Here is a 57,671-nt window from a genome sequence, read left to right on the forward strand (position 1 = left end):
ATCCGGCTCATCATCTTCCAGCAGCGCCGGACTGTTGAGCAGATTGCGCGCCTGCACGAAGCTCTCGTGCGCGATGCGGGAACCATGCCCTTCCAGCGCGAAGCCGGACTGGCCGCGCACGGTCAGCAGGCTCACCTCGCGCTCCTCCTGCCCTTCGACATGCTTGAGACACGCCAGACCACTGTCGGCCATCTTGAGCGCGGTACGGTTGGCGCTGATCTTGAGCGCTTCACGTGCCGACAGCTCGAAATAGCGCGCAGCACGACTGAAGTTCTGTGACTTGCGCAGATGGACGGCGAAATAGCCGGGGTGACGGCTGATCCAGGCAGGATGCTTGTCCTCGATGAGGGCCACGACCTGCAGGTGAATGCGGCGACGCACATCACGCGGGCAGGACAGATAGGCCGCTTCCTGGATCAGCTGGTGGGTGAACTGATAGTCGAATTCACTATCGTTGCCACAGGCCTCGATGATCTCCAGGCGCTGCATGCTCTCGATGGAACGCTTGAGGCGCCCTTCCTCGAATTCGCAGCTCTGGCGCAGGAAGCTCAGCTTGAAGACACGTCCCAGCACGGCGGCGGCGTGGGCCACATCGCGGCCTTCTTCCAGCTGGTCGATACGGCTGGACAGCAGGCCGATCAAGCCCTTGGGCAGCTCGTCGAGCTGCACCGGACGCCCCTCACGGCGATCCATGTCGAGACGACGACAGATCTCCTGCAGGTAGAGCGGCACACCATCGCAGCGCTCGATGAGCTGGCTGCGCATGCGCGGGCTGAGATGCAGACGATAGCGACGCGACAGATGCGACAGCAGACGCGAGACCTGCATCGGGTCCAGGCGACCCAGCGAGATATGCTGGTCCCAGTTGAGCTTGACGGCAAGGCTGTCGCGGCCGTTGTGACTGGCCGCCAGCATGAAGCCGATGTTGATGGGCAGGCGCGCCTGCAGTCCCGCCAGCACCTTGAGCGACGGTTCATCGAGCCACTGCAGGTCGTCGATCATCATCACCAGCGGGCGCAGGCTTGCCGACTTCTCGATCACCAGATGCAGCACACGCTCGACCGTCTCGCTGCTCTGGATCAGGGATTCATCTTCCGAGGCCTCCTCTGCGGTCCCCAGCACCGCATGGAAGGAGCGACGCACGTCCTCGTCGAGAGCCTGCAAGGCCTCGGAGGATTCAAATACCTGTTCGACGCCATCACGATCCACATGACCATCGAGGCGCCAGCGCATCAGGGTACGCACCACGCTGTAGGGTTCCAGCTGCGAGAGGCGAGTCGTCGGCATCCAGCACAGGCCCACGTCCTGACTCTGTTCGAGCTGCCGGAAGTTGACCATCAGGGCCGACTTGCCCATGCCGGAGTTGCCGCTGACCAGCACGCTCTGACGCAGCCCGATACTGGCACGCGCCAGCGCATCGCGCAGACGGCGCAGCTCGCCTTCACGTCCGATCAATGTCGGCAGTGACGCCTCACGATGCCCCACGCCGCTGCTCAGGACCAACGCGCGCAGACGCACCCGTCCGTCCGCTGCCAACAGGCGTGACGTGAGACGTGGTTGCAGATCCAGTGCGGGAGGCATGTGCTGACTGGCCTCCTGGGAAATCACCAGCTCACTGCCTTCGGCCGCCGTCATCAATTCCAGGGAATACTGGGTCACCTGGCCAAGCGGGTCGGCCAGCTGACGCTCCGGCAGATAGATGACCTGCCCGGAGTGGAGACCCGCCGACAGCGAGAAGACCGGCGGCTTGCCTTCGCCATCCCAGATCCGCTCGATCTCATCCGGCATCGCCTTGCTGCAGTGCTCATAAAGCGCCACGAGCTCTGCCAGCTGATGGGCCGGGCCATGCGTGCCGAAGCACGCCAGGCCGACGCCACCCGTGGCACCCGGCAGCCAGAAACCGCCCAGGTGGTGGCATTGCTGCTCCAGCCAGCGCAGCAGCTCGATCTGCAGGGTCAGACTGGCGCGGGCCCAGACGCGATCGCGATGACTGTCCTTGACGCTGAGGCGAATCGCCATGACCGACAGCTGACGGTGGTCGATCTCATCTTCACGCAGCGGCGCGCTGTCCAGCGACAGCGTGCGAGAAATGGCGCCCTGCGGCGTGAGCGCGCCCATCTGCTCGCTCTTGCCATCGGACCAGTAACGCGCCAGCTGCAGGAATCCCGGATCAGGCTGCTGACCGGAGAGTGCCAGCTGTTGCAGGAAGGCATTGAACTGCTCATGCGCCGCAGCCGACTGACCATCTTCCGCGAGCTGACGTACCAGGCGTTCATGGAAGGGGCCATATCCGGAGAAGCGGCTCACCAGGGTCCGCAGCACGTCGTCCGGGACCGGCTCATCGGTCGCCAGTACTCGCTCGGCATACTGGATGACGCGCTGACGCCATTCGCCGCGTACCTTGATCATCCAGCGCTGGAATTCCGGGCACTGGGTCAGGGCAAGCTCTTCGACGAGATCGCCCCGGTAGAGTCCCAGCACCTCGTTGAGCGTCGCCACCGAGGGCGGCGCCAGCAACAGGCCGTTGAGCTCGTCGAGATCCAGTTCCCAGTAATCCGGTATCGACAGCGCGATCGTCTGACGTGAGACCGTCAGAAGATTGTCGGCCTCCTCCCCCAGGCTCTGACGCAGACAATGCAGGGCATGGCGCAGGTTGGTGCGGCCCGAGGACAGCCCCTGATCCGGCCATAGCAGCTCTGCCAGCCCCGCCCGCGAGACGGCCTGATCATGCAGCAGAAGATGCAGCAACAGTGCCTTGACCTTGTCGTAGCTGAACTGCGTCAGCGTGTCATCGCCCAGGGTCAGCTGGAAATGTCCCAGCAGCGCCAATTGAGCTTGACCAGATGTTTCCTGCGTCATGTGTCATCCATTTCAAAGTCGCGAACGAAACGCCAGCCCAGCCATGGCGCCGGAGGTCCCCTGTTCTTGAGCCTTGCCTTGTGTCTGTACTGCCTCAACTCACCTGGCTTGAGGCGTTTTCCACCCGATTCGTGACGGGGATGCCGCTGTGGAAACGGAAGCTGACATCAGGACGCTCGATCAGCTCCTTCTCCACCGCACGCAGTACCGCAAGACGGGATTCCAATGGTTCCTTGCTGTAACGCTCGGCCAACATGAGGTAATCCTCATAATGGCGTCCCTCAGACTTAACCAAAGTGCGATAGAACTTTGCAAGCTCGGGCTCAAGATACGGGATCAGACGCGCGAATCGCTCGCAGGACCGCGCTTCGATCAATGCCCCGATCAGCAGGATATCCACCAGCCGCTGAGGGTCTTCCTTGCGCACCTGCTGACGCAGTCCTTCTGCATATCGGGAAGCCTTGATATGACGATAGACGATTCCACGCCTTTCCATCAGTCCTACCACCTGCTCGAAGTGCAGAAGCTCCTCTCGAGCCAGCTGTGACATCTTGCTCAGCAGCAAGGGGTGGTCCACATAGCGGTACATCAGACTCATCGCGGTGGAGGCCGCCTTCTTCTCGCACTGCGCGTGGTCGATCAGCAACAGCTCAGGATTGTCGAGCGCCGCCTCTACCCAGGCGTGCGGTGTGCGGCAACCGAGAAAGGCCAGCAGGGAGTCCGGCAGCAGTGCATCGGTATCCTCGTTGCTCGGCCCCTGCGGCGCCTTGATGACGCGTGAAAGCTCATGGGCCATCCGAGCGTCATGCTCATCCGTCGCGAAACGCTCGCGGTCAGTCATCAGGGTCATGCCATCGTCCATCATGTCAGTCTTTTCTCTTGCCAGCGTCATCCTGCGTTGCATCAGGAGGATGACCTGCCGGACTCACTTCATTATTGGCCCGCTTTGCCGCTTCCACCATGATTTCATCGTTTATTCGCGAAAAAAGCTGTTCCGGCTCAAGTTCTTCGCCGCCACTGCACGGCGTGATGCCATAGGCAGAGAGGTCACGGATTCTGGTGCGTCCCACCCGCAGGAGCTCCACCGCACGTGACAGCGCCGACTGATCCTCACGAAAACGAATCCGGTGGCGCGTCAACTGTTCCGCCAGCGCCGCCTCGTCATGCACGTACAGCCAGCGCCCGGCGACGTCACTGCGCAGCGCATCCAGCTCGCGCATGCGCTGCGTGCGCTGCTCACTGTCATACCCGAACCAGTCGAGGATCTCCTGGTCATGGCGCTGGCATCCACGACAGACGTTGTCACCCACCGTGGTGGAACACACCCCGACGCAGGGAGAAAGAATACGGCTCATGCTGCCCTCGGCTTGCGGCGAAATTTCAGGAAAAAGGATAACAGCATCATACCGTGCGCCTGCTGAGCTCGACAGCGGTGCACGGAGACCGCAAGGCTCGAGTCACCTCGACGCGACATCGGGCGATGCGTGCCGCGCCATGCCTGAAGCGCGACAAAGAAATGCAATATCAAGCTGTTAAGGTCGAAATGGCGCCCTGGATGACGACCAAAGTCTCAGCCCCCGCACGGGGGTGCTCCTTAACATTGTCGACAAAGTTGAGTAGACTCGCGTTCGCCCCGTAGCGCCTGATTCGCTCGCAATAAGACGCTTGAATTACCCGCAAGAAGCCTCGGGATGTCTCTGCCGGTTCGCGTGACGACTGGCACACGCATCTCGACACGATTACAGATGAGGGTCTCCCACGTGCTTGAAGCCTACCGTCAACAGGTTGAAGAACGCGCCCAGCAGGGCATCCCGGCGAAGCCGCTGAATGCAGAGCAGACCGCTGATCTGGTCGAACTGCTCAAGAATCCGCAGGCCGGTGAAGAAGAGTTCATCCTCGACCTGTTCACCAATCGCATCCCGCCGGGCGTCGATGAAGCCGCTTACGTCAAGGCTGGCTTCCTGACCGCCATCGTGCGTGGCGAAGCTTCTTCACCGCTGATCGACAAGACCCACGCCACCAAGCTGCTCGGCACCATGCAGGGCGGCTACAACATCGCCACGCTGGTCGAGCTGCTGGACGACGAGTCCATGGCCAAGGAAGCCGGCGAACAGCTCAAGCACACCCTGCTGATGTTCGATGCCTTCCACGATGTCGCCGAGCGCGCCAAGGCCGGCAACACCGTAGCGCAATCCGTGCTGCAGTCCTGGGCGGACGCCGAATGGTTCCTGTCAAAGCCCGCCCTGGCGGACAAGATCACCCTGACCGTCTTCAAGGTGCCGGGCGAGACCAACACCGACGACCTGTCCCCGGCGCCTGACGCCTGGTCACGTCCGGACATCCCGCTGCACGCCAACGCGATGCTCAAGAACCCGCGTGATGGCATCATCCCGCAGGAAGAAGGCGTCATCGGCCCGCTGGCCCAGATCGAGGAAGTGAAGGCCAAGGGCTTCCCGGTCGCCTACGTCGGCGACGTGGTCGGTACCGGCTCCTCACGCAAGTCCGCCACCAACTCCGTGCTGTGGTTCTTCGGTGACGACATCCCGAACGTGCCCAACAAGCGCGCTGGCGGCTTCGTGTTCGGCAACAAGATCGCGCCGATCTTCTTCAACACCATGGAAGATGCCGGTGCCCTGCCGGTGGAAATGGACGTCGAGAAGATGGCCATGGGCGATGTCATCGACATCTACCCGTACGAAGGCAAGGTCTGCCGTCACGACACCGACGAAGTCATCTCCACCTTCTCCCTCAAGACTCAGGTCCTGCTGGACGAAGTGCGTGCTGGCGGCCGTATCCCGCTGATCATCGGTCGCGGTCTGACCGACAAGGCACGTACCGAGCTGGGACTGGAAGCGTCTGACGTCTTCCGCCTGCCGGAGCAGCCGAAGGACACCGGCAAGGGCTTCACCCTCGCGCAGAAGATGGTCGGCAAGGCCTGCAACATGGAAGGCGTGCGTCCGGGCATGTACTGCGAGCCGAAGATGACCACCGTCGGCTCCCAGGACACCACCGGCCCGATGACTCGCGACGAGTTGAAGGATCTGGCATGTCTGGGCTTCCAGGCCGACCTGGTGATGCAGTCCTTCTGCCACACCGCCGCCTACCCGAAGCCGGTCGATGTCGAGACTCACCACACCCTGCCGGACTTCATCATGAACCGCGGCGGCGTGTCGCTGCGCCCGGGTGACGGCATCATCCACTCGTGGCTGAACCGCATGCTGCTGCCGGACACCGTCGGTACCGGTGGTGACTCCCACACCCGCTTCCCGATGGGCATCTCCTTCCCGGCAGGCTCTGGCCTGGTGGCCTTCGCCGCCGCGACTGGCGTGATGCCGCTGGACATGCCGGAATCCGTGCTGGTGCGCTTCAAGGGCAAGCGTCGCCCGGGCATCACCCTGCGTGACCTGGTCCACGCCATCCCGCTGTACGCCATCAAGCAGGGCCTGCTGACCGTCGACAAGTCCAACAAGAAGAACGCCTTCTCCGGCCGCATTCTGGAAATCGAAGGTCTGGAAGATCTCACCGCAGAGCAGGCCTTCGAGCTGTCTGACGCCTCTGCCGAGCGCTCCGCCGCAGGCTGCACCATCACGCTGTCCGACGAAAGCGTGACCGAGTACCTGACGTCCAACATCACCCTGCTCAAGTGGATGATCGCCAACGGTTACGGCGATGCCCGTACCATCGAGCGTCGTATCGCCGGCATGGAAGAGTGGCTGGCCAACCCGAGCCAGATGCGTGCCGACAAGGACGCGGAATACGCCGAGATCATCGAGATCGACCTCGACGAGATCGATCAGCCGGTGCTGTGTGCCCCGAACGACCCGGACGATGCGCGTCTGCTGTCCGACGTGGCCGGCCAGAAGATCGACGAGGTCTTCATCGGCTCGTGCATGACCAACATCGGTCACTTCCGTGCCGCCGGCAAGCTGCTCGAGAAGCAGCCGGCCGGTAGCCTGAAGACCAAGCTGTGGTTGGCACCGCCGACCAAGATGGACCAGCACCAGCTGACCGCCGAAGGCTATTACGGCATCTACGGCCGTGCCGGCGCGCGCATGGAAATGCCGGGCTGCTCACTGTGCATGGGTAACCAGGCACGTGTGGCTGCCAAGTCCACCGTGGTGTCCACCTCCACGCGCAACTTCCCGAACCGTCTGGGCGACGGCGCCAACGTCTTCCTGGCGTCTGCCGAACTGGCCGCCATCGCCGCGGTCATCGGTCGTCTGCCGAGCGTCGAGGAGTATCAGGGCTACATGGGCGAATTCGATGCCATGGCCGGCGAGATCTATCGTTACCTGAACTTCCATGAGATCGAAGAGTTCCAGAATGCCGCCTCCAACGTGATTCCGGTCACTCAGGAAGCCTGATCAGGCGAGGCGCCGGGCTCCAATGTCCGGCGCCTCTCTGGACCGCAGCCGTCACTGGTCACGCCAGAGCTGCCAGCGAGACAACGAAACGGGCCGCCCCATCAGGGACGGCCCGTTTTTTCATGCCTGGCGTTCTCGCCCGCCGCCCGAGACGGCCTGACGACCTGCTCGGCCTAGAACTTGTAACCGACAGAGGCCGTGAAGGCATCTACCTGATAGTCGCTGTCGAAGTCATAACGCTCGTATTCGGCACGGATCAGGAACGGATCGAGATTGACCTGGGCACCGGCACCATAGACCGGGTCGAAGCCGTCATTGTCCTTCAGGTCGACACTGGAATCGCCCAGATTGCCGTCGACATCGGTTTCCCACTTGGCCATGCCCGCCTTGGCGAACAGCGAGAAGTACTGGCCGATCGGCAGGATACCCACCACGTTGACGCCGTAGGCCTTGGACTTGAGATCGGTATTGCCGAAGTCATTGCCCTTGAGCTGAACGGTCCCGAGGTCCGTATAGAAGGCTTCGGTGGCGAAGTACGGGTTGTACTGATAGCCCACGAAGGCCTTGTAGACGTTGTCGTCATCATCCACGTCGAAGTCATCGCTGCCGGAGTCGATGAAATCGCCGGCCTCATCGGAATCATCGTTCTTCAGGCTGGAAAAACCGGTACCGGCACCGATATAGAGCCCTTCGGTGGCATTGCCTGCCGCCTGGGCGTGTCCACTGAGCGCCAGAGCGAGAGCGGCGAAGGAAACGGTGGCCAACGGGGCGGCCAGAAGACGTGACTTGCTCATGTGTTGCTCCTTGATCCAATGGGCGGCACAGGCGGATACCTGCCAGAGGCAGTCTGGTTCAACGTCGCCTGCCATGGGTGCAGGAGCATCGTGGTAGATATCGAACGGTGTTTCAAGAGTGGCGTTTTCACTACTTCCCACGTCGCCAGTCAGCAACATGCCCTCGTGACCCTCCCGTCCCTCGCTTGCACGCGCCCGAGGCCCGCTTAGCCCTTCGCACAGGTGCAAAGCCTTGGCGTATCGGGCATTCTCGACGTTGTGGCATTGCAGCAATCGCCAGCGCTCCGTCCCCAAGCGACCCTCACCGGGCCGCCCAGCACAAGGAATCCGACATGACGCACTCCCTCTCCACCCCCGATCTCTGCGATGAGTTCCCTGATGTGCAAGTCCTCGAGCCCCTGTTCATCAACTACGGCGGCGTCGAGTCCTTTGGCGGCGAAGTCGTGACCATCAAGTGCTTCGAGGACAACTCGCTGGTCAAGGCGGCGGTCGCGGAACCCGGTGCAGGGCGCGTGCTGGTCGTCGATGCCGGTGGCTCGATGCGCTGCGCCATGCTGGGCGACATGCTCGCCGAGCAGGCCGCCAAGAGCGGCTGGGCCGGCGTGATCATGTATGGCTGCATCCGTGATGTCGACGAGATCCACGCCACCCAGCTCGGCGTGCAGGCACTCGGCTGCTATCCGCGTCCCAGCATCAAGCGTGGCGAAGGCCAGCGCGATATCCCGGTCACCTTTGCCGGTGTCACCATCGTGCCGGGCGACTTCCTCTATGCCGACAACAACGGCATCGTCACCTCGAAGGAAGCGCTGATTCGCACCCAGCCGACGCCCTGACCGGTTCCCGACCACCGGTCGAACCGTTCAAGCCCCCAATTAAAACGCCCCCGCAACCGTTCTGGCTGCGGGGGCGTTTTCCTGTCAGTCGTGTCTGTCTCAGCGCACGCTGACCGGCTCACCTGCTGCAGTGTCCTGGCGCTCGGCGACCGCATCATCGGCACGCGCGAAGCGATCCACCACGGCGGCGCAGGCCGCGTCACCGGTGATGTTGAGCGCGGTACGCGTCATGTCGAAGATACGATCCAGCGCGAACAGCAGCGGCAGGCCCTCGATGGGAATGCCGGCCGCCAGCAGCACGGCAACCACCAGGAACGACGGCCCCGGCACGCCAGCCTGACCGATGGCACCCAGGGTTGCGGTGAACACGATGGCGGCGTAGGCGGAGAAGCCGAGATCGACGTTGAAGACCTGGGCGAAGAACATCGCCACCAGCCCGTAATAGATGGCGTTGCCGCTCATGTTGATGGTCGCGCCCAGCGGCAGCACGAAGGCCGTCGTGGCATTCTTCAGGCCCAGCTCCTTCTCGCAGACTTCCATGTTGACCGGCAGGGTCGCCATGGAGGACGCAGTGGACAGCGCGACGGCCTGCGGCTTCTTCATCACCGACAGGAAGCGACCCAGCGGCACGTCAGAGCCGAACTTGACCACCAGCGGGTAGAACACGAAGCCATAGATGAGGATGGCGCCCATGTAGACGAGGAACAGCTTCATCACCAGGGTCAGCACATCGAAGCCGAAGGTGCCGACGGCATCCGCCATCAGACCGAAGACGCCGATCGGCGCGATCAGCATCACCACATTGATCATCCACACGAAGGCCTCGATGACGGTATTCAGGCCTTCGATCAGCGGCTTGCCACGCTCGCCGGTCTTGGACAGGCCAATGCCGAGAAACAGGCAGAACACCAGAATCTGCAGGATGTTGGCATCGGTGAGTGCGCCGAAGATATTGGTCGGCACCATGCCCAGAATGGTATCCATCACGCCCGGCACGCTGCCCTTGTCGGCGTAGGCGTTGGAGAACATGCCCTTGGCGCTTTCCAGATCCACCCCACTGCCCGGCTGGAACACATGCCCCATCACCAGCGCCAGCATCACCGCCACGGCTGAGGTGAGCATGAAGAAGGCGAAGGTGGAGAGACCGATCTTGCCGGCAGAAGGGCTATCGCCCAGATTGGCGGCTCCCGACACGATGGAGACCGCGATCAGCGGTACCACCAGCATCTTGATCAGGTGAATGAAGAGCTCACCGAGTGGCGCGAACATCGCGGCGCTCTCGCCCATGTAAGCGCCTACACCAGCGCCCAGTATCATGGCGATGACTACCTGGACGCCGATGTTCTTCCATAAAGACTGTTTCACGTTACGACTACCTTGGATTGTGTCTGAAAGGTCGGTTGTTGCGTGCCACCGCATTGCTGGCTACCGGTGAGGCCTGCCGTCATGGTCACCATGGATGCATGGTCACCATGGATTCATAGCCACCATGGATATTGTGGTCAGCGGGGTGGCTGGGATTATAAATGACTGCCTTTTCCACACGAGGCAGGATGATCATCATTTAGTCGCGGATTCGAGATCATTTTGTTGCTATTTGTTACGAACTGACATGCTTCTGCCGGTTTCTACACCATTGGTCTAGTGTCGCGAGCTGACCATCCATTCAGTTTTCGGGCGAGAAAATGAAAAGCGCCCACCGCACATGATGTGCAGTGGGCGCTAGATCAGCCGGCGACTGGCGCCAGCATCTGGTAGTACGCCAGCTTAGGGCCTCTCACTGGGTCAGATACCGAGGCTGAGCATCACATCCGCTCGCGAGCGGGATCAGGCCAGTTCCTTGTCCGCCAGCATGAACCAGGTTTCCAGCACGGAATCCGGGTTGAGGGAGACGCTGTCGATGCCCTCTTCCATCAGCCACTTGGCCAGCTCCGGATGATCCGACGGCCCCTGGCCGCAGATGCCGACGTACTTGCCCTGCGCCTTGCAGGCGCGGATCGCCATCGACATCAGCTGCTTGACCGCCGGGTTACGCTCATCGAAGAGGTGAGCGACGATGCCGGAGTCGCGATCCAGCCCCAGGGTCAGCTGGGTCAGGTCGTTGGACCCGATGGAGAAGCCATCGAAGTGCTCGAGGAACTGATCCGCCAGCAGCGCGTTGGTCGGCAGCTCGCACATCATGATGACGCGCAGACCGTTCTCGCCACGCACCAGGCCATTCTCGCCCAGCAGCTTGATGACCTGCTCCGCCTCGCCGGTGGTACGCACGAAGGGCACCATGATCTCGACGTTGGTCAGCCCCATCTCGTCACGCACACGCTTGAGGGCACGGCATTCGAGATCGAAGCAGTCGCGGAAGGTGTCGGACACGTAGCGCGAGGCGCCACGGAAGCCCAGCATCGGGTTCTCTTCGCCCGGCTCGTACATCTTGCCGCCGATCAGGTTCTCGTACTCGTTGGACTTGAAGTCCGACATGCGCACGATGACCTTCTGCGGGTGGAAGGCGGCCGCCAGGGTGGAGATGCCCTCGACCAGCTTGTCGACATAGAAGTCGACCGGACTTGCGTAGCCGGCGGTACGCGCATCGATGGTCTGCTGCAGGTCGATGGGCAGGGTGGCGTAGTCAAGCAGCGCCTTGGGGTGCACGCCGATCATGCGGTTGATGATGAACTCGAGACGCGCCAGGCCCACACCGGCATTCGGCAGACGCGAGAAGCTGAAGGCGCGGTCCGGGTTGCCGACGTTCATCATGATCTTGAACGGAATCTCCGGCATCTCGTTGACGCTGGTGACGGTGCGGTCGAAGTTGAGGATGCCGTCATAGACATGCCCGGTATCGCCTTCGGCGCAGGAGACCGTCACTTCGCGGCCTTCGGCGAGCACCGAGGTGGCATCGCCACAGCCGACGACGGCCGGAATGCCCAGCTCACGCGCGATGATCGCCGCGTGGCAGGTACGGCCGCCACGGTTGGTGACGATGGCGGAAGCGCGCTTCATGACCGGCTCCCAGTCCGGATCGGTCATGTCGGTGACCAGCACGTCGCCGACCTGCACCTTGTCCATCTGCTCCGGGTTGTCGATCACGCGCACTGCGCCCTGGCCAATACGCTGGCCGATGGCACGTCCGGTGACCAGAGTGCGGCCCTTCTCGCGCAGCTGGAAGCGCTCGAGGTTGCCGCCCTCTTCCTGGCTGACGACCGTTTCCGGACGCGCCTGGACGATGTAGAGCTTGCCGTCGTCACCATCACGCGCCCATTCGATGTCCATCGGACGCTGGTAGTGCTTCTCGATGATCATGGCCTGGCGCGCCAGTGCCTCGACATCGGCATCACTGATGCAGAAACGATGACGCTCCGGCACCGGCACGTCGACGGTCGCCACGGAACGCCCGGCGCTGGTGTCGTCGGTGTAGACCATCTTGATCAGCTTGGAGCCCAGGTTGCGGCGCAGTACCGCCGGGCGGCCGGCGGCCAGCGTGGTCTTGTGGACGTAGAACTCGTCAGGATTGACCGCGCCCTGCACCACGGTCTCGCCCAGACCCCAGGAGCCGGTGACGAAGACGGCGTCGCGGTAGCCGGATTCGGTGTCCAGGGTGAACATCACGCCGGAAGCGGCCGTCTCGGAGCGCACCATCTTCTGTACGCCGGCAGACAGCGCGACCAGTGAGTGATCGAAGCCCTTGTGCACGCGGTAGGAGATGGCGCGGTCGTTGAACAGTGACGCGAACACCTCGTGAACCGCACGCTTGATGTTGTCGAAGCCTTCGATGTTGAGGAAGGTTTCCTGCTGACCGGCGAAGGAGGCATCCGGCAGATCTTCCGCGGTGGCGGAGGAGCGCACGGCAACCTTCAAATTCGGGTGCCTGGCCTGCAGCTCGGCATAGGCACGTTCCATCTCGGCCTCGAAGGCCGGCGGCAGCGGCGTATCGATGATCCACTGACGAATCTCGGCACCGACGCGCGCCAGTTCGACCACGTCATCCACATCGAGAGCATCGAGGGCGGCATTGATACGCTTGTCGAGGCCTTCGTGAGCCAGAAACTCGCGATAGGCAAAGGAGGTAGTCGCAAAGCCGCCGGGCACGGTGACACCGGCATCGGCCAGATTGGAGATCATCTCACCGAGCGAGGCGTTCTTGCCGCCAACGCGATCAACATCGTTCATGCCGAGCTGATCGAAATCGACGACGTATTCGGATGTGGCTTGCTGTGACAAGGGAACCCCCTGGTACCAATGGATGGAAACGAATGACCGATGGAGGACGTTGAACCGCCTTCCGCTCAGCAATGACGCCACCCTAACAAGCTCTCTCTAGTATTAGCCATTGGTCTAACCGGCTAGTCAGTGGAGGAGGACTACAACCCTGAGACTGTTTCAGGCGTTCTGTCGCCATCGTCGCCGAACATGTCGACAAGCCAGAAACGGCCGCTACAGGAATGTAGTCATGGGCCGCTTTGCCGGAGAACGGGAACACGAGATTTCCCATATCGCACCACTGGCCATCCGCCGGATATTGCAAGCACGACAGTGAACGCCGACACTTGGGACTTCACGAGACGACACCCTGCGCCGGGTTGTGTCTTCGATTCGTTCTTCACGAGTGCCCGTCATGACCCGAACCGCCTTCTTCATTTCCGATGGAACCGGTATCACCGCCGAGACACTGGGACGCAGTCTGCTGGCCCAGTTCGAGAACACCGACATCCGCATGGTGACCAAGCCCTACATCGACTCCTCCGAGAAGGCCACGGCGCTGGTCAAGGCCATCGAGAGCGCCCACGCCACGGACGGTGAGCGCCCCATCATCATCGACACCATCGTCGATCAGGACATCCGTGACATCATCTCGGAATCCTCCGGTTTCAAGGTCGACATCTTCTCCACCTTCCTCAAGCCACTGGAAGAGGAGCTGGATACCCACTCGTCCTACAGCGTCGGCAAGACCCACTCCATCGGTCAGGATGATGTCTACATGAACCGCATCGATTCGGTGCATTTTGCCCTCGACAACGATGATGGAGCGCGCACCCACCAGTACGACAAGGCCGACGTCATCCTCATCGGCGTCTCACGCTGCGGCAAGACCCCGACCTCGCTGTATCTGGCCTTGCAGTTCGGCATCCGCGCGGCCAACTACCCGCTGACCGAGGATGATCTCGACGAATCCGGCACCCTCAAGATGCCGGCGTCACTGGCGCAATATCGCCACAAGCTGTTCGGACTGACCATCGACCCGCGCCGCCTGGCTGCCATCCGTACCGAGCGTCGCCCCAACAGTCGCTACTGCTCGATCGACCAGTGTCTGCAGGAAGTCGAGCAGACCGAGGCGCTGTTCCGCCGCTCCAAGGTGCCCTACATCGATACCACGCGCTTCTCGATCGAAGAGATCTCGACGCGCATGATCGCCGAGACCGGCCTGGCACGCCGCTTCTCACCGCGCTGATACCCGGCGCTACGTTACGCCCCCAACAACACACATCGACCACAACAACCCCCTACTCACGCAGGAAGTCTCCCCATGTTCCACACCAACCACTACTTCGACGGCCAGGTGGCCTCCATCGCCTTCCAGAGCGCAGATCTGCCTGCCACGGTCGGCGTGATGGCCATCGGCGAATTCGTGTTTTCCACCAGCCAACGCGAATACATGACCCTGATCAGCGGCGACATGCAGGTACTGCTGCCGGGTGCGGAAGAGTGGTACCAGCTTGCCGCCGGGGAAAGCTTCATCGTCGAAGCCAACCAGAGCTTCGAGGTGCGCACCACGGTCGAGTCCGCCTATCTGTGCAAGTACGAAGACGCTTAAGGCACTGGGAATAAGCCGCCTAAGGCACTGGGAATAAGCCGCCTGAGGCACTGGGCAACAGCCGCCCAAGGCACTGAAAGCCAGACATGAAGAAGCCGCCGTGCCCTCAAGCACGGCGGCTTCTTTCGTCACGACGACTGCTTCTCGATATCAGGCTCAGACGCGTCGCCTGAGCACGGAGCGCAGCGCCAGATAACTGATACCGCCCATCAGCAGATAGCTTGCCGCCACCCCGGCAAAGATACCGACCACACCGTGAAGAGCCCCCCCAAGCCAGGCCAATGGCACCAGCAGAGCGAACAGTCGCACCAGCGAGAGTGTCATCGCCCGGCGTGGCTCGTGCAGCGCATTGAGGCTGGAATTGGCGAGGATGATCACGCCCTGGGCGCCGAGTGCGGCGGGAATCAGCCACAGGTAGGTGACCACCAGCTGCGCGACTTCCGGGCTTTCAGCGAAGCGCGCCGCGATCCACTCACCGCCAAGCCCCAGCCCCAGCCAGACCGCCAGCTGCCAGACGAGAATGAAGCCGAGTATGCCGTGGATGGCTCGCCATACCCGCCGGTGCTGCCCGGCACCATCGTTCTGGCTGATGAAGGGTGACAGCGTCATCGAGAGTGCCAGCACCAGAATCAGCGCCAGTGACTCGATGCGTGAACCGATGCCATAGGCCGCGACGGCGGCATGACCATGCTGACTGACGATCCGCGTGACCAGCGCCGTGGCGATCGGCGTCATCACGCTGGTCATGGCCGCAGGCAGGCCGATGGCCCCCACTTCTCGCCATGAGGTGATCAGACGTGTCAGCGACAGCTGATGCAGATCCAGCCGCGCGCGCAGCAATGGCAATGCCAGCAAGCCCAGCGTCATCGCCAGCCACGACAGCACCGTGGCCAACGCCGCCCCCGCAACGCCCATGCCCTGCCAATCTCCGATGCCGAAGATCAGCAGCGGGTCGAGCAGCGCATTGAGACCCCCTGCCGCCGCCATCACCAGCGAGGGCACCAAGGTATTGCCCTCGGCGCGCAGCACGCTGCCCAGCACGCGTGGCAGCAACACGAAGGGCGCCCCGAAGTACCACACCTGCATGTAGTCCTGGATGTGCGGCATCAGGGTGTCATCGGCCCCCAGCAGCCCGAACAGCGGCCCGATGCTGACAAGCCCCGCCACGATCATCATGACGCCCAGCAGCAGCCCCAGCAGACTGGCATCCGTGGCCCGCGCCTTGACCGTCTCGAACTCGCCACGCCCGAGCCTGCGTCCCACCACGGCGGTGGTGCCGATGGACAGACCGATGGCGATGCTGATGACGGCAAAGGTCACCGGAAAGGTGAAGGTGACCGCCGCCAGCTCCGCGGTGCCCAGCTGGGCGATGAACCAGGCATCCACCAGGTTGAACAGCATCATGGTGACGATGCCGCCGATCACCGGCCCCGTCATGCGGGCAAGCGTCGAGGCGATCGGATCACGCAGCAGATCACGCCGACCACGCGGGGACGGGTTTCTGGCAGAGGAAGAGGACGTGGGGTTGGCAGGCTCAGGCATGCAGGCTCCGGACAGTAAACGGCCCCGTCAGGCGAGCTGCCTGCGGGGCCATCGGGGGCTATCGATCGTACGATCTGTCGTGCAATCCGTCGTGCAGGACGGGCACAGTGTAAGACATCCGCGCGGCGAGAGCAGTTCCCTTGCGGCTCAGGGGCTGCAAACCGGACTAGTTGCCCTGCATGAAGGGCGAGATGACTTCGCCTCCCGACTCACGCCAGGCCGCGAAGCCACCCCCGAGATGGGCGGCCGGCCCGAATCCCATGTCCTTGAGCGACTTGGTGGCCAGCGCCGAGCGCAGTCCGCCGGCGCAGAACAGCACATAACGTCCCTCACGGGCGAAATCGGCACGGTGATAGGGCGAAGCCGGGTCGACCCAGAACTCCAGCATGCCGCGTGGCGCATGGATGGCCCCGGGAATGCGGCCTTCCCGCTCCAGCTCACGCACATCGCGGATATCCACCAGGATCAGGGGTGTACCGCCTGCGCGAGACTCCTCCAGCGCCTGACGCAGCGCCTCAGGCGACAGGGTGTCGATCTCCTTCTCGGCCGCTGCCACCAGCTCACTGACCGGTCGAATCATGGGGTCCTCCTTGCAGATGATATCGTCCTGATGATGCATGCCACTCACCGCCTGCGTGACACCTCACACATCCGCCTCGCCGCAACGATAGAAACGCTGGATGCTCGAGAAATCGAGACGTCCCGCACCCTGGGCGGCATGCTGGGCGAACAGGTTACGCGCCTGGGAGCCCATTGGCACTGCCGATTTCGAGCCCAGCGCCATTTCCCAGGCAAGGCCGAGATCCTTGGCCATCAGGTCCACCAGGAAGCCGCCCTGATAGTCGTTGGACGCAGGTGCCGCCTCCATCACCCCGGGCCAGGGGTTGTAGACGTTGAGCGCCCAGTTGCCGCCGGAGGACTGCTTCATCACCTCCGAGAGCACGGCCGGGTCCAGTCCGTTCTTGACCCCCAGCGCCAGCGCCTCGGCGGTGCCGCTCATCAGGATGCCCAGCAGCATGTTGTTGCAGATCTTGGCGACCTGACCGCTGCCGGCCGGGCCGGCATGGAACAGATTCTTGCCCATCACTTCCAGCAGCGGCACGGCACGCGCATAGCCGTCGGCCTCACCACCGACGATGAAGCTCAGGGTGCCGGCACGTGCGCCACCGACCCCGCCCGACACCGGGGCGTCCATGAAGGTGATGCCACGCTCGGCGGCATGGCGAGCGACCAGACGTGCATCATCCGGCGCGATGGTCGAGGCGTCGATCACCAGTACCGAAGCGTCGAGTGTCGCCAAGAGGCCACCCTCGCCGTCTTCCTTGTCACCCAGATAGAGCTTTCGCACGTGCTGCCCCGCCGGCAGCATGCTGATGACGACGTCAACGCCCTCTGTCGCCTGGCGTGGCGACTCGGCGCGTGAGGCACCCGCCTCGACCAGCTGGCTCATGGCCGACTCGACCAGATCGAAGACCTTCACCTCATGGCCGGCCTTGACCAGATTGAGGGCCATGGGGCCGCCCATGTTGCCGAGCCCGATGAAACCGATGGATGTCATGGCAATGCTTCCTCGTGAACAGGTTCTTGTTGTCATTGGCGTCCGGCGGCATGTCCGCACCTGCCGCCCGTGCTGAAAAGCGCGCTTACAGATCCATCAGCGGATGCTCGTCCTCTTCCCACAGCGGCGCGAAGAAGCCGTCGATGTATTCCTCGGAGACCTGCGCGATCGAGGCATAGGCCCACTGCGGCTGTCTGTCCTTGTCGATCAGCAGGGCGCGCACTCCTTCGGCAAGCTCGGTGCCCATGCAGCAGCGCACCGACAGGGTCAGCTCGTCGCGGAAGGCTTCCGCCAGCGAGGAGTGGCGATGGCGTGCCAGCATGCGAAATACCAGATGCGGGGAACTGGGGCAGCCGGCTTCCAGACGCTCGCGATTGGCGTTCAGCCATGCATTGCAGTCACTGCGCGCCTGGGGATCATCGAGGATCCGCTGACAGGCCTTCAGCACTTCGCGCCCGGCGACCAGCTGCTGAAGATGATCAAAGAGCGGCATGACCTGTCCCGGCGGCGCCAGCTCACGGCGCTCGAACTCGCTCAGCACCTGGCTCAGATGACGCGACGGATGACGCCCGAATTCCCCCTCGCACAGCGCCTGCTTGAGCGCCTCGCGCTGCGCGTCGGGAATCAGACGTGTGGCAAGCCCGAGATCCAGCGCATCGCGGGCATTCAGCTGCGCGCCGGTCACTCCCAGATACTCGCCGATGCCACGCGGCAGGCGATTGAGCAGCCAGCTGGCCCCGACATCCGGGTACAGGCCGATGCTGACCTCCGGCATCGCCAGCCGTGAGCTTTCGGTGACCACGCGCTCGCAACCGCCGGCGAACAGCCCCATGCCGCCGCCCATCACGATGCCGCCGCCCCACACCAGCAGCGGCTTGGGGAAGGTATGCAGCCGGTGATCGAGCCGGTATTCCGCGGTGAAGTAGCGCGTGGCGAAGAAATCCTCCAGCGCTTCAAGAGGGTCTGCGCCTTCGCTGGCAGGCGCCGTGGTCATCGCCTGATAGAGCGCCACGATATCGCCACCGGCACACAACGCACGCTCGCCGGCGCCTTCCAGCCACACCATGGCGATGCTGCTGTCCAGCTCCCAGGCATCCAGCTGGGCCTCGATGCGCTCGATCATGGCCAGCGACAGCGCATTCAGCGAGCGCGGCGCATTCAGGCGCATGATACCCAGCTGCTTGCCGTCGCGGGCGCGACGCGTCTCGAACACCACGGGCGCCTCGACATCGGTCGCGGCCTTGGCAGTGACACCTTCTATCTGGCTCATGAGCGCCCTCCTCCCTTCACCTCTTTCTGATGCGAGACCCACTGCGGTGCACGCTTCTCCAGGAAGGCACTCACGCCCTCCTTCTGGTTGGGGTCATCGAACAGCTCGACGAACAGCTCGCGTTCCATGCGCAGGCCATCGCTCATGCCGCGATGGCGAGATGACATGATCAACGCCTTGCAGCGCGCCACCGCACTCGGGCTCTGGTTGGCGACGCTCTCGGCCATCGCCAGCGCGCGCTCCAAGCTCTGGCCGGTCTCGACCACCTCTTCGGCCAGCCCGATGCGGCCGGCGGTCTCGGCATCCACCTGCTCACCACACAGGATCATGCGCTTGGCCCAGCCCTCCCCGACCAGCCACGGCAGGTGCTGGGTGCCGCCCGCGCACGGCAGCAGACCGACCTTGGCCTCCGGCAGCGCCAGTTTCGCCTGACGCTCGACGATACGGATATCGCAGGCCAGCGCGCATTCAAGCCCACCGCCCATCGCGTAGCCGTTGACGGCGGCAATCGTCACGCCGGGGAAGTTGGCCAGCCGCTCGAAGGCCAGCCCGAAGCGGCGCGCCATGGTGGCGGCCACGCCCTTGTCACCGTCGGCGAAGGTCTTGAGATCGGCGCCGGCGGAGAAGAACCTGTCGCCCTCACCGGTAATCACCACCGCACTGACGCTGCCATCGCCCTCCAGCTCATCGAGCAACTGCTCCAGCTCGATCAAGGACGCCTCCGTCCAGGTGTTGGCCGGCGGATTGTTGATGGTGACACGGGCGATATGACGATCCTTCTCGAGAACGAGGCATGGCCCTTGATTGGATGACATCACGTAACTCCCTGAAAAGGTGGTAACCACTGACGAATTGAAGTGGAGGCGCCGTTACGCCAGCGACTCGATCATCCCCGGCGTCAGAAGACGGCGCGCGATGATCAGACGCATGATCTCGTTGGTGCCTTCCAGAATCTGGTGCACACGGGTGTCCCGCACCAGCCGCTCCAACGGGTACTCGCGGATATAACCGTAGCCGCCATGCAGCTGGAGTGCCTGATTGCAGACCTCGAAGCCCATGTCGGTGGCAAAGCGCTTGGCCATCGCACAGTGGGCGCTGGCCTCGCCGTCACCCTCATCGAGCTTGAAGGCCGCCAGTCGCACCAGGGTGCGTGCGGCGGTCAGTTCGGTGGCCATGTCGGCCAGCTTGAACTGCAGGGCCTGGAACTGCGCCAGCTCGCGCCCGAACTGCTTGCGCTCGCCGAGATAATCCCGCGACAGCTCCAGCGCCTTCTGGGCCGCGCCCAGCGAGCAGGTGGCGATGTTGATGCGTCCGCCATCCAGCGCCTTCATCGCGAAACGGAAGCCCTCGCCCTCCTCGCCCAGACGATTGCCCGCCGGGACCCGCACGCGATCGAAGCTCACCAATCGGGTCGGCTGGCTGTTCCAGCCCATCTTGTCTTCCTTCTTGCCGTAGCTGATGCCGTCGGCATCCGCTGGCACCACGAAGGCCGAGATACCCGCCGCGCCGCTGTCCGGCTCGCCGGTGCGCGCCATCACCACCAGCACGTCCGTCGCCCCGGCACCGGAGATGAACATCTTGGAGCCACTCAGGTAGTAATCATCGCCGTCACGCTCGGCGCGGGTGCGCAGGCTGGCGGCATCACTGCCGCTGCCCGGCTCGGTCAGGCAGTAGGAGCCGAGCTTGTCGCCCGCCACCATCGCCGGCACCCACTGCTCGCGGCACTCGTCACTGGCGAAGCTCGCGATCATCCAGCCGACCATGTTGTGGATGGTGATGTAGGCGGTGGTCGAGATGCAGCCGGTGGCCAGCTGCTCGAGAATGATGGAGCTGTCCAGACGCGGCAGGCCAAGGCCGCCGTGCTCCTCGGGGACATAGAGCCCCATGAAGCCCGCCTCACCCGCCTTCTTCAGCGTCTCGATGGGGAAATGGGCCGTGGCGTCCCACTCGGCGGCATGCGGGGCAAGCTCGGCATCCGCGAAGGCACGCGCGCCCTCCTGCAGGGCACGCTGGTCATCGGTCAGCGAAAAGTTCATGCAGCTGCCTCCTGTTGTCCTTGTTCTTTATCTCCAGGCCCGCCGAGTCCTCGGCGGGCTTGTGAAGAGAGCCATCAGCGGTCTTGTGAAGAGAGCCATCAGCGCATCTGAATGGAGAAGTTGGGCTGATTGCCCTCGGCCGGCGCATCATCGAACCAGCGCGCCGTCACCGTCTTGGTCTCGGTATAGAAGCGCACCGCCTGCTTGCCATAGGCATGCAGATCGCCGAAGAAGCTGCCGCGCCAACCGGTGAAGGAGAAGAACGGCAGCGGCACCGGAATCGGCACGTTGATGCCGACCTGGCCCACCGCGATCTCGTTCTGGAAGCGGCGTGCCGCCCCGCCGGAGCGCGTGAAGATGGAGGTGCCGTTGCCGTAGGGGTTGTTGTTGATCAGCTCGATGGCCTCGGACAGATCCGCCGCCTCCATGCAGCACAGCACCGGCCCGAAGATTTCCTCGCGATAGAGCACCATCTCCGGCGTCACCTTGGAAAACAGGCACGGCCCCAGCCAGTTGCCGTCGGGATAGCCCGCCACCGAGATGCCGCGACCGTCCAGCAGCAGCTCGGCCCCTTCCTCGACTCCCTGCCCGATCCAGCCCGTCACGCGCTCCAGTGCCTGCGGCGAGATCAGCGGTCCGTAGCTGGCGCCCTTGTCATTCCAGGCACCGGGGCGCACCTCGGCCAGCGCATCACGCACCCGCGCGATCAAGGCCTTCGAATCACCGACGAAGACCGCCACCGAGATCGCCATGCAGCGCTGACCCGCCGCACCGACACTGGCCCCGACCAGCGCATTCACCACCTGGTCCGCCGGAGCGTCCGGCATGATCACCATGTGGTTCTTGGCACCCGCGAAGCACTGGGCGCGCTTGAGGTTGTCAGTGGCGGTACGATAGATGTGCTGCCCCACCGGTACCGAACCGACGAAGCTCACGGTGCGCGGTGTCTCGTGGGCCAGCAGGTGATTGACCTGATCGCGCCCGCCCTGCACCACGGTCAGGATGCCCTCGGGCGCTCCCGCTTCCATGAACAGCTCCGCCAGACGCAGCGTGGTCAGCGGTACCTGCTCGGAAGGCTTGAGCACGAAGGCATTGCCGCAGGCGATGGACAGCGGGAACATCCAAAGCGGTATCATGGCGGGGAAATTGAACGGCGTGATCCCCAGGCAGACGCCCAGCGACTGGGTCACGGAGTAGCTGTCGATGCCGGTGGCGACGTTCTCCACCGTCTCGCCCATCAGCAGACTCGGAATGTTGGCGGCATGCTCGACCACCTCGATGCCGCGCCAGACATCGCCCTTGGCGTCCTCGAAGGTCTTGCCCAGCTCATGGGAGATGATCTCGGCCAGCTCGTCATGGTGCTGCTTGAGCAGATGCTGATAGCTGAGCATCAGACGGGCACGGGTCGGCACCGGGGTGTTGCGCCAGCGCTGGAAGGCCTGCTCGGCATGCACCAGCGCCTCGTCCAGTTCGCTGAGCGGCGTCAGTGGAACACGCGCCACTTCAGCGTTGGTAGCCGGGTTGGTCACGCTCAGGTGCTGATCGGCGGCGCTTGCGACAAACTGGCCATTGATCAGCTGTGGCAATACCAGTGGTGCGCTGTCACCGGCGACGACGGCGCGCAGTCGTGACAGCAACTCAAGCGAGCCATTTGCGGACGTGAGGGTAGTCGAAGACATGACGTGGCATTCCTGTGTCTGTTGTTATTGGGTGAAGGACGGCGTGTCAGCAGAGCCGGAGACGTCAGCCAGAGCCATCTTGCCGAAAGCGGCAAGCCGACATTGCGATCTGACTCAACCTAGCATCTGCTTGGTTGGCTGCAAATACTATTACCCTTTACGTTAACGTAAACAATGCTAGTCTGTAGAAAATTCACGGCCAGACGCCGCTGGCATCCACTGCGCAGAGGGGCATGCCATCTCCTCGGCGCACACAGCATTCGGAGCGGCAGTGCCCATGACGGATACGATGATTACCTCAACGCCTGACACCCAGAACCCGACAGCCTCCGAGAGTCCGGACGATGGCGTCGGCATGGAAGGCCTGCTGAGTGCCACCAGCACCAGCGACGCCATTCGCCCGACCCAACGCACCTGGAGCATCGGCGAGCTGGCACGTCATTTCGACGTGACCACACGCACCATCCGCTTCTATGAGCAGGAAGGCCTGCTGCATCCCCAGCGACGCGGCCAGACGCGCATCTATCACGACAAGGACCGCGTGCGCCTCAAGCTGACGCTGCGCGGCAAGCGGCTGGGATTCTCGCTGGCCGAGATTCGCGAGGTGGTGGATCTCTACGATGCCGCGGATGGCGGCGGCGAGAAGCAGCTCACGAGGCTGCTCGACATCCTGGCCGAGAAACGTGAAGGACTGGAGCGCCAGCTGCGCGACCTCACCGCCATGCAGCGCGAGCTGGACGATGTCGAGACGCGGGCGCGGGAAGCGCTGGCCCGCCTGACGACACACGGATGATGCGCGACCCCCGTCACTCTCTTCCAACACCTTTGAGAGCATCACGACAGCAAGATCGATAACGACAACAAGCACCATGACATTCACGCCGCCGCCTCCTGGCGGCGTGACCGCCCGCCGGGCGGCTCCCCCTGATACGCCTTGCCACACCAATAACAACCAGGGACACAGGACAACGCCATGTCACAGGACGCCATTGCCACACGCCAGTCTCTCAGCTATCTGAGCACCCCCTCCGACACTCCCTTGATGGGGGAAACCATCGGTGACTGTCTCGATCGCATCACCGCGCGCTGGCCCGAGCGCGATGCTCTGATCAGCCGTCATCAGGGGCTGCGTTACACCTGGGCCGAGCTGCATGCAGAGGTCGAGCGCGTGGCGCGCGGCCTGCTGGCGATGGGGATCGAGCGCGGCGACAGGGTCGGCATCTGGGCACCCAATCGCGCCGAGTGGACCTTGATCCAGTACGCCACCGCCAAGATCGGCGCGGTGCTGGTCAATCTCAACCCGAGCTATCGCGGCCATGAGCTGGCCTATGCGCTCAAGCAGTCCGGCGCGGCGACGCTGATCTTCCAGGCACGCTTCAAGGCCTCGGACTACGTCGCGATCCTCGAGGAGCTGTTCCCTGAGGCCAGGGAGGCCCGCGGCCGTGATGGCATTCACAATGGCGCGCTGCCGGACCTCAGGCGTCTGGTCTGCTTCGAGGCCGAGGATGCCCTGCCCGGCATGCTCCACTGGCAGGATGTGCTGGGCGGCGCCGGAGAGGTCAGTCTCGAGACACTCCACGAGCTGCAGGCCAGCCTGACCTTCGATGACCCGATCAACATCCAGTACACCTCCGGCACCACCGGGGCCCCCAAGGGGGCCACGCTCTCGCATCACAACATTCTCAACAACGGCTTCTTCGTCGCCGAGCGCATGAATCTCACGGAGCACGACAAGCTGGTGATGCCGGTGCCGCTCTATCACTGCTTCGGCATGGTGATGGGCAATCTGGGCTGCCTGACCCACGGGGCGACGATCATCTACCCCGAGGCGGGCTTCGATCCGCTGGCCACGCTGCAGGCGGTCAGCGAGGAAGGCGTCACCGCGATGTTCGGCGTACCGACGATGTTCATCGCCGAACTCGAGCACCCGCGCTTTGACGAGTTTGATCTCTCCAGCCTGCGCACCGGCACCATGGCGGGTTCCATCTGCCCCATCGAGGTGATGCGCCAGGTCATCGAGCGCATGCACATGCGCGAGGTCACCATCGCCTATGGCATGACCGAGACCAGCCCGGTGAGTCTGCAGACCACCCGCGAGGCACCGCTGGACAAGCGTGTCTCCACCGTCGGCACCCTGCATCCCCATCTGGAGATCAAGATCGTCGACCCCGAGACAGGCCAGGTGGTCCCGCGCGGCGAGAAGGGCGAGCTGTGCACACGCGGTTACAGCGTGATGCTCGGCTACTGGAACAACCCGGACGCCACCGCCAAGGCCATCGACAGTGGCCGCTGGATGCATACCGGTGATCTCGCCACCCTCGATGAGGACGGTTACGTGACCATCGTCGGGCGCATCAAGGACATGATCATCCGCGGTGGCGAGAACATCTATCCCCGCGAGATAGAGGACTTCCTCTACACCCACCCTGCCGTATCGGACGTGCAGGTGATCGGCGTGCCCGATGAGCGCTATGGCGAGGAAGTGATGGCCTGGGTCAAGCTCAAGGAAGGCGAGCAGCTGGATGCCGAAGGCCTCAAGGCGTTCTGCCAGGGCAGAATCGCCCACTTCAAGGTGCCGCGCCATATCAAGTTCGTCGAGGAATTCCCGATGACCGTCACCGGCAAGATCCAGAAATTCAAGATGCGCGAAACCGCCACGGCGGAGCTGGGTCTCAAGGCATGAACGGACACCTCGGAGGGCCACGGAGAACACGCGCATGAGTCACGACACGCCGGGAGGCGATGACGCCTCCTCCGCTCGCCACCTGAGCACGGCCTGTGCCCAGGTGGCGCACTACGCGCCCCCTCGGCATCACGCGGCACTGGAGGAGGCACTCGAGGCATTGATCAAGGCGCATCCTGAGCCCGTCCTGCCGCCCTCGGTGCTGGCAGGGCTGGATCAGCTGCATCTGGGAGGCGCGGCCGGCAGCCGCGAGTTGCTGGCGATGGCGGCTCTCGAGACCCCCGAGGGCATGCCACTCGCGATTCTCGAGCCCGGTGCCGGGCTCGGCGGACTGGCACGCATGCTGGTCAGTCAACATGCCAGCGTCGGGCATCACGTCACCACGCTGGATCTCTCGGAGAGCCTCTGCCAGCTGGCCATCGCGCTCAACCGTGCCACCGGCCTGCGCGAGCGTATCCGAGTGCTGGAGGGCGACGCCTGCTATCCCGAGCTGCATCCCGCCCTGACGGGGCGACATGTCGACCGCATCCTGAGCCAGCACCTGCTGGTCCATCTGAGCGACAAGACCGACGTGTTGCGTCAGTGGCATGACTGCCTCAACGATGACGGCTATCTGGTGCTGCATGAGCCGGTGCTCAGCGTCCAGGCACAAGCCTTCCATGAGCGTCCGCAGCTGCCGGTGCCCTGGGCACTGACACCCCGCGCCGATCACCTGGCCAGCTGCGAGGAACTGCACGAGGCGATGGCCAACAGTGGTTTCGAGGTCGAGGCGCACGCCGAACTGACGCCTCAGGTGCTCGCCTGGCAGGCGCGGCGTCTGCGCACACCCTCCCCCGGCGCCCCCGGCCAGCCCCCACTCTCGCCCGTCCAGCGTGCCAGCCAGGCGCTGACACCGGAGCTGATCTTCGGGCCGCATTTCCCGACGATGCAGCACAATCTGGCCGAGGCGCTGGAGGCCGGCTGGCTGGAAGTGCACCTGTGGCGACTGCGCAAGCGCCGCCATCCATGACGGTGATGAGCCTGGAGGTTTCCCGCGCGAGGCCAGTGCGATACCGGCGTGAAAAAAATTAGAAAACACCGCTCGTAAATGACTGGCATCCACTGTCATCAACCGTTATTCTTGCCAGTACAGTCCCGTTCGGGGGATAAGCCGTTCGTTATCCGTCGTCATGCAAGAGGGTCTTCCTCACCATGATGACCGCACTGGAGCATGTCTTTCATTTCCATGTGCCAGTGCACAGTTTCCCGATGCTCGCGCACCGTTTCTCCGGGAATCTGTTCATCAAGGCGCTGATCTGATCAATCCGCGCCGACTGCATCAAAGATTCCCTCACGGGAAAACCGAAAGGGCCTCCATCTGGAGGCCCTTTTTTTGTCTGCTCGCTTTGTCTGCTCGTGCTGTCAGCTCGATTCCTGCCGGTGCGAGCCATTGATCCGACACGCCGTCCGTCAGCTCATCGGCACGGCATGGCGCACTGGATCAGCGAGCCCTCAGGCCTGCCAGGCGGCCAGTGCCGCGAGGTGATCCTGGCGCGCCTGGCCCGGCGTCACGGCCGCCAGCCGCACCCTGGTGCCCGGCACGCATTGGGCGAGCTGCGCGCAGGCCAGCGGCGTCAGTGCGCCAAGGCGCGGATAGCCGCCGATGGTCTGGCGATCATTGAGCAGGATGATCGGCTGGCCATCGGCGGGCACCTGTACCGCGCCCAGCGGAATGCCTTCGGAGACCATCCCGGCACCGTCACGCTCCAGACGCGGGCCGGTCAGACGCACGCCCATGCGATCCGCGCGACCATCCACCGCCCAGTCGCGGTTGAAGGCGCGAAAGAGGCTGTCGCCGCTGAATTCGGCAATCTGGGCGCCTACCACCAGCGCCAGTTCGAGCGCCTCGCCCTCCTCGGGGGTCAGCGACTGCTGCCATGCCTGTGCCGACGCCGGCAATTCGCGCAGCGACAGCTCATTGCCGGCCGCCGTCAGCACATCGCCGCTGGCCAGTGCATGGCCTTCGCCATCCAGCCCGCCCAGACCATCACGCACGGTACAGGCCGCACTGCCCAGCACCGGGGCGACATCCAGCCCACCCGGGAAGGCCAGATAGGCGCGCAGCCCGGCGACCGGACGCTCGAACTTGAGCACCTGCCCCGCCGTCACGGCGAAGACCTGCCCGGGCAGCAACGCCTCACCATCCAGTGTCGCCGCCAGATCAGCGCCACACAGCGCCAGCGTGCCCGCCTGCCCGACCTTGAGGGTCAGGCCGCCGCCCATGGTGATCTCGAGTCCCGGCGCATCCGGGGCATTGCCCAGCAGCCAGTTGGCCCAGCCCAGTGACACCCAGTCCGCTGCGCCGCCCTGGGTCACGCCCAGATGGCGGACACCCAGGCGTCCCGCATCCTGTACCAGTGCCAGGGCACCGCTGCGCTCGACGTCGAGTCTCACGCGCTTGTCGTTGTCGGCACTCATGCGCGCTCCTCCAACGGGGTGACATCGCCGCCCAGGCGAACGAATTCCTCTCGGCTCACGGAAACGAAACGCACGCGATCACCGGGCATGAAGCGACTGGACGGCTCACCGGCCTCGTTGCGACCGAACAGCGTGATGGGCGTGCGGCCCAGGATGTTCCAGCCACCGGGAGAGCGGGACGGGTAGATCGCGGCCTGACGGTCGGCGATACCGACGCTACCGGGGGCGATCTTCTGGCGCGGCGTCTTGAGACGCGGTGTGGTCAATGCCTCCTCCAGCACGCCCATGAAGGCGAAACCGGGGGCGAAGCCAAGCGCGAACACGCAGTAATCATGCGCGCCATGCCGTTCGATCAACGCCTCGACACTGATGCCGAGACGCGCGGCGATCGGCGCAAGCTCCGGACCGACACTGTCGTCGTACCAGACGGGCACCTCGTGCAGCTGGCCCTGCTGACCGCTCTGCGGAGCGAGGTTCTCGAGGGCCGCCTGGATACGGGCACGCACCTCGCCTTCTTCCAGTGCCGCCACGTCATAGTGCAGCAGCAAGGTGGTATAGGACGGCACCAGATCCACCAGCGCCGTGCCGAAGGCCTCACGCAAGGCCCCGTCAGCGGCCAGAATCCAGGCCATGTTGGATTCCTCGATGCGGTCGAACAGCCGGATGATCAGCGAGTCCATGCCGACGGTCTCGAGGCGCAGTTGCGGTGACGAGCCACGTTCGTGGCTATTCCCCCCAGCCATCAGGCACCCGCCAGCGCATCGAAGGCGTCACGGATGGCACGCACCGCGGCCACGGACTCGGCGTTGTCACCGTGCACGCACAGGGTGTCGGCACTGAGCACCAGATCACCGCCGCTGCTGTCGGTGAGGGCTTCACCGCGCGCCAGCGTCACCGACTGGGCGATGATCACCTCGCTGTCGTGATGCACGGCGCCGGGCTCACGACGCGAGACCAGGTGACCGCGCGAGTCGTAGGCACGGTCGGCGAAGGCCTCGAACCACAGCGTGATGCCCATCTCGTCGGCCAGTGCCTGCATCGGTGCCGGATTGGCGGTCGCCATCACCATCAGCGGCAGGCTGGCGTCATAGCGCACCACGGCCTGCATGACGGCGCGCAGTAGCGTCGGGTCAGCGGCCATGTCGTTGTAGAGCGCACCATGCGGCTTCACATACTGGACGCGAGTGCCTTCGGCGCGACAGATACCGTCGAGCGCGCCGATCTGATAGAGCAGCATGTCCTCGACTTCCGCAGGCGAACAGGCCATGGAGCGACGCCCGAAACCCTGCAGATCCGGATAGGCGGGATGTGCGCCGATGCGCACGTCGTGCTTGACCGCCAGCCGCACGGTGCGGCGCATGATGGTGGGGTCAGAGGCGTGAAAGCCACAGGCGATGTTGGCGCAATCGACGTAGGGCATGACCTCGTCATCGAGGCCGATCTTCCAGTTGCCGAAGCTTTCGCCCATGTCGCAATTGAGCAGAGGGAGGGAGGGAGCGGAACGGGACATTGAGACACCTCGCAGGATGATCTTGTGTGTTGTTATCCCTCCACTCTAAGTAAGGCCATGCCTCGGTATCCAATCGTATTTTGTGATTCGTTATATCGATGAAATCTTTCATTACCAGAAGGTATGAAAGCCCAGTCAATCATCCGCTTGCCTGTCAGACCGCCACATGCTTCTGTCTGGGGCACCCCGGACAGCCACGAAAGGGCCGTCATCTCTCCGAATGCCGGCCTGACTCAGGCGACCGACGCGACCTGTCTGGCGGAACCACCCACAACAACAGGAATTTCCACATGGCCGTCAGTGATCCGTTCCACCTCGCGATTCAAGTGCGTGACATCGCCGAAGCCCGGCGCTTCTATGGCGAATTCCTCGGCTGTCCGGAAGGACGCTCCTCGGACAGCTGGGTCGATTTCGACCTCTACGGCCACCAGTTCGTCTGCCACCTGAACCCGGCACTGGCCGACCCTGACAACCCGCTCGCCCAGCACCGCAATCCGGTCGATGGGCATGGCGTCCCGGTGCCGCACTTCGGGGTGGTACTCGAGATGGAGGCCTGGCAGGCACTGGCGGATCGTCTCACTGCCGAAGGCGTGACATTCGAGATCGCACCTCATGTGCGCTTCAAGGGCGAGCCCGGTGAACAGGCCACGATGTTCTTCCTCGACCCCACCGGCAACGCGCTGGAGTTCAAGGCCTTCAAGGACCGCGAGAGCCAGCTGTTTCGCAAGTGAAGGTCCCGCGCCCCGTCTCGTGCGGGGCATGCCCGGTGATGAAAGCTGACGCCCTGCACGGCATGCGGCAAGATGGTCGGCCTCAACGATTCATCACGGGGCATCTGTCATGTTCGATTTCAAGGAACTCGAGGCCTTTGTCTGGGTCGTGCGGCTCGGCTCGTTCCGCAAGGGCGCGACCAAGCTGCACCTCACCCAGCCCTCCATCTCGGACCGCATCAACCGTCTTGAGGCCGCCGTCGGCGAATCGCTGCTCGAGCGTGCCACCCGCCCCATCCAGCCCACCCTGCGCGGTCGGGAATTCTTCGCGCATGCCGAACGCCTGTTGAGCGGGCGCGAAGAAGCCATGCGCCTGTTTCAGGAGGAAGGCGCCTTTTCCGGCACGCTGCGTCTGGGCGTCATCGAGACCATCGCCAACAGCTGGTTCCCGGCCTTCATGCGCCAGCTGGCCGAGCGCTACCCCAAGCTGACGCTGGAAATGACCGTCGACATCTCGCCCTTTCTGCATCAGCGCCTGGCCGACAATGACCTCGACATGCTGTTCGCGATGGACAGCGCCGCCATGGGCCCCTACGCGACCCAGACACCGCTGTGCACCTTCGAGATGGGCATGTTCGCCTCGCCGACCCTCGCCGAGCAGCTGGCCCAGGACGGCGAATGCTTCGCCAGAACCCCCTTCATCTCCTTCAGCAAGCAGGCCCGTCCCTATACGGAGCTTGTCAGCTACCTCGCCGAACAGGGCATCACCCAGCCCAAGGTGCACTGCACCAGCACCCTGATGACCATTCTGCGCATGAGCAGCGAAGGACTGGGCATCGGTGTCCTGCCGGTCGCCACCGTCGAGGACGTGATCAATCACGGCGAACTGGTGCGTCTGCCACTCGAGACCCCGCTGCCGCCGATGGTCTATGAGGCCATCTGGCGCAATGCCAATTACCCCGACTTCTGCGCCAGTGTCGCGCGCCTGGGTCGCCAGTGTGCCGAGACCTACTCGCAGCAACACGCGCATGCCGATCCCTGATCAGGCCGCCTGCCATGCGCTGAGTCAGGGTTGATCGCGCCCCGCCCTGCATCAGATCAGCGTCAGACCAAGGTCTAACAATATCGCCAAAGGCTTTCATGCGACGACACGATGAAAGATTTCATCGATACTGTAAATCAGAATTAACGATTGGACGGGATGGCCTGTCACTTGAAGAATGAAATCGTCTGCCGACAACATTCAATAATAATGAGGAACTAGACATGCGTAAGCCCAGCGACTCCCTCATCCGCAAATCTGCCACCTCCAGTACCCTCATCGGACTGGCAGCCGCCGGTGCCCTGGCCTTCAGTGGCTCGGCCCTCGCGGCACAGTGGAACCTCGCCACTCCGTATGGCGATGCCAGCTTCCACACCAAGAACACCAAGCAGTTCGCCGAGGAGGTCACCGCGGCCACCGATGGCGAGCTGAGCATCACCGTGCACAGCGGCGGTTCGCTGATCTCCCACGGCGAGATCAAGCCGTCCGTGCGTCGCGGCACCGTCCAGGCCGGCGAGATCTTCCTGTCGATCCTGTCCAACGAATCGCCGGTCTACGAGCTGGACACCCTGCCGGGCGTCGCCTCCAGCTACGAGGAAGCCTTCGCGCTCTGGCAGGCCTCCAAGCCGGACATCACCGCGCTGTTCGCCAAGGAAGGCCTGATGCCGCTCTACGCGGTCGCCTGGCCGGCCCAGGGCATCTACACCGATTTCGACCTGACCGACGTCTCCCAGCTCAAGGGCCTGCGCATCCGCGCGCCCAACATCAACACCCAGCGCTTCGTCGAGAACGTCGGCGGCAAGCCCACCGAGACCGAAGAAGCCGACATCCCCACCGCCTTCAGCACCGGCCGTGTCGACGCGATGATCACCTCCAGCTCCACCGGCAAGTCCATGTCGGCCTGGGATTACGTCAAGCACTACAACGACGCCAAGCTGTGGTTGCCGAAGAACATCGTCTTCGTCAACAAGCGTGCCTTCGATCGCCTCGATGAGAGCACCCAGCAGGCCGTGCTGGACGCCGCCAAGGCCGCCGAGACCCGCGGCTGGGAAGCCAGCAAGGCCGATGCCGACGAGAGCGCCAAGGTGCTGACCGAGAATGGCTTCACCATCACCGAGCCGGACGAGAAGCTGTCCGAAGACCTCAAGGCCGCGGGTGACAAGCTGTTCCAGGACTGGAAATCACGCGCCGGCGATGAAGGCCAGCAGCTGCTCGAGCGTTATCGCGCCGATCTCGATGCCTGAGCCCCGCCTGCCAGTGCCGGGCGTTCGTCCCATCAACTGAACGCTCGGCACCTGGCCGGTATCGTCACCCCGCCACGCGATGATCACGTCGCTCCCCTGTCAGCCTCTGCCCGCTGGCAGACGCGACAGGGACTCCCCGACACGGCATCGCGTGGCCACCCTCACCTTCCCTGTGAGTGCATGTCATGACCTACTTCCTCGACAGACTCTATCGCCTCGGCGCGTGGGGTGCGGCAGCTTGCATGCTGCTGATCTGCGCCCTGGTCAGCCTGCAGGTCTTCCTGCGCCTGATCGACGCCATCCTGGTGATGTTCGGTGCCGAACGTCTCGGTTTCGAGATCTCCGGCGTCTCGGAAATGGCCGCCTTCCTGCTGGTCGGCGCCACCTTCCTGAGCCTCGCCTATACCTTCACGCACCACGCGCACATCCGCGTGACGCTGGTCATCAATCGCCTGCCGCCCGCCGTGCGCGTGTGGGTCGAGAGCCTGGCGCTGCTGATCGCACTGAGCCTGAGCGTATTGATCACCCATGAACTGGTACTGCTGGTCGGCGAGAGCCTCGAGTACCACGACATTTCCTCCGGCCTGCTGGCCCTGCCGCTGTGGATTCCGCAGAGCGTGCTGGTCGCCGGTACCGGCCTGCTGTGCCTGGCGATTCTCGAGACACTGATCGCCACGCTGCGCACCGCCTTCACCGCGCCTTCACGCTACGTGGCGCCCGAGCCCGAAGACGGAGCCGAATGACATGCTGACACTCATCCTCGTCACTCTGCTGGCCCTCGCCTTGCTGCTCGGCGGCGGCGTGTGGGTCGCCTTCTCGCTGATCGGCACCGGCTGGATCGTGCTGACCTTCTTCTCCAGCTTCGAGACCGGCCCGATCCTGGCCTCGGACTTCTGGGGTGCCAGCTACGGCTGGGACCTGACCGCCCTGCCGATGTTCGTGTGGATGGGCGAGATCCTGTTCCGCTCCGGACTCGCCGACAACATGTTCCGCGCGCTGGCACCGTGGCTCAATCGCCTGCCGGGCCGCCTGCTGCACTCCAACATCATCGGCAGCGGTCTGTTCGCCGCCGTGTGCGGCTCCTCCGCCGCCACCTGTGCCACCGTCGGCAAGATGACCCTGCCGGAGCTTGAGCGTCGCGGCTACGACAGCAATCTGGCCATCGGTACCCTCGCCAGCGCCTCGACCCTCGGTCTGCTGATTCCGCCGTCGATCATGATGATCGTCTACGGCGTGGTCACCGAGCAGTCCATCTCGCGCCTGTTCATCGCCGGTGTCCTGCCGGGCATGCTGCTGCTGGCCCTGTTCATGGGCTATCTGGCGATCTGGTCGAAGGTCGTCGGCGAGCCGCAGGGTCGCGCCGGCCATGATGAGCCGCACATGAGTTTCATGGCCAAGCTGCGCAACAGCGCCCAGTTGATTCCGCTGCTGGCACTCATCGGCGGCATCCTCGGCAGCATCTACGGTGGCCTGGCGTCACCGACGGAAGCGGCGGCGGTCGGCGTGGTGCTGTCGCTGATCATCGCGCGACTCAATGGCCACATGAGCGCCGCCACCTTCAAGGAATCGCTGTTCGCGGCGCTGCGCACCTCATGCATGATCGCCTTCATCATCGCCGGTGCCTCCTTCCTGTCCTCCGCGATGAGCTTCACCCAGATTCCGATGCAACTGGCCGAAGGCATCGCCACCCTGGGCCTGTCGCCGACCATGCTGCTGGTGGTACTGACACTGTTCCTGCTGATCCTGGGCTGCTTCTTGGATGGCATCTCGCTGATCCTGCTGGTGACCTCCATCATCATGCCGGTCATCGAAGCCGCCGGTTTCGACCTGATCTGGTTCGGTATCTACCTGATCATCGTGGTCGAGATGTCGCAGATCACCCCGCCGGTGGGCTTCAACCTGTTCGTGATCCAGAGCCTGACCGGCAAGGACATCATCACCATCACCAAGGCGACGCTGCCGTTCTTCCTGTTGATGATCTTCTCCATCGTGCTGATGCACCTCTTCCCGGAAATCGTGCTCTATCTGCCCCAGGCCATGAACGGCTGATCCGGCCCTCCACGTCCCCGACGCACTGTCACGGCAGACAGATCCCCTCCCGGGGCGTCGTCTTCTTCCAGACCTCCCTTCGGGGAGGTCTTTTTCGTGGCTTCTCCTTCCCACGCCAAGTCGCTAGGCTTGTGACACGCAAGCGCTTCAGGCTGCCGCCCGTGCTTCACACTGACACGCCACCGCCGGACCTCACCGTGCCCGACTCCCTGACTTCTCCCGTCACCTCACCCATCGCCGACTGGCGCCTTCGAAAGCGCCATGGTGCCTTGTGGCTCTGGACCAGTGGCCTCGCGGTCCTGGCCGCCTGCCTGCTGGATATCAGCCAGGGCAGTGGCGAGCTGCCCCTGGCGCGTCTGCTGCCCGCACTGTGGCAGAGCGAAGCGAACGATCCGCTCGCACACGCCATCCTCTGGCAACTGCGCCTGCCCATCGCGCTGATGGCGGTGACCGTCGGCGCCTCCCTGGCCATGGCCGGTGCCCAGATGCAGACCCTGCTGCACAACCCGCTGGCCGACCCCTTCACGCTGGGAGTCTCGGCGGCGGCCAGCGTCGGTGCCGGGCTTGGCCTGATCCTGCATCTCGACCTCGTGCAGCTGGTGCTGCCCTCATGGCAGAGCCTCGCAGGCGCGGGGCTTGGGGTCACGCTGAATGCCTTCCTCTTCGCGCTGGGGGCCTCGCTGGTGCTGTGGAGCGCACAGCGCCTGCCCGGCGTCGGCGTGCAGACTCTGGTACTGCTGGGCATCGCGCTGATGTTCTTCTTCAATGCCCTGCTGGGCGTGCTGCAGTTCGTCGCCTCGCCCGAGGCATTGCAGCAGTTGATCTTCTGGTCGATGGGCAGCCTCGAGCGCAGCAGCTGGTCACGCCTGGCCGTGTTGAGCCTGGTGATCGCGCTGTGTGCGGTGGTCTTTCATCGTCGACGCAGCGAGCTGACCGCCCTGAGCCTGGGGGAAGCCCAGGCCCGTGCGCTGGGCGTGGACGTGCGCCGCCTGCGTCTGAGCGGCCTGATGTGCACGGCGCTTCTGACCGCCACCGCCGTCTCGTTCGTCGGCAGCATCGGCTTCATCGGCCTGGTCGCGCCCCACATCGCCCGCCTGCTGGTAGGTGAACAGCAACAGCGCCTGCTACCCCTCTCGGCGCTGATCGGCGCCCTGCTGCTGTCGCTGACCTCGATCCTCAGCCGTTCGCTCATCCCCGGCGTGCTGCTGCCACTGGGCATGATCACCGCGTTGATCGGTCTGCCCTTCTTCGTCAGCCTGACGCTCAAGCGCCGAGGACACGACGGATGAACCAGCGACATGACGCGCCCACCGCCGAATCCGACGCGCCAGCCCGCCTCGCGCAGTTTCGCGACGAAGGCGCTCTCGATGGCCAGGGGCTCGTGCTTCAGGATCTCAGCGTCCTGCGCGGGGGGCATCCGGTGCTGGACATGCCGGGCACGCTGCGCGCACACCGTGGCGAGCTGACCGCCCTGCTCGGCCCGAACGGTGCCGGAAAATCGACCCTGTTGCAGACGATCGCCGGGCTGCTGCCGGCCAGCGGCCAGCTGTGTCTCGACGGGCAGGCACTGGCATCCCTCACGCCACGCCAGCGCGCGGCACGTATCGGCTACCTGCCGCAGCTCAGTGAAGGCGGCGCGATGCTTGAGGTCTTCGAGTCGCTGCTGCTGGCGAGACGCCTGGCCGGCCATCTGGACGAGCAGGCCAATCTGCGCCACTGCGAGGCGCTGGTCAGCGCACTGGAGCTGGCCCCGCTGGCCTCCCGACGACTCGGGCAGCTTTCCGGCGGACAGCGCCAGCGTGTCGCCATCGCGCAGGCGCTGGTGCGCGAGCCGGCGCTGCTGATGCTGGATGAACCCACCAGCGCCCTGGACCTGCACTTCCAGCTGGCGGTGCTCGACTGGCTTGGCCGCGATGCCCGCGACCGTCAGCGCATCGTGATCGTCGCGCTGCATGACCTGACCCTGGCCGCGCGGCATGCCGCCCAGCTCTGGCTGCTGGATCGCGGGCGTCTGGCGGCCAGCGGCCCGCCGCGCGAGGTACTGAGCGTCGAGCGACTGCGCGAGGTCTACGCCATCGAGGCACGGGTCGACTGGCCAGAGGATGGCAGCCCGCCCGCCATCGTGGCCCTTCGCGCACTCTAGGCCTGCCAGCTCTTCCCGTTCTTCCAGCCCTGCCGACTCTTCCCGTCCCTTCTGGCGCTTTGCGTTCTGTCAGGCGCGTCGCGTTCGCAAGCGCTCTTGGCCAGCCGCCTCTTGCCTTCTGGCGAAGACAAAAAAAACCGCCCCCGACGCATGCGTCGGGGGCGGTTCTTCACGGGGCCATCAGCCCTCACGCAGACTCAGGACAGGTGAGAGGCCTGAGAGCCGGTGTCGATCATGCCGTGCTGCTGGCCGCCACCATGACCGCCGCCGTGGCCGCCATGACCATGATCGAACAGACCACAGCCGCCAAGTGCCAGGGTGGCCGCGACCAGCGCGATCGGGAACAGATTCTTGATACGCATGAGACGTCTCCAATTCAAGGTTCGCTACACAAGACTCCCGTCAGCGAGTCTTCACTATGGCGTTCACTCTACTCACATCGGCGGCCAACGATAATCCTGCGCAACGCCTTTCCTTGATTGCTGCACACCGTGTACAACAATCGCGACGGGCCTGTCTGGGTTTTTCCGGCATCCGTCCAGATCAACGCGCCTTGAGCCCGCGCATATGCGCCGGAATCACCATGCGCTCGAACAACTCGAACAACAGCTCCGCGCAGATGGCCAGCAGCGCCGCCGGAATCGCGCCGTACAGCACCAGATCATAGTCGTTGAGCGAAAGTCCCGTGACGATGGGTTCGCCCAGCCCGCCCGCGCCGATGAAGGCCGCCAGGGTCGCGGTACCGATGTTGATGATGGCGGCGGTCTTGATCCCCGTCAGCAGATTGGGCGTCGCCAGCGGCAGGATGACGTGACGCAGCTGCTCACGGCGCGTCAGCCCCATCCCGCGCGCCACCTTGACCAGCAGCGGGTCCACCGTCAGCAGTGCGGTGATGGCCGCGCGAATGATCGGCAGCAGGGAGTAGACGAACAGCGCGATCACCGCCGGCACCACCCCGATCCCGAACAGCGGAATCATCAACGCCAGCAGCGCGATGGAGGGGATGGTCTGCAGCAGGCCGGTGACGTAGAGCACGACCCGCGAGACCTTCGGATTGCGGTAGACCAGCAGTGACAACGGCAGACCGACCAGACACGCCAGCAGCAGCGCGGACAGCGTCAACTGCAGATGCTCGATGAGATTGGTCCCGAGCTTGTCCCACTTGGCGCCACTGACTTCGCGTTGCTCGGTGGTGATGCCCTGTTCCTGAATGAAGCGGCTGGCCACCTGGGCGAAGCTCTGCTCCTCGGTGGAGACCTCGGCATTCAGCGCCTGCATGCTGTCCTCATCGAGACTGCCCGCCAGCTGATCCAGCGCCGCGACAGCCTTCTCCGGCAAGGCGGCATTCACGAAGGGCACCGCCAGATACTCGGGGAAATAGCCCTGGTCGTCATCGAGCAGCACGAAGTCGAAGCGCTGGATGTCACCCTCAGTGGAGTAGGCATCGGTGGCGTCGATCTTGCTCTCGCGCAGCGCCTGATAGGCGATGCCGTGTTCGATGCCACGGGGCACCTGCGGCAGCGCGTAGGCATCCGCCAGCCCCGGCCAGCCATCCGAGCGCTTGATGAACTCATGCGACATCGCGATCGAGAGCTCCGGGTGATCCGCCAGATCACCGATCGTCCTGATGCCCAGCGACTCGGCCTGCTCACGCCGCATGCTCACGGCATAGGTGTTGTTGAAGCCCAGTGGCTTGAGCACCCTGAGCCCCCGTTCACGACTCAGAGCATCGAGCTTGTCGAGCGGCGGCACGCTGTCCAGATTGAGGATGGCGTGCGCCAGGGTGCCGGTGTACTCGGGATAGACATCCAGCTCCCCCTCCGCCAGCCCCTGATAGGTGATGATGGTCTGCCCCAGCCCGAGGCGACGCTCGACCGTGAAGCCGGCATCCTCGAGTACCTGAGCGAAGATCTCGCCGAGCAGATGGCCTTCGCGATCCGCCTTGGAGCCCACCACGATGGGCTTGTCCTCGGGCCATGCCGCGGCTTCCTCTTCCGCGCTGGCAAGCGGGCTACTCACCAGGGCCCCCAGACTCGCCAGCGCCAGACCGGCGATCATCAGCGCGCCGGACAGCCCGCGGCGCGAACGTTGCAGGACGGGAGTCGTCATCAGCGTCTTCATGCGCGTGCCTCCAGCAGTCGGGCCACGCGCTCATCCGCTGGCGCCCTGGCGATCGTCTCGGGACTGGCAGCCTGCAGCACCACGCCGGGTGCCATCACCACCATGTGGTCGGACAGACTCAGTGCCTCATTCATGTCATGGGTCACCATCACCACGCTGCGCGGCTCTTCCTGCTGCATGCGCTGGAACTGGGCATGCACCTCGATGCGCGTGATCGGGTCCACCGCAGAGAAGGCCTCATCGAGCAGCAGCAGCGGAGGCTCCAGCATCATCGCGCGACACAGGCCGACCCGCTGCGCCTGCCCGCCGGAAATCTCATGCGGATAACGCGTCAACAGCGCCAGATCCAGGTCCATCATCTGGAACAGCCGCGTGATGCGCGCCTTGACCCTGTCCGCCATCCAACCTTCGCGGTCCGCCAGAATGGCGATGTTGTCGCGCACGCTGAGGTGCGGAAACAGGCCGATCTGCTGGACGGCGTAGCCGATGCGTCTGCGCATGGCGGGCAGATTGGCATAGTCCACCCCCTTGCCGAAGACCTGTACCTCGCCGCTGTCCGGACGTATCAGCCCGTTGATCAGCTGCAGCAAGGTGGACTTCCCGCAGCCACTGGCACCGACCAGCGCGGTAATACGATCACGCGGCAGTTCGAGGTCGATGCCTTCGAACAATCGCTGACCCGAAAAGCCCTTGTGCAGATCGCGAAAGCGAACCGCCGGGGCGCGAGCATCACTCATCGAGAAGATCCTTCTTGCAGGTGAGAGGTGGGCAACGATGACGGCGCCTGCCCGTCGGTCAGGCCTTTTGCCTGCCATTCAGATTAACAGTGACACGCAGGTCAGGCGACTCTGGTCACGGCGTGAGTGCCGGCGTGAGTGGCGGCGTGAGTGCCCGCGCACTCACAAGGGCCAGCACACGTCAGCTGACACTGCCTGCGACCTTGGTCAAAGCGCACGATGATAACCTTTACGTTAACGTCAACTTTACTCTAGAGTGATTCCAGAGCCACCTCAGGCGGGCTGTCACTGACGAATCTCCCACCGCCTGCACCGGCCATGAACACTGCCTCGCCTGTCGCGTGGCTGCACGCACAGTCAAGACGCTCGAAGCGCTTCTCATCTCATCGCTGCAAAGGATGCCCGCTCATGCACAGCCTCTATACGCCGCTGGATTTCGGACTCGACGAGACACACACCCTGCTGCGTGAGCAGATCAATGCCTTTGCCCGCGACGAGATCGCACCACGCGCCGCGGAGATCGACGCCAGCAATGCCTTCCCCGATGACCTGTGGCAGAAGTTCGGCGACATGGGCCTGCTGGGCATCACCGTCCCCGAGGAAGATGGCGGCAGTGGCATGGGCTATCTGGCGCACTGCATCGCCATGGAAGAGATCTCGCGGGCCAGTGCCTCGGTGGCGCTGTCCTATGGGGCCCACTCCAACCTGTGCGTCAACCAGATCAAGCTCAACGGCAGCGCGGAGCAGAAGGCGCGCTACCTGCCCAGGCTGATGAGCGGTGAGCATGTCGGTGCCCTGGCGATGTCAGAGCCCGGCGCAGGCTCGGACGTGGTCTCGATGAAGCTCAAGGCCGAGAAGCGCGGTGACCACTACGTGCTCAACGGCAACAAGATGTGGATCACCAATGGCCCGGATGCCCACACGCTGGTCGTCTATGCCAAGACCGACCCGGACGCCGGCTCCAAGGGCATCACCGCCTTCATCATCGAACGCGACTTCCCCGGCTTCTCCACCGCGCAGAAGCTCGACAAGCTGGGCATGCGCGGCTCCAACACCTGCGAACTGGTCTTCCAGGACTGTCAGGTGCCGGCCGAGAACGTGCTCGGCGAGGTCAATCGCGGCGTGAAGGTGCTGATGCGTGGACTGGACTTCGAGCGCACCGTGCTCGCCGCCGGCCCCATCGGCATCATGCAGGCCTGCATGGACATCGTGGTGCCCTATCTGCATGAGCGCCGTCAGTTCGGCCAGGCGATCGGCGAGTTCCAGCTGGTACAGGGCAAGATTGCCGACATGTACACCACGCTGAATGCCTGCCGCGCCTATCTCTACGCCGTGGCCGGCGCCTGTGATCGCGGCCAGACCTCGCGCAAGGACGCCGCCGGCGTCATTCTCTATTGCGCCGAGAAGGCCACCCAGATGGCGCTGGATGCCATCCAGCTGCTGGGCGGCAATGGCTACATCAACGAGTACGCCACCGGCCGTCTGCTGCGCGATGCCAAGCTCTACGAGATCGGTGCCGGCACCAGCGAGATACGCCGCATGCTGATTGGCCGCGAGCTGTTCAATGAAAGCGCATGACGCCCCACACCATCCGTTTCCCTTCGCTGATGGAGCTGCCGCATGGCCATTCTGACCTCCCTGATCAATCCGCGTAGCGACCAGTTCCGTGCCAATCATGCCGCGATGCAGGCCGAGGTCGAGCGCCTGCACCAGCTGCTGGACGGTGTCGCCGCCGGTGGTGGCGACAAGGCCCGTGAACGCCACGAATCGCGCGGCAAGCTGTTCGTGCGGGAACGTATCGACCACCTCATCGATGAGGGATCACCCTTCCTGGAGCTGTCGGCGCTGGCGGCGCATGACGTCTATGACAGCCCGGTGCCCGGCGCGGGGCTGGTCACCGGCATTGGCCGCGTCAGCGGTGTGGAATGCGTCATCGTCGCCAACGATGCCACCGTCAAGGGCGGCACCTATTTTCCGCTGACGGTGAAGAAGCACCTGCGCGCCCAGGAAGTGGCCCGCAAGCATCGCCTGCCCTGCCTCTACCTGGTGGACTCCGGTGGCGCGCATCTGCCCCATCAGGACGAGGTCTTCCCGGACCGCGATCACTTCGGCCGCATCTTCTACAACCAGGCGACGCTCTCCGCCGAAGGCATTCCGCAGATCGCCGTGGTGATGGGCTCGTGCACCGCCGGTGGCGCCTACGTTCCGGCGATGGCCGATGAATCCATCATCGTGCGCGAGCAAGGCACCATCTTCCTCGCCGGCCCGCCGCTGGTGAAGGCGGCCACCGGCGAGGACATCAGCGCCGAGGCACTCGGTGGTGCCGAGGTGCACTGCAAGATCAGCGGCGTGGCCGATCACTTCGCCGACAATGACGCCCACGCCCTGCAACTGGCACGGCGAGCCGTCTCGCGCCTCAACTGGCAGCGCAAGGGGCAGCTCGCGCTGCGCGAATCCCGCCCGCCACGCCTGGACCCCAACGAGCTCTACGGCATCGTCGGCACGGACCTCAAGAAGCCCTATGACGTGCGCGAAGTGATCGGTCGGCTGGTGGATGATTCGGACTTCGATGAATTCAAGCGCTACTACGGCGAGACACTGGTGACCGGCTTCGCTCACCTGCACGGCCATCCGGTGGGCATCATCGCCAACAATGGCGTGCTGTTCTCGGAAAGTGCCGTCAAGGGCGCCCACTTCATCGAGCTGTGCGCCCAGCGCAAGATTCCGCTGGTCTTCCTGCAGAACATCACCGGCTTCATGGTCGGCTCACGTTACGAGCACGAGGGCATCGCCAAGCACGGTGCCAAGCTGGTGACGGCGGTGGCCTGTGCCAGGGTCCCCAAGTTCACGGTGCTGATCGGCGGCAGTTTCGGCGCCGGCAACTACGGCATGTGTGGCCGCGCCTACGACCCCAACCTGCTGTTCATGTGGCCCAACGCACGCATCTCGGTGATGGGCGGCGAGCAGGCGGCCAACGTGCTGGCCCAGGTCAAGTATGAGCAGCATGCGCGGGAGGGCCGCGACTGGCCGCAACAGGCACAGGAGGACTTCAAGGCACCGGTGCGCGAACAATACGAGCATCAGGGCCACCCCTGCTATGCCAGCGCCAGACTCTGGGACGATGGCGTGATCGACCCGCTGCAGACCCGCGACATTCTCGGCCTGTCCCTGGCCGCCGCGATGAATGCCGAGATAGAGGAGAGTCGCTTCGGAGTCTTTCGCATGTGATTCGCTCAACCAGACAAACGCCCTGACAGCCGACTCTTTGGGTGAATGATGATCCATTGGCTAACTGATTGGACAAGGTGACGATGACTGAATTCTGCCGACTCGAGATCGACAAGCGCGGTGTCGCCACTCTGACCCTGGCGCGCCCCGAGGTGCACAACGCCTTCGATGACCGGTTGATCAAGGCGCTGAACGGCCATCTGACGCACCTGCACGCCCTGGCGAGTCAGGGCGAGGTACGCGTGATGGTGCTGACCTCCGAAGGCAAGAGCTTCTCGGCCGGGGCCGACCTCAAGTGGATGCAGCGCATGGTCGAGTATTCGCGCGAGGATAACCTTGCCGATTCCCGGGAGCTTGCCCGCCTGATGCAGCTGCTCGATGAACTGCCCTGTCCCAGCGTGTGCCGCGTGCAGGGGGCCACCTTCGGCGGCGCCGTGGGTCTGGCGGCCTGCTGCGACATCGTGCTGGCGGCCGAACGCGCCCGCTTCTGTCTCTCCGAGGTGCGCATCGGCCTGGCACCGGCGGTGATCAGCCCCTACGTGCAGCGCGCCATCGGCATGCGCCAGATGCGCCGCTATGCACTGACCGCGGAAGTCATCGATTCCCACACCGCCCACCAGCTGGGGCTGGTGCATGACGTGTGCAGTGATGAATTGCTGGAGGCGCGCGTCGCCGCCATGGTGAGCACGCTGCTGGCGACCTCGCCCGAGGCCAGCCGCGCCACCAAGGCCCTGCTCGCCGAGGTGGCCGTCACCGACGACGACGCCCGGCGTCAGACACGCTGCTGTGAGGTGATCAGTCAGCTGAGGGTCAGTGAACAGGGGCAGGCTGGACTGGCGGCATTCTTCGCCGGGACTCGCCCGCCCTGGGCGCCATCCGACGACGACAGCGCATCATCATGACGCGCCCTTCATCGACTCGCGGACAACGTCCTGAGCCACCCTCGGTCTTCTGCTGAGACGCGCCTTGCGACCGCCCCCTTTTTCCACTTCGCCACGGGATCTTGCCATGAACGTCAATCGCGATACTGAACAGCGACTGCCCACCGGTTGCGGTGAGATCCGCAAGCTGCTGATCGCCAACCGAGGTGAGATAGCGGTCCGCGTGATGCGCACCGCTCGCGCCATGGGCATCCAGACCGTTGCGGTCTACTCCGATGCCGATGCCAATGCCCTGCACGTGCGGGAAGCCGACGAAGCCGTGCGCCTCGGCCCTGCCAGCGCCAGGGAGAGCTATCTGGATGTCGACAAGGTCATCGCGGCAGCCCGCCAATGTGGCGCCGATGCCGTGCACCCGGGCTATGGTTTCCTGTCCGAGAATGCCGGCTTCGTGCGCGCCCTGGCCGAGGCCGGACTGATCTTCGTCGGCCCGCCGGAAAGTGCCATCGCGGCCATGGGCGACAAGTCGGCCGCCAAGGCGCGCATGCAGGCCGCCAGCGTGCCGCTGGTACCCGGCTACCATGGCGATGACCAGAGTGACGCGCTACTGCAGTCCGAAGCCGACCGCATGGGCTACCCGGTCTTGATCAAGGCCTGCGCCGGCGGTGGCGGCAAGGGCATGCGCGTGGTCGAGCAGGCTCGGGAATTCCAGGCAGCGCTGGACAGCTGCCGACGCGAATCCCGCGCGGCCTTCGGCGACGAGCGCATGCTGATCGAGAAGTATCTGACCCAGCCGCGCCACGTCGAGGTTCAGGTGTTCTGTGACAGTCATGGCAGTGGCGTCTATCTGTTCGAGCGCGATTGCAGTGTCCAGCGTCGTCACCAGAAGGTGCTGGAAGAAGCCCCGGCGCCCGGCCTGACACCGGCACTGCGCCGCGAGATGGGCGAGGCCGCGGTACGCGCCGCACGGGAAATCGGCTACGTCGGCGCCGGTACCATCGAATTCCTGCTCGATGCCCCGCAGCCCGGCAGCGAAAGCCATGGCGCCTTCTACTTCATGGAGATGAATACTCGTCTGCAGGTCGAGCATCCCGTCACCGAGATGATCACCGGCGAGGACCTGGTCGAATGGCAACTGCGCATCGCGCGTGGCGAGCCACTGCCCCGCCAGCAGGATGAGCTTGAGCTCAAGGGTCACAGCTTCGAGGCGCGGCTCTATGCCGAGGACCCCGACAACGACTTCCTGCCTGCCACCGGTCTGCTGGAACGCTTCCGACTGGATCTCATCGGTGCCGGACTTGCCGGTGCCGAGGTCGAGAGCGCGCAACAGGCCTCCGGCTCGACGGCCCTCAAGGTGCGTCTGGACAGCGGCGTCGCCGAGGGCGATGACGTCTCGATGCATTACGACCCGATGCTGGCCAAGCTGATCACCTTCGGCCCGAGCCGTGAACAGGCACTCGATGTGTTGCTGCGTGCCCTGGCGGCGCTCGAGGTCCGTGGCGTCACCACCAACCGTGCCTTCCTGACGCGACTGGCGGCGCATCCGGATTTCCGCGCCGCCCATCTGGATACCCGCTTCATCGAGCGTCACCACGCCAGTCTGTTTCCGACGCCTGAGCTGGACCCCGGCACGCTGGCGACGAGTGCCCTGCTGGCCCTGGCACGCCTCAATGACAGCGATGACGCGTCTGGCTCGTCCGCGACGACCCAGCCCGCCAGCCCCTGGCAGCGCCGTGATGGCTGGCGCAATGGCACGCCCCACCAGGTGACGTTGGCGTTCTGCCTGCCCGGGGACGCCGAATGCGAGGAACACAGCGACAAGGTGGCCCAGGTCATCGCCCGCCGCCCACGTGCCTCGGGCGGGCCCGCGAGCGTGAACGACGCCCCTGTGCCTGCCTCGGGCTGGCAGCTGGAAGTGAGCACCCACTCTCACGGGAAGCGCCAGACGAAACGCCTTGATGGCCACCTGTCGCGTCTTGCCGGCAATGCCATCGCCGTGACGCTGGACGGGCACCGTCGTCGCTATCAGGCCAGTCACGCCCCGGCGCGTGGCGGCGAGCTGCTGGTGCTGACCTGCGCGCAGAGCAGCGACGCACTCCCGTCCGAGTCACGCCTGCTGTGGCGCCGCGCGGACGCCGTCGACCACGCGCAGCATGAGACCCAGGCGACCCTCAACGCCCCGATGAATGGCACCGTGGTCGCCCAGCTGGTCGAGGCTGGCGTCGCGGTGACGGCCGGCACGCCCTTGATGGTGATGGAGGCCATGAAGATGGAGCACACCATGAACGCGCCCGCCGATGGTCAAGTCGCGCAGTTCCACTTCCGTGCCGGCGACAGCGTCACCCAGGGTGACGTGCTGCTGGAATTCACGGCTGACGATGCCAAGGAGTGAGTGAGCATGCACTTTCCTGACAGCGTACGTATCGTCGAGGTCGGCGCGCGTGATGGCCTGCAGAACGAGCCCGCCCATGTCGATACGACGACCAAGCTGGAACTGATCTGGCGCCTTGCCGACTCGGGCCTGCGCCATGTCGAAGCCGCCAGTTTCGTCTCCCCCCGCTGGGTACCCCAGATGGCGGACCATCGCGAGATCATGCTGGCACTGGCCGAGCATGACACCCGTGGAGTGACCACTTACTCCGCCCTCACCCCCAATCTCAAGGGACTGGAGGCGGCGCTTGAGTGTGGCGTACGTGAGGTGGCGGTGTTCGGTGCGGCCAGCGAGTCCTTCTCGCAGCGCAACATCAACTGCTCGATCGCGGAATCTCTCCAGCGCTTCGCCCCCGTGATGGCGCGTGCAGCGGCAGCCGGCGTGCGTGTGCGCGGCTACGTGTCCTGCGTGCTGGGCTGCCCCTACGAGGGCGAGATTGCCCCTGAGCAGGTCGCGGCGGTCGCGCGTGAGCTGCGTGACATGGGCTGTCATGAAGTCTCGCTGGGGGACACCATCGGCACCGGCACCCCGCTCAAGGCCAAGCAGATGCTGGAACGCGTCAGCCGCGAGGTGCCGGTCGAACGCCTCGCCGCCCACTTCCACGACACCTATGGGCAAGCGCTTGCCAACCTCTACGCGGTGATGGAAGAAGGCATCGCGGTGATCGACAGCTCGGTGGCCGGACTGGGGGGCTGTCCCTATGCCAAGGGGGCCTCGGGCAATGTCGCCACCGAGGATGTGCTCTATCTGCTGCAGGGAATGGGCATCGACACTGGCGTGGATCTGGCACGCCTGGCCGCGACCGGCGACTGGATCAGCCGCAAGCTAGGGCGCCCCAATGGCTCACGCGTCGGCCAGGCCCTGATGGCGAACGGCTGATGGCGAGCGGGGAAGGTTGCCGCCGGAATTGCGACCAAGCGCCGCAGCAGCGGGCCATCTGCCCGCAATCGGTGTAGGCTTGCCGGCTTCCGCGCACCGCTTGAGCCCGATGCGCGCCTTTCCATCGCATGTCCTTGCCTTGAGCGCCGCGCACCCCGCAGGCGCACGACACAAGCGGGACAGACTTCAGGACACCGAGATGAGCGCCCTCCCCAACTGCCCGGCCTGCAATTCCGAATTCACCTACGACGACGGCATGCAGTTCGTCTGCCCGGAGTGTGCCCACGAGTGGTCCAAGGAAGCCGTCGTCGAGGACACCGGGCCGGTCTATCGTGATGCCAACGGCAACGAGCTGGTGGATGGCGACACCGTCACCGTGATCAAGGACCTGAAGATCAAGGGCACCTCCTCCGTGGTCAAGGTCGGGACCAAGGTCAAGAACATCCGCCTGATCGAAGGGGACCACGACATCGACTGCAAGGTGGATGGCGTCGGCCCGATGAAGCTCAAGTCCATGTTCGTGAAGAAGGCCTGAGCGGTCCGAGTGCCTCTGGCGACACCAGAGAAGCGTCATGGGCCATGAGCCATGAGCCATGAACCATGAAGCCCCGCCAGAGTCTGCTCTGGCGGGGCTTCATGCGCTGATGCTCCAAGACACCCGCTCTCGCCGGGGGTCCGTGAGCACTCACTGCTTGGGAGTCGGCTTGTCCAGGGGCGTGACGTTGGAAATCTCGATCAGCCGTTGCCCACCCACCTTGAATTCGAAACGACCGCTGATCTGGACCTCGCGCCCGAGATAGGCACCGATGCGTTCGGGGGGATGCAGCTCGATACGCTGCTGCCCGGCGCCTTCCAGCCAATAGCGCTCCGGCACCTGCTCACTGCGTATCCTGCCCTGCACGGCCACCTGCTCGCCCTGCCAGGCCTCCGAGTGCTCGAGCAGCGTGGTGACACTGGCAGGGCGCGGCGCACCCAGCTCGTCACAGCCGCTCGCCAGCGCCAGCAGCATCGCCACGCCCACCATCAGTCCGCGTTGCCTGTGATCCTTCATGTTCGTTCCTCATGTCGCTGCCCATTTCCCGTGATGGGCAGCGCTCCTGAAAATTCGGGGATGGCGTCTTTCAGGCAATCCTGTCGCGCAGGGGTTCCCGTCCCCTGACACGGCCAGACGACGGATCACCACTCGCGAGGGGGTAAATGCGAAGTTCCGAATACTTCAGTGCCAAGTGTGACAGCTGTTAGACGAAGCGATAAGTCGCCAAGGCGGACAGACCAACAGAATCAGCCAGTCTCATCAGGTCGTCGCGTCTGCCACGGGGCACTCGACCAGTAGCTGGCATGATGGCAATGTCTCGTCACGTCATGCTTTCGCATGCCCCGCTTGTCATCCTCTCGATCAGGACACAGGTCAGGGTCACCATGTCGAAGGCCGGCGCCACGTCGGAAACGACGTGGCAGACCCGGCAGGACGAGAGACCATGAAGGACATTCCCCACCCAGAACGCAAGAGACTTCACGATGATGACACGCAAAGTGGCCTATATCACCGGCGGTGCCCAGGGAATCGGACGCGGCATCAGTGACTACCTGCTCGCCCGTGGCTGGCGAGTCGCGGTGGTGGATATCGACGCCCGGGCGGGCGAGCAGTATCTGGCGAGCCACGCCGCGACCCACGGCGAGCCGGACAGCCTGCGCGTCGAGGCCGTGGATGTGCGCAATGAAGACGCCGTCGCCGCCAGCATCGCGGCCACCTGCCAGGCCTTCGGGCGCCTGGACGCCGTGATCAACAACGCCGCGATCGCCGACCCCTTCCAGGGCACGCTCGAGGAACTGTCCCTTGAACGCTGGCATCAGGTACTGGATACCAGCCTGACCAGCAGCTTCCTGACCGCCAAGCACGCCGCGCACCATCTGCGCGAGACCGGCGGCAGCATCGTCAATCTGGCCTCCAGCCGCGCCCTGCAATCCGAGCCGGATACCGAAGCCTACGCCGCCAGCAAGGGCGGAATCGTCGCCCTCACCCACGCCATGGCGATGAGCCTGGGGCCGGAGATTCGCGTCAATGCGGTCAGTCCAGGCTGGATCGATGCAAGCCACCTGCAGAAGGACGGTGAGGCGGAGTCGCTGAGTGACGAAGACCACGCCCAGCATCCCGTTGGACGCGTCGGCCATGTCGATGACATCGCCGCGCTGGTGGCCTTCCTGATCTCGGACAAGGCCGGCTTCATCACCGGTCAGAATCATGTCGTCGATGGCGGCATGACCCGCAAGATGATCTATGCCGACTGATACGACAAGGCCCGATACGACAAGGCCTGACGCGATTGCACGTCAGGCGTTGTCAGTTCTTGAGCTGCGTCCGGGTTTCCCTGAACGCTCAACTGCGGACTTCTCGCACGCGGGCCCTGGTCACACCGCGTGCGGTGCCAGCCACTGCTTGAGCTGACCGGCCTGCATCACGCCGGATTCGCGCGCCAGCTCCTTGCCCTGCTTCATCACCAGCAGGGTCGGGATGCTGCGGATGCCGAAACGACCGGCCAGCGCCTGCTGGGCTTCGGTGTCGATCTTGGCGAAGCGCACGCGGGTACCCATCTGCGCCGCGACCTCATTGAAGATCGGCCCCATCATCTTGCACGGACCGCACCAGCTGGCCCAGAAGTCGATCACCACCGGCATCTCGCTGCGCGTGACCAGTGCCTCGAAGTTGGCGCTGGTCAGTTCCAGCGGCTCCTGGGGCAGCACGGCGGCGCTGCACTTGCCGCAGACGGGATTGTCATCCAGACGCGCGGTAGCCACACGATTGAGGGCAAGACATTGCGGACAGGCCAGCACGAGGGATTCAGACATGATCGGACTCCAGAAGAATGGGGATGCGCGGCGCGCTGCGCTGACGACTCAGCGTCAGACACGTACTGATAGCGCAGATCATACGACTCGTGGGCCGATAAGCAATTGAGGCATCTTATCGCCCTGATTGGCTGGCTGTATCAGCCGCTCACGGGCTGGCATCTGCCCCTCGGGATATTCCCTCATCGGCGACACGGGCCCTGCCAGTCATGGCAGGGCCCGTGTCGTTCATCCCCCGTGCGCCCCATGCCGTCAGGTCACACGCTGGCCAGCCCGAACTTGATGCACAGCGTCACCAGCACCAGCAGGAAGAGGGTTTCCACCACCATCAGGATCACCGGCTTCCAGCCCACCACCGCCAGCTTCTGAAACGACGTCTTGACGCCCAGCGCGGCAATCGCCGCCACCAGACACCAGCGTGAGAGGTCGGTGAAGCCTTCCACGGCGACGCTCGGCACCCAGCCGAGGCTGTTGATCAGCACCAGAGCCACGAAGGCGATCAGGAAGGTGGGGAACATCGGCACCTTGCCCCCCTCATCGCCATTGGCCTGGCGTGCACTGCGGAACAGCAGCATGAAGACCATCACCGCCGGTACCAGCATCGCCACGCGCAGCAGCTTGACGAAGGTGGAGACATCGCCGGTGTGCTCGGAAATGATGTAGCCCGCCCCCACCACCTGGGCCACGTCGTGGATGGTGCCGCCGAGGAAGATGCCGGCCTCGGTATCCTCAAGCCCCAGCAGTCTGACGATCAGCGGATAGGTGATCATCGCCACGGTCGAGAGGGTCGTCACCCCGACCACGGTCATGATGGTGTGACGCTCACTGGTGGCGTTGCGCGGCATCACCGCCGACAGCGCCAGTGCCGCCGAGGCACCGCAGATGGCCACCGAGCCACCGGTCAACAGCCCCATGTCACGGTCCAGCCCCATCACGCGCGCCAGCAGCGCGCCGAACACGATGGTGGCCACCACCCCGAGCACCACCGTGATCACCGGGCCAACACCGAGACTTGCGACCTGCTCCAGCGTGATGCGCACGCCCAATAGCGCCACGCCGAGGCGCAGTACCGTCTTGGAGGCGAACTCGATCCCCGCCCTGCAGGGTCCGTCCTCGGAGAGAAAGTGCAGCGACATGCCGAACAGCAAGGCATACAGCAGCGTCGGGCCGCCGTAATGATCAGCGATGAAGGTGGTCGCCAGCGCGATGAGGATGCAGATCAGCAGGCCCGGCATGATGATGCGCACGCGCCCTTCCAGATTCCGCAACAGACGGGGAGGCGGTGTCGATGTGTCGTGAAGTGATGAGCTGTCGTGATTGGCCACGCGAATATCCCATGAAAAGGCAAGCAGGATGGCAGGGCCTGAGCCCTGCCCTGGAAGATGACAGATGCCGGTACCTGCTAGCTCGCCTGCGCCATCTCGCGCTGAGCCGTCTTGATCATGTCAGCGGCCTTCTCGGCGATCATGATGGTCGGGGCATTGGTGTTGCCCGAGACGATCACCGGCATGATCGAGGCATCGACCACCCGCAATCCGTGCAGGCCATGCACTCGCAGCGCGTCATCCACTACCGCCAGCGGGTCGTGGCCCATCTTGCAGGTCCCCGCCGGGTGATAGATGGTCTGGCTGAACTGGCGCGCGGCCTCCAGCAACTCCTCGTCACTCTCGTACTGCACGCCGGGCACGTACTCTTCGCTGATCACGGCGGCCAGCGGTGCCGCCCGGGCGATACGCCGCGCCACCTTGATGGCGTCCACCACCACGCGGCGATCTTCCTCGGCACTGAGGTAGTTGGGCTGGATGGAGGGATAGACGCTGGCATCCGCGCTGGTGATGCGCACATGGCCGCGGCTGTGCGGACGCAACTGGCATACGGACGAGGTGAACGCCGAGAACGGATGCACGCCATCGGCGGGCTTGTCGGCACTCAGTGGCTGCATGTGGAACTGGATATCCGGGCGTGTCAGCCCCTCGCGTGACTGGGTAAAGGCACACACCTGGCTGGCCGCCAGGGTCAGCGGGCCGGTGCGTGTGAAGAGGTACTGGGTGCCGACCGCCAGCTTCTTGATCGGGCTGCGCACTTCATCATTGAGGGTGCGGCACTGGGTCTTGAACACCAGCCGCACCTGAAGGTGGTCCTGCAGGTTTTCCCCGACGCCCGGCAGCGCATGCAGACATTCCACCCCGACACTGGCCAGATGCTCAGGGTCCCCGATGCCGGAGCACTGCAGGATCTGCGGACTGCCGATGGCGCCGCTGGACAGCACCACTTCGCGCTCCGCCCGCGCCGAGCAGACATTGCCCTTCACCTCGTACTCGACCCCGACCGCGCGCTTGCCTTCCAGCAATACCCGACGGCAGTGAGCATGCTTGACCAGCGTCAGATTGCTGCGCGTGAGCGCCGGACGCAGGAATGCCTTGGCCGTGCTGCAGCGCAGGCCCCGATACGTGGTCTGCTGGAAATAGCCCACCCCCTCCTGACGCTCGCCATTGACGTCCTGGTTGAGCGGAATCCCCGCCTCCACCGCTGCCTGGATGAAGCGCTCGGCGATCTCTCGCTTGAGGCGCAGATCCGAGACATGCAATGGGCCATCCGCCCCATGCCACTGGTTGGCCCCCCGCGCCTGGCACTCCGACTTGCGGAAATATGGCAGGACCGACTGATAGTCCCAACCTTGATTGCCCTCGGCGGCCCAGTCGTCGTAGTCCTCGCGCTGGCCACGAATGTACAGCAGGCCATTGAGCGAACTGGACCCCCCCAGCACCTTGCCGCGCGGCCATTGCAGCCGACGACCATTGATGCCGGCATCCGGGTCGGTCAGGTAGCACCAGTCGGTGGCGGGATTGTGCATGGTCTTGAAATACCCGACCGGCACATGGATCCACGGATTCCAGTCCGAGCCACCCGCTTCCAGCAGCAGCACCTTGATGGAAGGGTCTTCGGTGAGACGATTGGCCAGTACGCAACCGGCGGAACCCGCCCCGATCACGATGTAGTCATAGAAGGCTTTGGCATCTGCATTGGCGTAACGTGTTGTTTTCATTATTTCTCAACCATATTGAGACATATTGTCTCGTAATCATGGTATCGAAAGCATGTTTCGTCAAATACGAAACAAAACGTCTCGTTTATTTTGCCAAAGCACAAGAACTGCCCTACATTGAGATTTGTCTCGCGCCGGTAAGGGATGTGAAACGCCCCCCGAAGCCGAAGCGGAGCCGAACCGGGACCGAAGCGGAGCCGAAGCGGAATCCAGTCACACGCTCGCTTTCGTCACGTGTGAAAAGACACCACAAGAAAAAGACGCCAACAGGTGTCATGACGCCAGGGAACACCAGATTCCACTGCGTTCAGCCCAGACTGCATCCCACCACAAAAGCAAACACAACACCGGGAGCACTACCATGCCAACGCCACTCAGCAAGTTGTCACGCCGTGACTTTCTCGACATCTCGGGCCGCTTCGGTCTGACCTCGACCCTGCTGGCCGCCACCGGCCTCGGCGCAGGTCTTACCGCGTCCACGCTGGCGCGTGCCGCCGATCAGGAGCAGCAGAAACGCTACAAGACAGCGCCCAAGTTCCAGCTGCGCTTCGGTGCCTCGGGCTTCAACGAGCGCAATCTCGATATCCAGAAGTCCGGCCAGCTGTTCTTCGCGAGGGATCTGGAAGAACGCACCAACGGCGCCATCCGCGTCGAATTCATGGGCAGCAACGAGGTCTGCAACCAGCTGGACTGCGTGGCCAAGACCCAGCAGGGCATCGTCGACATCTACTCGGCCTCCACCCAGAATTCCTCGGGCAGCGCGCCCTACCTGAACGTGCTCGACTTCGCCTATCTGTTCCCCACCGTCGCCTCGATGTTCCACTTCTTCTATCACAGGAAGAGCGAGCAGCTGCTGCGTGAACCCCTGCGCCAGCGCCACAACCTGCAGTTTTTGTTCACCCACTGTGACCTGCGCGGCATCATGCTCGGCCTCAAGTGGCAGGACAAACCGCTGGTCACCAGCATCGACCAGCTCAAGGGCACCAAGAACCGCGTCACCGGCACCCAGATGGGCCGGATCGCCATGGAGCAGCTGGGCCTGAATCCGGTGCCGGTCGCCTGGGAAGAGACCCTCGATGGCCTGCGTCAGGGCCTGCTGGATGGCGCCGAGACCTGGATGAGCGCCGTGGCCTACGCCGGCATGGCCCCGGTGGTCTCCCAGGCCGTCGACCTGCGCTTCTTCGCCGGCACCGAGCACACCGGCATGAGCCTGCCCAAGTTCGACAGTCTCGGCGCAGAACTGCAGGACCAGGTGATGGAGTCCGCCTACTGCGCACAGATCTTCACCCAGGGCATGAACGAGGCCGGGCGCTTCGAGATCGTCGGGGCCACCGAGCACCCCGCCCCCGGCACCGTCTTCGCCGAGAACAACGTGCGCGTGGCACCGCTGTCGGATGCCGAACGCTCACGTGCCGAACAGATGTGCTCGCCGGAATTCAATCCCGAGCCGTGGGAGCAATGGCGTGAGCGCCTCAACAAGTGGTCCGGCGGTCTCGACATCTATCAGGAAATCCATGCCGTCGCGCGTGAGATCTCCCGCGACACTGCCGCCGTCAACGTCAAGCCGCAGCGCTGGTGGAGGGGGTAATGGGCGATACCACCATCTTCAGCCAACCGACCAAGCACCCCGCCATCAAGAAGGCCGCGCCCTGGGCGCGTCCCTTCCTGTGGCTGGATGCCCATCTGGAACAGGTCGTCATCCTGATCGCCTATTCCGGCATGGCCGGCATTATCTTCGTCGAAGTCATCCGGCGCTTCTTCTTCGGCCTGCAGGCCCCCTGGAGCACCAGCATTCCGGTGCTGCTGTTCCTGTGGCTGACCTGGTTCGGCGCCTCGCTCAACGTCAAGAAGCGCACTCACCTGAGCCTCAACGAGATCCGCATGAAGCTGCCGCGCGGTGGCCAGTTCGCCTGCCTGATTCTGGATGCCGCGCTGTGGATCGGCTTCGGGCTGATGGTGATCTACTTCACCACCACCCAGGTGACGCTGGCCTATGACAACTACGCCATCGTGCCGGGCACCGACAACGTCATGCAGTGGTGGTTCTACCTCGCCACGCCGCTGGCGTGGGTGATGATCATCTATCGCGTGCTGCAGAATCTCTACGCCGACTGGGCGCGCTATCGCCGCGGCGAGTCCTTCAACCTGCAACCGTCCATCATGGACTGAGGAGGTCATCATGACTGACAGCATCTGGATCTCCCTGATCACGGCGGGCGTGACGGCCTTCTTCCTGCTGGGGGTGCCCATCTTCCTCGTCATCGGCCTGTGGGTGGTCGGCACCAGTCTGGTGATCGACTTCACGCTGGCCAATGTCGGGGTCACCCTCTTCCAGGGCCTGAGCTTCTTCGGCCTGCTGGCACTGCCGCTGTTCATCCTCACGGGGGACCTGATCAATGCGGCGGGGATCGCCAAGCGACTCTCCGACTTCGCCTACTCGACCCTGAGCTGGATGCGCGGCGGCATGGGCATGTCGACCCTCGGCGCCTGTGGCCTGTTCGCGGCGATTTCCGGCTCCAACGCCGGCACCACCGCCACCATCGGCTCGATCATGCAGCCCGAGATGGTCAAGAATGGCTATGACGAACGCTTCGCGGCCGCCACGGCCGCCTCCGGCGGGACCGTGGGCATCATCATTCCGCCCAGCATCATCTTCATCGTCTACGGCTTCATGATGAATCTGTCGATCAGCGACCTGTTCATCGCCGGCATGGTGCCGGGCGCCCTGATGGTCATCGCGATGATGGTCGCCTGCTATCTGGTGGCCCGCCGAAATGGCTGGGGCCAGCTGCAACCCTTCAAGGCGGGCGTCAGCGCGAGGCTGGCACGCAAGGCCTATCTGGGCTTCGCGACCATCGGCGTGGTGGTCTACGGCATCTACTCGGGCAAGTTCTCGCCGACGGAAGCCGCCGCCATCACCGTGGGCTTCACCATGATCGCGGGACTGCTGATCACACGGGAAATCAGCCTGAAGAAGCTGCCGACCATCATGCTGCGCTCAGGCCAGATCGCCGGCATGCTGGCACCGCTGATCGCCATCTCGGTGGTCATGCAGCAACTGCTGTCGGTACTGGGGGCCGGTCAGGCGCTCAGCGACATGCTCAGCGGTATCGACAACTACTATCTGACGCTTGGCACCTGCATGCTGATCATCCTGCTGGCCGGCATGATTCTGGAAAGCCTGCCGGTGACCATCATCCTGGCGCCGATTCTCGCCCCCATCGCCCAGCAGGCCGGCGTGGACCCGATCCACTTCTCGGTCATCTTCCTGGTCGGTGCGGCCATCGGCTTCGTCACGCCCCCCTTCGGGCTCAATCTGTATGTCGCCAGCAGCATCACCGGCATCTCCTACGTCAGACTGGTGAAGTACGTGATTCCCTACTTCATCGCCCTGATGGCCTGCTGGCTGGCCATCTGTCTGATTCCGTCTCTTTCCCTGTTCCTGGTAAACCTGTAACACTAGCCTCATCGACAGCCCCGCGAGGGGCTGTCTTCGTCTCATTGCCGCTGCGGACACCCCCGTTCCCGGTTGACGTGATGAATCGATGCACTGACGCCCTGCCAACCTGCACCTGACGGCCGACATGTCCCTTGAGACCTTCCGCGACACGCACCGACAGGCAGGATGAGGACACTAGATGAGCAAGGACACTCCCACGAATTCGACGCTCTTTCGCGCGCTGGGCCTGCTGGAAGAGGTCGTCACCGCTCAGCACCCCATCAGCGCCGCGGATCTCGAGAAGCGCTTCGAGATTCCCAAGCCCACCGTGCACCGTCTGCTCAAGCAGCTGGAAGAACAGCAGCTGATCAGCCGGGATCTGGATGGCCGTCACCTGTTGCCCGGCCAGCGCTTCCGGCGCATGTCGCTGGGTGCACTGGCCAATGAGGGCCTCAAGGCGCCACGCCGCGTGCTGCTGGAGAAACTGGCCGGGAAGGTCGGCGAGACCTGCAACCTGACCCTGCTGGATGGCCACGAGGTGATGTACTACGACCGCGTGGAAACCAACTGGCCGGTGCGTATCCAGCTGGCCCCCGGCTCGCACCTGCCCTTGCACTGCACCGCGAGCGGCAAGCTGTTTCTGGCACTGATGCCGCTGCACCGTCGCCGCGCGCTGCTGCAGAGTCTCGCGCTCGAGGCCCATACGCCCTGCACGCTGACCTCGCGGGCCACGCTGGAAGAGGCACTCGACACCGTGGTGCGCAATCAGCTGAGCACCGACGACGAGGAGTTCATCCAGGGCATGGTGGCGATTGCCGTGCCGGTCTTCGATGAGGTCGGCCAGATCCAGGCCACCCTGGCGATTCATGCGCCGCGCCTGCGCCACTCCATCGAGTCCTTGCTGGAGTGGGCACCGCTGATGCGCCAGATCGCCACTGAACTGGAAGGCACGCTCTAGCCCACGACCTCCCCGCTGCATCGCCCGAAAGACATCGCCCGACTGGCATAGCCCGAAAGAGATCACTCGACTGGCATCGCTCGAAAGACATCGCTCGACTGGCATGACACCCAAACAGCTCGCCCCCGCAGACAGTCACTGTCCTGTGGGGGCGAGCTGTTTCATATGCCGTCTTGCTGTCTCCGCCTGTTCCCAAGGCGTCTCTTTCGAGGCGTCTCTTTCGGGGCGTCTCTCCCCCTGGGCTCAGGGCGTCGGCACCACCACCACCGGAATGCTGGCGCGCTTGATCACCCCCTTGGTGACCTTGCCCGCATAGGAGGCCACGAAGCCGCGCTTGTTGGTGGCCATGATGATCATGTCGCAGTCATGGCGCGTGGCGTAGCGAATGATCTCCGAGGCCGGATAGCCCTCCACCACATTCAACCCGGCGATCACCGGACGTGGATCGCCGTCGTCATGGGTGCTCCAGAAGTCCTCCATCATCTTTTCCAGGTTCTCCCTCGCCTGATCGAGCCGTTGATGCATCAG

49 protein-coding genes (2 of these 49 only partly in view) are annotated in these 57,671 nt (G+C 64.1%); 25 read left to right on the forward strand and 24 right to left on the reverse strand.

The features are described 5' to 3' along the window. From ACZYGA_RS01695 to ACZYGA_RS01705, 3 genes are all read right to left on the reverse strand, one after another. Positions 1–2,859, reverse strand: partial view of an ATP-binding protein gene (locus ACZYGA_RS01695; RefSeq protein WP_404625109.1) — the 5' portion only. Its footprint begins 1,047 nt before the window's first position; 2,859 of the gene's 3,906 nt are visible here — the first part of the coding sequence; the start codon lies at positions 2,857–2,859; its stop codon lies beyond the left edge, outside the window. 94 nt (positions 2,860–2,953) lie between these two features. After that, positions 2,954–3,655 carry a MiaE family protein gene (locus ACZYGA_RS01700; protein ID WP_077375606.1) on the reverse strand — a complete coding sequence of 234 codons (702 nt, stop codon included), beginning with the start codon at positions 3,653–3,655 and terminating at the stop codon, positions 2,954–2,956. A gap of 70 nt (positions 3,656–3,725) precedes the next feature. Further along, entirely contained in the window at positions 3,726–4,169 is a 444-nt protein-coding gene (locus tag ACZYGA_RS01705; protein WP_375782204.1) for a DUF1289 domain-containing protein, read from the reverse strand. Positions 4,170–4,619: 450 nt separating this feature from the next. Here ACZYGA_RS01705 and acnB point away from each other — a divergent pair, with 450 nt between their 5' ends. After that, entirely contained in the window at positions 4,620–7,223 is a 2,604-nt protein-coding gene (gene acnB / locus ACZYGA_RS01710) for a bifunctional aconitate hydratase 2/2-methylisocitrate dehydratase (protein WP_303565536.1), read from the forward strand. Positions 7,224–7,396: 173 nt separating this feature from the next. Here acnB and ACZYGA_RS01715 read toward each other — a convergent pair whose 3' ends face one another. Continuing rightward, the gene (locus tag ACZYGA_RS01715; RefSeq protein ID WP_077374780.1) at positions 7,397–8,017 is read right to left on the reverse strand and encodes a porin family protein; all 621 of its coding nucleotides are present in this window, start codon (positions 8,015–8,017) and stop codon (positions 7,397–7,399) included. Between the two features lie 332 nt (positions 8,018–8,349). On the opposite strand from ACZYGA_RS01715, the gene rraA reads away from it, so the two are divergent. After that, entirely contained in the window at positions 8,350–8,850 is a 501-nt protein-coding gene (gene rraA, locus ACZYGA_RS01720) for a ribonuclease E activity regulator RraA (RefSeq protein ID WP_404625107.1), read from the forward strand. A 99-nt stretch (positions 8,851–8,949) separates the two neighbouring features. On the opposite strand, the gene ACZYGA_RS01725 is transcribed toward rraA, so the two are convergent. Beyond that, positions 8,950–10,215: a dicarboxylate/amino acid:cation symporter gene (locus ACZYGA_RS01725; protein WP_218015147.1), complete on the reverse strand. Its 1,266-nt coding sequence runs from the start codon at positions 10,213–10,215 to the stop codon at positions 8,950–8,952. 462 nt (positions 10,216–10,677) lie between these two features. After that, positions 10,678–13,065, reverse strand: a complete 2,388-nt coding sequence (gene ppsA / locus ACZYGA_RS01730) for a phosphoenolpyruvate synthase (protein WP_255304432.1) — start codon at positions 13,063–13,065, stop codon at positions 10,678–10,680. A gap of 394 nt (positions 13,066–13,459) precedes the next feature. Here ppsA and ppsR point away from each other — a divergent pair, with 394 nt between their 5' ends. Together ppsR and ppnP are read left to right on the forward strand one after the other, a co-directional pair. Further along, on the forward strand, positions 13,460–14,293 hold the full coding sequence (ppsR, locus tag ACZYGA_RS01735) for a posphoenolpyruvate synthetase regulatory kinase/phosphorylase PpsR (RefSeq protein ID WP_077374789.1): 834 nt from the start codon (positions 13,460–13,462) through the stop codon (positions 14,291–14,293). A gap of 75 nt (positions 14,294–14,368) precedes the next feature. After that, complete coding sequence (gene ppnP, locus ACZYGA_RS01740) at positions 14,369–14,656, forward strand: pyrimidine/purine nucleoside phosphorylase (protein ID WP_077374792.1); 288 nt, start codon at positions 14,369–14,371, stop codon at positions 14,654–14,656. Between the two features lie 156 nt (positions 14,657–14,812). On the opposite strand, the gene ACZYGA_RS01745 is transcribed toward ppnP, so the two are convergent. The 7 genes from ACZYGA_RS01745 to ACZYGA_RS01775 all read right to left on the reverse strand — a co-directional run bounded on the left by ACZYGA_RS01745 (position 14,813) and on the right by ACZYGA_RS01775 (position 22,741). Then, positions 14,813–16,198 (reverse strand): MATE family efflux transporter, encoded by a 1,386-nt coding sequence (locus tag ACZYGA_RS01745; protein WP_404625104.1) that lies wholly within the window; start codon positions 16,196–16,198, stop codon positions 14,813–14,815. A gap of 166 nt (positions 16,199–16,364) precedes the next feature. Then, positions 16,365–16,778, reverse strand: coding sequence for a rhodanese-like domain-containing protein (locus ACZYGA_RS01750; protein ID WP_404625103.1), 414 nt, complete (start codon positions 16,776–16,778; stop codon positions 16,365–16,367). A gap of 63 nt (positions 16,779–16,841) precedes the next feature. Further along, complete coding sequence (mmsB, locus tag ACZYGA_RS01755; protein WP_084208097.1) at positions 16,842–17,756, reverse strand: 3-hydroxyisobutyrate dehydrogenase; 915 nt, start codon at positions 17,754–17,756, stop codon at positions 16,842–16,844. A gap of 85 nt (positions 17,757–17,841) precedes the next feature. After that, a complete protein-coding gene (locus tag ACZYGA_RS01760) occupies positions 17,842–19,026 on the reverse strand; it encodes an enoyl-CoA hydratase/isomerase family protein (RefSeq protein ID WP_077374801.1) in 1,185 nt (394 codons plus the stop codon). Continuing rightward, positions 19,023–19,841: an enoyl-CoA hydratase gene (locus ACZYGA_RS01765; protein WP_077374805.1), complete on the reverse strand. Its 819-nt coding sequence runs from the start codon at positions 19,839–19,841 to the stop codon at positions 19,023–19,025. The genes ACZYGA_RS01760 and ACZYGA_RS01765 overlap by 4 nt, the downstream gene beginning before the upstream one ends. Before the next feature lie 54 nt (positions 19,842–19,895). After that, positions 19,896–21,062, reverse strand: coding sequence for an acyl-CoA dehydrogenase family protein (locus ACZYGA_RS01770; protein ID WP_136938721.1), 1,167 nt, complete (start codon positions 21,060–21,062; stop codon positions 19,896–19,898). 98 nt (positions 21,063–21,160) lie between these two features. Further along, a complete protein-coding gene (locus tag ACZYGA_RS01775) occupies positions 21,161–22,741 on the reverse strand; it encodes a CoA-acylating methylmalonate-semialdehyde dehydrogenase (protein ID WP_136938722.1) in 1,581 nt (526 codons plus the stop codon). A gap of 355 nt (positions 22,742–23,096) precedes the next feature. Here ACZYGA_RS01775 and ACZYGA_RS01780 point away from each other — a divergent pair, with 355 nt between their 5' ends. The 3 genes from ACZYGA_RS01780 to ACZYGA_RS01790 all read left to right on the forward strand — a co-directional run bounded on the left by ACZYGA_RS01780 (position 23,097) and on the right by ACZYGA_RS01790 (position 26,433). After that, on the forward strand, positions 23,097–23,534 hold the full coding sequence (locus ACZYGA_RS01780; RefSeq protein WP_077375619.1) for a MerR family transcriptional regulator: 438 nt from the start codon (positions 23,097–23,099) through the stop codon (positions 23,532–23,534). 180 nt (positions 23,535–23,714) lie between these two features. Next, entirely contained in the window at positions 23,715–25,424 is a 1,710-nt protein-coding gene (locus ACZYGA_RS01785; protein ID WP_404625100.1) for an AMP-binding protein, read from the forward strand. Positions 25,425–25,458: 34 nt separating this feature from the next. After that, positions 25,459–26,433 carry an SAM-dependent methyltransferase gene (locus ACZYGA_RS01790; RefSeq protein WP_279855321.1) on the forward strand — a complete coding sequence of 325 codons (975 nt, stop codon included), beginning with the start codon at positions 25,459–25,461 and terminating at the stop codon, positions 26,431–26,433. A gap of 482 nt (positions 26,434–26,915) precedes the next feature. On the opposite strand, the gene ACZYGA_RS01795 is transcribed toward ACZYGA_RS01790, so the two are convergent. From ACZYGA_RS01795 to ACZYGA_RS01805, 3 genes are read right to left on the reverse strand one after another with little or no spacing between them, the layout of a single operon-like run. Next, positions 26,916–27,881: a 5-oxoprolinase subunit C family protein gene (locus ACZYGA_RS01795; RefSeq protein WP_404625099.1), complete on the reverse strand. Its 966-nt coding sequence runs from the start codon at positions 27,879–27,881 to the stop codon at positions 26,916–26,918. Further along, positions 27,878–28,624 carry a 5-oxoprolinase subunit B family protein gene (locus ACZYGA_RS01800; RefSeq protein ID WP_136938725.1) on the reverse strand — a complete coding sequence of 249 codons (747 nt, stop codon included), beginning with the start codon at positions 28,622–28,624 and terminating at the stop codon, positions 27,878–27,880. The genes ACZYGA_RS01795 and ACZYGA_RS01800 overlap by 4 nt, the downstream gene beginning before the upstream one ends. Beyond that, positions 28,624–29,391 carry a 5-oxoprolinase subunit PxpA gene (locus ACZYGA_RS01805; protein ID WP_084208091.1) on the reverse strand — a complete coding sequence of 256 codons (768 nt, stop codon included), beginning with the start codon at positions 29,389–29,391 and terminating at the stop codon, positions 28,624–28,626. Before ACZYGA_RS01805 ends, ACZYGA_RS01800 begins: the two co-directional genes overlap by 1 nt. Positions 29,392–29,681: 290 nt before the next feature. Between ACZYGA_RS01805 and ACZYGA_RS01810 the strand changes: the two genes are divergently transcribed. The 7 genes from ACZYGA_RS01810 to ACZYGA_RS01840 all read left to right on the forward strand — a co-directional run bounded on the left by ACZYGA_RS01810 (position 29,682) and on the right by ACZYGA_RS01840 (position 36,579). Then, a complete protein-coding gene (locus ACZYGA_RS01810; RefSeq protein ID WP_077374827.1) occupies positions 29,682–30,122 on the forward strand; it encodes a VOC family protein in 441 nt (146 codons plus the stop codon). Positions 30,123–30,231: 109 nt separating this feature from the next. Continuing rightward, positions 30,232–31,143 (forward strand): LysR family transcriptional regulator, encoded by a 912-nt coding sequence (locus tag ACZYGA_RS01815; protein WP_176503108.1) that lies wholly within the window; start codon positions 30,232–30,234, stop codon positions 31,141–31,143. A gap of 224 nt (positions 31,144–31,367) precedes the next feature. Then, positions 31,368–32,387 carry a TRAP transporter substrate-binding protein gene (locus ACZYGA_RS01820; protein ID WP_404625095.1) on the forward strand — a complete coding sequence of 340 codons (1,020 nt, stop codon included), beginning with the start codon at positions 31,368–31,370 and terminating at the stop codon, positions 32,385–32,387. A 185-nt stretch (positions 32,388–32,572) separates the two neighbouring features. Next, entirely contained in the window at positions 32,573–33,130 is a 558-nt protein-coding gene (locus ACZYGA_RS01825) for a TRAP transporter small permease (protein WP_176503109.1), read from the forward strand. Between the two features lies 1 nt (position 33,131). Then, complete coding sequence (locus tag ACZYGA_RS01830; RefSeq protein ID WP_077374839.1) at positions 33,132–34,436, forward strand: TRAP transporter large permease; 1,305 nt, start codon at positions 33,132–33,134, stop codon at positions 34,434–34,436. A 197-nt stretch (positions 34,437–34,633) separates the two neighbouring features. Next, positions 34,634–35,725 carry a FecCD family ABC transporter permease gene (locus ACZYGA_RS01835; RefSeq protein WP_404625093.1) on the forward strand — a complete coding sequence of 364 codons (1,092 nt, stop codon included), beginning with the start codon at positions 34,634–34,636 and terminating at the stop codon, positions 35,723–35,725. Continuing rightward, positions 35,722–36,579 (forward strand): ABC transporter ATP-binding protein, encoded by an 858-nt coding sequence (locus ACZYGA_RS01840; RefSeq protein WP_404625091.1) that lies wholly within the window; start codon positions 35,722–35,724, stop codon positions 36,577–36,579. Before ACZYGA_RS01835 ends, ACZYGA_RS01840 begins: the two co-directional genes overlap by 4 nt. A gap of 197 nt (positions 36,580–36,776) precedes the next feature. On the opposite strand, the gene ACZYGA_RS01845 is transcribed toward ACZYGA_RS01840, so the two are convergent. From ACZYGA_RS01845 to ACZYGA_RS01855, 3 genes are all read right to left on the reverse strand, one after another. After that, a complete protein-coding gene (locus ACZYGA_RS01845) occupies positions 36,777–36,941 on the reverse strand; it encodes a hypothetical protein (RefSeq protein ID WP_167592973.1) in 165 nt (54 codons plus the stop codon). Positions 36,942–37,122: 181 nt separating this feature from the next. Then, positions 37,123–38,688 (reverse strand): glycine betaine ABC transporter substrate-binding protein, encoded by a 1,566-nt coding sequence (locus ACZYGA_RS01850; RefSeq protein WP_205694062.1) that lies wholly within the window; start codon positions 38,686–38,688, stop codon positions 37,123–37,125. 8 nt (positions 38,689–38,696) lie between these two features. Then, positions 38,697–39,437, reverse strand: a complete 741-nt coding sequence (locus ACZYGA_RS01855) for an ATP-binding cassette domain-containing protein (RefSeq protein WP_404625089.1) — start codon at positions 39,435–39,437, stop codon at positions 38,697–38,699. 408 nt (positions 39,438–39,845) lie between these two features. Between ACZYGA_RS01855 and ACZYGA_RS01860 the strand changes: the two genes are divergently transcribed. The 6 genes from ACZYGA_RS01860 (at position 39,846) to ACZYGA_RS01885 (ending at position 47,388) form a co-directional block, all read left to right on the forward strand. Beyond that, entirely contained in the window at positions 39,846–41,015 is a 1,170-nt protein-coding gene (locus ACZYGA_RS01860; protein WP_077374848.1) for an isovaleryl-CoA dehydrogenase, read from the forward strand. Positions 41,016–41,057: 42 nt separating this feature from the next. Beyond that, complete coding sequence (locus tag ACZYGA_RS01865; RefSeq protein ID WP_191237512.1) at positions 41,058–42,665, forward strand: carboxyl transferase domain-containing protein; 1,608 nt, start codon at positions 41,058–41,060, stop codon at positions 42,663–42,665. Positions 42,666–42,748: 83 nt separating this feature from the next. Continuing rightward, on the forward strand, positions 42,749–43,567 hold the full coding sequence (locus tag ACZYGA_RS01870) for an enoyl-CoA hydratase-related protein (RefSeq protein WP_404625085.1): 819 nt from the start codon (positions 42,749–42,751) through the stop codon (positions 43,565–43,567). Between the two features lie 106 nt (positions 43,568–43,673). Beyond that, positions 43,674–45,935, forward strand: a complete 2,262-nt coding sequence (locus ACZYGA_RS01875; RefSeq protein WP_404625083.1) for an acetyl/propionyl/methylcrotonyl-CoA carboxylase subunit alpha — start codon at positions 43,674–43,676, stop codon at positions 45,933–45,935. 6 nt (positions 45,936–45,941) lie between these two features. Beyond that, positions 45,942–46,853: a hydroxymethylglutaryl-CoA lyase gene (locus ACZYGA_RS01880; protein ID WP_479398311.1), complete on the forward strand. Its 912-nt coding sequence runs from the start codon at positions 45,942–45,944 to the stop codon at positions 46,851–46,853. Positions 46,854–47,052: 199 nt separating this feature from the next. Beyond that, positions 47,053–47,388 carry a zinc ribbon domain-containing protein YjdM gene (locus ACZYGA_RS01885; RefSeq protein WP_077374863.1) on the forward strand — a complete coding sequence of 112 codons (336 nt, stop codon included), beginning with the start codon at positions 47,053–47,055 and terminating at the stop codon, positions 47,386–47,388. Between the two features lie 150 nt (positions 47,389–47,538). Here ACZYGA_RS01885 and ACZYGA_RS01890 read toward each other — a convergent pair whose 3' ends face one another. Beyond that, entirely contained in the window at positions 47,539–47,904 is a 366-nt protein-coding gene (locus ACZYGA_RS01890) for a hypothetical protein (RefSeq protein ID WP_077374866.1), read from the reverse strand. Between the two features lie 467 nt (positions 47,905–48,371). On the opposite strand from ACZYGA_RS01890, the gene ACZYGA_RS01895 reads away from it, so the two are divergent. Next, positions 48,372–49,142, forward strand: coding sequence for an SDR family oxidoreductase (locus tag ACZYGA_RS01895; RefSeq protein ID WP_404625078.1), 771 nt, complete (start codon positions 48,372–48,374; stop codon positions 49,140–49,142). 120 nt (positions 49,143–49,262) lie between these two features. Here the strand turns inward: ACZYGA_RS01895 and trxC are convergent, their stop codons facing one another. From trxC to ACZYGA_RS01910, 3 genes are all read right to left on the reverse strand, one after another. Further along, the gene (gene trxC, locus ACZYGA_RS01900) at positions 49,263–49,700 is read right to left on the reverse strand and encodes a thioredoxin TrxC (protein ID WP_077374872.1); all 438 of its coding nucleotides are present in this window, start codon (positions 49,698–49,700) and stop codon (positions 49,263–49,265) included. Between the two features lie 257 nt (positions 49,701–49,957). Further along, on the reverse strand, positions 49,958–50,947 hold the full coding sequence (locus ACZYGA_RS01905; protein WP_240499674.1) for a YeiH family protein: 990 nt from the start codon (positions 50,945–50,947) through the stop codon (positions 49,958–49,960). Positions 50,948–51,102: 155 nt separating this feature from the next. Further along, positions 51,103–52,746, reverse strand: coding sequence for a GMC family oxidoreductase (locus tag ACZYGA_RS01910; protein ID WP_404625076.1), 1,644 nt, complete (start codon positions 52,744–52,746; stop codon positions 51,103–51,105). Between the two features lie 361 nt (positions 52,747–53,107). Between ACZYGA_RS01910 and ACZYGA_RS01915 the strand changes: the two genes are divergently transcribed. The 4 genes from ACZYGA_RS01915 to ACZYGA_RS01930 all read left to right on the forward strand — a co-directional run bounded on the left by ACZYGA_RS01915 (position 53,108) and on the right by ACZYGA_RS01930 (position 57,143). After that, on the forward strand, positions 53,108–54,334 hold the full coding sequence (locus tag ACZYGA_RS01915) for a TRAP transporter substrate-binding protein (protein WP_170877391.1): 1,227 nt from the start codon (positions 53,108–53,110) through the stop codon (positions 54,332–54,334). After that, positions 54,334–54,915, forward strand: coding sequence for a TRAP transporter small permease (locus ACZYGA_RS01920; protein WP_404625073.1), 582 nt, complete (start codon positions 54,334–54,336; stop codon positions 54,913–54,915). Before ACZYGA_RS01915 ends, ACZYGA_RS01920 begins: the two co-directional genes overlap by 1 nt. 10 nt (positions 54,916–54,925) lie before the next feature. Next, a complete protein-coding gene (locus ACZYGA_RS01925; RefSeq protein ID WP_176503114.1) occupies positions 54,926–56,203 on the forward strand; it encodes a TRAP transporter large permease in 1,278 nt (425 codons plus the stop codon). A gap of 181 nt (positions 56,204–56,384) precedes the next feature. Beyond that, entirely contained in the window at positions 56,385–57,143 is a 759-nt protein-coding gene (locus tag ACZYGA_RS01930; RefSeq protein ID WP_084208082.1) for an IclR family transcriptional regulator, read from the forward strand. Positions 57,144–57,386: 243 nt separating this feature from the next. On the opposite strand, the gene ACZYGA_RS01935 is transcribed toward ACZYGA_RS01930, so the two are convergent. Then, a protein-coding gene (locus ACZYGA_RS01935; protein ID WP_404625071.1) for a universal stress protein crosses the window boundary here: on the reverse strand, positions 57,387–57,671 show its 3' portion. It continues 192 nt past the right edge of the window; 285 of the gene's 477 nt are visible here — the last part of the coding sequence; the start codon falls outside the window, past its right edge; the stop codon is at positions 57,387–57,389.

Source organism: Cobetia sp. BL01 (assembly GCF_056493605.1).

What these genes read in the sequence shown, in the direction of transcription:
- ACZYGA_RS01875 (WP_404625083.1), top strand. Translation starts at nt 43,674, where the DNA reads ATGAACGTCAATCGCGATACTGAACAGCGACTGCCCACCGGTTGCGGT.
- mmsB (WP_084208097.1), bottom strand. Translation starts at nt 17,756, where the DNA reads ATGACATCCATCGGTTTCATCGGGCTCGGCAACATGGGCGGCCCCATG.
- ACZYGA_RS01915 (WP_170877391.1), top strand. Translation starts at nt 53,108, where the DNA reads ATGCCAACGCCACTCAGCAAGTTGTCACGCCGTGACTTTCTCGACATC.
- ACZYGA_RS01780 (WP_077375619.1), top strand. Translation starts at nt 23,097, where the DNA reads ATGGAAGGCCTGCTGAGTGCCACCAGCACCAGCGACGCCATTCGCCCG.
- ACZYGA_RS01895 (WP_404625078.1), top strand. Translation starts at nt 48,372, where the DNA reads ATGATGACACGCAAAGTGGCCTATATCACCGGCGGTGCCCAGGGAATC.
- ACZYGA_RS01785 (WP_404625100.1), top strand. Translation starts at nt 23,715, where the DNA reads ATGTCACAGGACGCCATTGCCACACGCCAGTCTCTCAGCTATCTGAGC.
- ACZYGA_RS01810 (WP_077374827.1), top strand. Translation starts at nt 29,682, where the DNA reads ATGGCCGTCAGTGATCCGTTCCACCTCGCGATTCAAGTGCGTGACATC.
- ACZYGA_RS01870 (WP_404625085.1), top strand. Translation starts at nt 42,749, where the DNA reads ATGACTGAATTCTGCCGACTCGAGATCGACAAGCGCGGTGTCGCCACT.
- ACZYGA_RS01855 (WP_404625089.1), bottom strand. Translation starts at nt 39,437, where the DNA reads ATGAGTGATGCTCGCGCCCCGGCGGTTCGCTTTCGCGATCTGCACAAG.
- ACZYGA_RS01865 (WP_191237512.1), top strand. Translation starts at nt 41,058, where the DNA reads ATGGCCATTCTGACCTCCCTGATCAATCCGCGTAGCGACCAGTTCCGT.
- ACZYGA_RS01860 (WP_077374848.1), top strand. Translation starts at nt 39,846, where the DNA reads ATGCACAGCCTCTATACGCCGCTGGATTTCGGACTCGACGAGACACAC.
- ACZYGA_RS01830 (WP_077374839.1), top strand. Translation starts at nt 33,132, where the DNA reads ATGCTGACACTCATCCTCGTCACTCTGCTGGCCCTCGCCTTGCTGCTC.
- ACZYGA_RS01910 (WP_404625076.1), bottom strand. Translation starts at nt 52,746, where the DNA reads ATGAAAACAACACGTTACGCCAATGCAGATGCCAAAGCCTTCTATGAC.
- ACZYGA_RS01745 (WP_404625104.1), bottom strand. Translation starts at nt 16,198, where the DNA reads ATGCCTGAGCCTGCCAACCCCACGTCCTCTTCCTCTGCCAGAAACCCG.
- ACZYGA_RS01820 (WP_404625095.1), top strand. Translation starts at nt 31,368, where the DNA reads ATGCGTAAGCCCAGCGACTCCCTCATCCGCAAATCTGCCACCTCCAGT.
- ACZYGA_RS01850 (WP_205694062.1), bottom strand. Translation starts at nt 38,688, where the DNA reads ATGACGACTCCCGTCCTGCAACGTTCGCGCCGCGGGCTGTCCGGCGCG.
- rraA (WP_404625107.1), top strand. Translation starts at nt 8,350, where the DNA reads ATGACGCACTCCCTCTCCACCCCCGATCTCTGCGATGAGTTCCCTGAT.
- ACZYGA_RS01880 (WP_479398311.1), top strand. Translation starts at nt 45,942, where the DNA reads ATGCACTTTCCTGACAGCGTACGTATCGTCGAGGTCGGCGCGCGTGAT.
- ACZYGA_RS01700 (WP_077375606.1), bottom strand. Translation starts at nt 3,655, where the DNA reads ATGGCCCATGAGCTTTCACGCGTCATCAAGGCGCCGCAGGGGCCGAGC.
- ACZYGA_RS01815 (WP_176503108.1), top strand. Translation starts at nt 30,232, where the DNA reads ATGTTCGATTTCAAGGAACTCGAGGCCTTTGTCTGGGTCGTGCGGCTC.
- ACZYGA_RS01790 (WP_279855321.1), top strand. Translation starts at nt 25,459, where the DNA reads ATGAGTCACGACACGCCGGGAGGCGATGACGCCTCCTCCGCTCGCCAC.
- ACZYGA_RS01765 (WP_077374805.1), bottom strand. Translation starts at nt 19,841, where the DNA reads ATGTCATCCAATCAAGGGCCATGCCTCGTTCTCGAGAAGGATCGTCAT.
- ACZYGA_RS01775 (WP_136938722.1), bottom strand. Translation starts at nt 22,741, where the DNA reads ATGTCTTCGACTACCCTCACGTCCGCAAATGGCTCGCTTGAGTTGCTG.
- ACZYGA_RS01760 (WP_077374801.1), bottom strand. Translation starts at nt 19,026, where the DNA reads ATGAGCCAGATAGAAGGTGTCACTGCCAAGGCCGCGACCGATGTCGAG.
- ACZYGA_RS01770 (WP_136938721.1), bottom strand. Translation starts at nt 21,062, where the DNA reads ATGAACTTTTCGCTGACCGATGACCAGCGTGCCCTGCAGGAGGGCGCG.
- ACZYGA_RS01750 (WP_404625103.1), bottom strand. Translation starts at nt 16,778, where the DNA reads ATGATTCGACCGGTCAGTGAGCTGGTGGCAGCGGCCGAGAAGGAGATC.
- ACZYGA_RS01890 (WP_077374866.1), bottom strand. Translation starts at nt 47,904, where the DNA reads ATGAAGGATCACAGGCAACGCGGACTGATGGTGGGCGTGGCGATGCTG.
- ACZYGA_RS01930 (WP_084208082.1), top strand. Translation starts at nt 56,385, where the DNA reads ATGAGCAAGGACACTCCCACGAATTCGACGCTCTTTCGCGCGCTGGGC.
- ACZYGA_RS01795 (WP_404625099.1), bottom strand. Translation starts at nt 27,881, where the DNA reads ATGAGTGCCGACAACGACAAGCGCGTGAGACTCGACGTCGAGCGCAGC.
- ACZYGA_RS01920 (WP_404625073.1), top strand. Translation starts at nt 54,334, where the DNA reads ATGGGCGATACCACCATCTTCAGCCAACCGACCAAGCACCCCGCCATC.
- ACZYGA_RS01885 (WP_077374863.1), top strand. Translation starts at nt 47,053, where the DNA reads ATGAGCGCCCTCCCCAACTGCCCGGCCTGCAATTCCGAATTCACCTAC.
- ACZYGA_RS01805 (WP_084208091.1), bottom strand. Translation starts at nt 29,391, where the DNA reads ATGTCCCGTTCCGCTCCCTCCCTCCCTCTGCTCAATTGCGACATGGGC.
- trxC (WP_077374872.1), bottom strand. Translation starts at nt 49,700, where the DNA reads ATGTCTGAATCCCTCGTGCTGGCCTGTCCGCAATGTCTTGCCCTCAAT.
- ACZYGA_RS01800 (WP_136938725.1), bottom strand. Translation starts at nt 28,624, where the DNA reads ATGGCTGGGGGGAATAGCCACGAACGTGGCTCGTCACCGCAACTGCGC.
- ppnP (WP_077374792.1), top strand. Translation starts at nt 14,369, where the DNA reads ATGTTCCACACCAACCACTACTTCGACGGCCAGGTGGCCTCCATCGCC.
- ACZYGA_RS01840 (WP_404625091.1), top strand. Translation starts at nt 35,722, where the DNA reads ATGAACCAGCGACATGACGCGCCCACCGCCGAATCCGACGCGCCAGCC.
- ppsR (WP_077374789.1), top strand. Translation starts at nt 13,460, where the DNA reads ATGACCCGAACCGCCTTCTTCATTTCCGATGGAACCGGTATCACCGCC.
- ACZYGA_RS01925 (WP_176503114.1), top strand. Translation starts at nt 54,926, where the DNA reads ATGACTGACAGCATCTGGATCTCCCTGATCACGGCGGGCGTGACGGCC.
- ACZYGA_RS01825 (WP_176503109.1), top strand. Translation starts at nt 32,573, where the DNA reads ATGACCTACTTCCTCGACAGACTCTATCGCCTCGGCGCGTGGGGTGCG.
- ACZYGA_RS01845 (WP_167592973.1), bottom strand. Translation starts at nt 36,941, where the DNA reads ATGCGTATCAAGAATCTGTTCCCGATCGCGCTGGTCGCGGCCACCCTG.
- ACZYGA_RS01715 (WP_077374780.1), bottom strand. Translation starts at nt 8,017, where the DNA reads ATGAGCAAGTCACGTCTTCTGGCCGCCCCGTTGGCCACCGTTTCCTTC.